The 55,260-nt window shown below is 41.1% G+C and carries 58 protein-coding genes, 2 tRNA genes and 1 pseudogene; 1 reads left to right on the top strand and 60 read right to left on the bottom strand.

From position 1 onward, the window contains the following. Positions 1 to 295 precede the first annotated feature (295 nt). The 47 genes and pseudogenes from lysS to metG form a co-directional block, all read right to left on the bottom strand. Positions 296 to 1,795 (bottom strand): lysine--tRNA ligase, encoded by a 1,500-nt coding sequence (lysS, locus tag AB1K80_RS14550; protein ID WP_412857463.1) that lies wholly within the window; start codon positions 1,793 to 1,795, stop codon positions 296 to 298. Between the two features lie 90 nt (positions 1,796 to 1,885). Beyond that, entirely contained in the window at positions 1,886 to 2,887 is a 1,002-nt protein-coding gene (gene dusB, locus AB1K80_RS14545) for a tRNA dihydrouridine synthase DusB (RefSeq protein ID WP_412857461.1), read from the bottom strand. After that, positions 2,880 to 3,113: a helix-turn-helix domain-containing protein gene (locus AB1K80_RS14540; protein ID WP_412857459.1), complete on the bottom strand. Its 234-nt coding sequence runs from the start codon at positions 3,111 to 3,113 to the stop codon at positions 2,880 to 2,882. The genes dusB and AB1K80_RS14540 overlap by 8 nt, the downstream gene beginning before the upstream one ends. Continuing rightward, entirely contained in the window at positions 3,065 to 3,568 is a 504-nt protein-coding gene (folK, locus tag AB1K80_RS14535; protein WP_412857457.1) for a 2-amino-4-hydroxy-6-hydroxymethyldihydropteridine diphosphokinase, read from the bottom strand. The genes AB1K80_RS14540 and folK overlap by 49 nt, the downstream gene beginning before the upstream one ends. Beyond that, on the bottom strand, positions 3,565 to 3,927 hold the full coding sequence (gene folB / locus AB1K80_RS14530) for a dihydroneopterin aldolase (protein WP_412857467.1): 363 nt from the start codon (positions 3,925 to 3,927) through the stop codon (positions 3,565 to 3,567). Before folB ends, folK begins: the two co-directional genes overlap by 4 nt. Further along, complete coding sequence (folP, locus tag AB1K80_RS14525) at positions 3,920 to 4,777, bottom strand: dihydropteroate synthase (RefSeq protein ID WP_412857455.1); 858 nt, start codon at positions 4,775 to 4,777, stop codon at positions 3,920 to 3,922. The genes folB and folP overlap by 8 nt, the downstream gene beginning before the upstream one ends. 9 nt (positions 4,778 to 4,786) lie before the next feature. Further along, on the bottom strand, positions 4,787 to 5,635 hold the full coding sequence (gene pabC / locus AB1K80_RS14520; protein WP_412857453.1) for an aminodeoxychorismate lyase: 849 nt from the start codon (positions 5,633 to 5,635) through the stop codon (positions 4,787 to 4,789). Beyond that, on the bottom strand, positions 5,632 to 6,225 hold the full coding sequence (pabA, locus tag AB1K80_RS14515) for an aminodeoxychorismate/anthranilate synthase component II (protein WP_412857451.1): 594 nt from the start codon (positions 6,223 to 6,225) through the stop codon (positions 5,632 to 5,634). Before pabA ends, pabC begins: the two co-directional genes overlap by 4 nt. Positions 6,226 to 6,238: 13 nt before the next feature. Continuing rightward, entirely contained in the window at positions 6,239 to 7,657 is a 1,419-nt protein-coding gene (locus AB1K80_RS14510; RefSeq protein ID WP_412857449.1) for an anthranilate synthase component I family protein, read from the bottom strand. Between the two features lie 124 nt (positions 7,658 to 7,781). After that, entirely contained in the window at positions 7,782 to 8,705 is a 924-nt protein-coding gene (cysK, locus tag AB1K80_RS14505) for a cysteine synthase A (RefSeq protein WP_412857447.1), read from the bottom strand. Positions 8,706 to 8,782: 77 nt separating this feature from the next. Beyond that, positions 8,783 to 9,691: a peptidyl-prolyl cis-trans isomerase gene (locus AB1K80_RS14500; protein WP_412857445.1), complete on the bottom strand. Its 909-nt coding sequence runs from the start codon at positions 9,689 to 9,691 to the stop codon at positions 8,783 to 8,785. A 47-nt stretch (positions 9,692 to 9,738) separates the two neighbouring features. After that, a complete protein-coding gene (gene hslO, locus AB1K80_RS14495) occupies positions 9,739 to 10,614 on the bottom strand; it encodes an Hsp33 family molecular chaperone HslO (RefSeq protein ID WP_412857443.1) in 876 nt (291 codons plus the stop codon). 14 nt (positions 10,615 to 10,628) lie between these two features. Next, positions 10,629 to 11,405, bottom strand: coding sequence for a type III pantothenate kinase (locus tag AB1K80_RS14490; RefSeq protein ID WP_412857441.1), 777 nt, complete (start codon positions 11,403 to 11,405; stop codon positions 10,629 to 10,631). 165 nt (positions 11,406 to 11,570) lie between these two features. Continuing rightward, positions 11,571 to 13,472 (bottom strand): ATP-dependent zinc metalloprotease FtsH, encoded by a 1,902-nt coding sequence (gene ftsH / locus AB1K80_RS14485; RefSeq protein WP_412857439.1) that lies wholly within the window; start codon positions 13,470 to 13,472, stop codon positions 11,571 to 11,573. Positions 13,473 to 13,567: 95 nt separating this feature from the next. Next, complete coding sequence (hpt, locus tag AB1K80_RS14480) at positions 13,568 to 14,107, bottom strand: hypoxanthine phosphoribosyltransferase (protein ID WP_008357399.1); 540 nt, start codon at positions 14,105 to 14,107, stop codon at positions 13,568 to 13,570. Further along, positions 14,104 to 15,526: pseudogene (gene tilS, locus AB1K80_RS14475) on the bottom strand (tRNA lysidine(34) synthetase TilS). The gene hpt and the pseudogene tilS overlap by 4 nt, the downstream one beginning before the upstream one ends. Before the next feature lie 96 nt (positions 15,527 to 15,622). Next, positions 15,623 to 16,636 (bottom strand): protein kinase domain-containing protein, encoded by a 1,014-nt coding sequence (locus AB1K80_RS14470; protein WP_412857436.1) that lies wholly within the window; start codon positions 16,634 to 16,636, stop codon positions 15,623 to 15,625. Next, positions 16,614 to 17,351, bottom strand: coding sequence for a VWA domain-containing protein (locus AB1K80_RS14465; protein WP_412857434.1), 738 nt, complete (start codon positions 17,349 to 17,351; stop codon positions 16,614 to 16,616). The genes AB1K80_RS14470 and AB1K80_RS14465 overlap by 23 nt, the downstream gene beginning before the upstream one ends. A 77-nt stretch (positions 17,352 to 17,428) precedes the next feature. Continuing rightward, on the bottom strand, positions 17,429 to 19,912 hold the full coding sequence (gene spoIIE / locus AB1K80_RS14460; RefSeq protein ID WP_412857432.1) for a stage II sporulation protein E: 2,484 nt from the start codon (positions 19,910 to 19,912) through the stop codon (positions 17,429 to 17,431). Positions 19,913 to 20,115: 203 nt separating this feature from the next. Next, a tRNA-Glu gene (locus AB1K80_RS14455) sits at positions 20,116 to 20,187 on the bottom strand. A gap of 26 nt (positions 20,188 to 20,213) precedes the next feature. Beyond that, a tRNA-Met gene (locus AB1K80_RS14450) sits at positions 20,214 to 20,287 on the bottom strand. A gap of 178 nt (positions 20,288 to 20,465) precedes the next feature. After that, entirely contained in the window at positions 20,466 to 20,861 is a 396-nt protein-coding gene (locus AB1K80_RS14445; RefSeq protein ID WP_008357409.1) for a S1 domain-containing RNA-binding protein, read from the bottom strand. Between the two features lie 91 nt (positions 20,862 to 20,952). Then, on the bottom strand, positions 20,953 to 21,318 hold the full coding sequence (locus AB1K80_RS14440) for an FtsB family cell division protein (RefSeq protein ID WP_412857430.1): 366 nt from the start codon (positions 21,316 to 21,318) through the stop codon (positions 20,953 to 20,955). A gap of 17 nt (positions 21,319 to 21,335) precedes the next feature. Next, complete coding sequence (gene yabQ, locus AB1K80_RS14435) at positions 21,336 to 21,974, bottom strand: spore cortex biosynthesis protein YabQ (RefSeq protein ID WP_412857428.1); 639 nt, start codon at positions 21,972 to 21,974, stop codon at positions 21,336 to 21,338. Continuing rightward, entirely contained in the window at positions 21,971 to 22,279 is a 309-nt protein-coding gene (gene yabP / locus AB1K80_RS14430; protein WP_412857426.1) for a sporulation protein YabP, read from the bottom strand. Before yabP ends, yabQ begins: the two co-directional genes overlap by 4 nt. A 72-nt stretch (positions 22,280 to 22,351) precedes the next feature. Further along, the gene (locus tag AB1K80_RS14425; protein ID WP_008341839.1) at positions 22,352 to 22,612 is read right to left on the bottom strand and encodes an RNA-binding S4 domain-containing protein; all 261 of its coding nucleotides are present in this window, start codon (positions 22,610 to 22,612) and stop codon (positions 22,352 to 22,354) included. Continuing rightward, positions 22,609 to 24,093 carry a nucleoside triphosphate pyrophosphohydrolase gene (gene mazG, locus AB1K80_RS14420; protein ID WP_412857424.1) on the bottom strand — a complete coding sequence of 495 codons (1,485 nt, stop codon included), beginning with the start codon at positions 24,091 to 24,093 and terminating at the stop codon, positions 22,609 to 22,611. The genes AB1K80_RS14425 and mazG overlap by 4 nt, the downstream gene beginning before the upstream one ends. Beyond that, entirely contained in the window at positions 24,083 to 25,687 is a 1,605-nt protein-coding gene (locus AB1K80_RS14415) for a putative polysaccharide biosynthesis protein (RefSeq protein ID WP_412857422.1), read from the bottom strand. The genes mazG and AB1K80_RS14415 overlap by 11 nt, the downstream gene beginning before the upstream one ends. A 190-nt stretch (positions 25,688 to 25,877) precedes the next feature. Then, the gene (spoVT, locus tag AB1K80_RS14410) at positions 25,878 to 26,414 is read right to left on the bottom strand and encodes a stage V sporulation protein T (RefSeq protein WP_412857420.1); all 537 of its coding nucleotides are present in this window, start codon (positions 26,412 to 26,414) and stop codon (positions 25,878 to 25,880) included. A gap of 139 nt (positions 26,415 to 26,553) precedes the next feature. Then, entirely contained in the window at positions 26,554 to 30,087 is a 3,534-nt protein-coding gene (mfd, locus tag AB1K80_RS14405; protein ID WP_412857418.1) for a transcription-repair coupling factor, read from the bottom strand. 68 nt (positions 30,088 to 30,155) lie between these two features. Beyond that, positions 30,156 to 30,386: an anti-sigma-F factor Fin gene (locus AB1K80_RS14400; protein ID WP_412857417.1), complete on the bottom strand. Its 231-nt coding sequence runs from the start codon at positions 30,384 to 30,386 to the stop codon at positions 30,156 to 30,158. Positions 30,387 to 30,441: 55 nt separating this feature from the next. Next, on the bottom strand, positions 30,442 to 31,008 hold the full coding sequence (gene pth, locus AB1K80_RS14395; RefSeq protein WP_412857415.1) for an aminoacyl-tRNA hydrolase: 567 nt from the start codon (positions 31,006 to 31,008) through the stop codon (positions 30,442 to 30,444). Positions 31,009 to 31,153: 145 nt separating this feature from the next. Then, entirely contained in the window at positions 31,154 to 31,774 is a 621-nt protein-coding gene (locus AB1K80_RS14390; RefSeq protein WP_412857413.1) for a 50S ribosomal protein L25/general stress protein Ctc, read from the bottom strand. 148 nt (positions 31,775 to 31,922) lie between these two features. Continuing rightward, positions 31,923 to 32,876 carry a ribose-phosphate diphosphokinase gene (locus AB1K80_RS14385; protein ID WP_412857411.1) on the bottom strand — a complete coding sequence of 318 codons (954 nt, stop codon included), beginning with the start codon at positions 32,874 to 32,876 and terminating at the stop codon, positions 31,923 to 31,925. A 22-nt stretch (positions 32,877 to 32,898) separates the two neighbouring features. Next, entirely contained in the window at positions 32,899 to 34,269 is a 1,371-nt protein-coding gene (glmU, locus tag AB1K80_RS14380; protein ID WP_412857410.1) for a bifunctional UDP-N-acetylglucosamine diphosphorylase/glucosamine-1-phosphate N-acetyltransferase GlmU, read from the bottom strand. 199 nt (positions 34,270 to 34,468) lie between these two features. Then, positions 34,469 to 34,765, bottom strand: coding sequence for a septation regulator SpoVG (gene spoVG, locus AB1K80_RS14375; RefSeq protein ID WP_289380884.1), 297 nt, complete (start codon positions 34,763 to 34,765; stop codon positions 34,469 to 34,471). 224 nt (positions 34,766 to 34,989) lie between these two features. After that, complete coding sequence (ridA, locus tag AB1K80_RS14370) at positions 34,990 to 35,367, bottom strand: 2-iminobutanoate/2-iminopropanoate deaminase (protein WP_412857407.1); 378 nt, start codon at positions 35,365 to 35,367, stop codon at positions 34,990 to 34,992. A gap of 38 nt (positions 35,368 to 35,405) precedes the next feature. Next, positions 35,406 to 36,239 carry a pur operon repressor gene (gene purR, locus AB1K80_RS14365; RefSeq protein WP_412857405.1) on the bottom strand — a complete coding sequence of 278 codons (834 nt, stop codon included), beginning with the start codon at positions 36,237 to 36,239 and terminating at the stop codon, positions 35,406 to 35,408. Between the two features lie 55 nt (positions 36,240 to 36,294). After that, on the bottom strand, positions 36,295 to 37,164 hold the full coding sequence (gene ispE, locus AB1K80_RS14360) for a 4-(cytidine 5'-diphospho)-2-C-methyl-D-erythritol kinase (RefSeq protein WP_412857465.1): 870 nt from the start codon (positions 37,162 to 37,164) through the stop codon (positions 36,295 to 36,297). A gap of 146 nt (positions 37,165 to 37,310) precedes the next feature. Beyond that, positions 37,311 to 37,499 (bottom strand): small, acid-soluble spore protein, alpha/beta type, encoded by a 189-nt coding sequence (locus tag AB1K80_RS14355; protein WP_412857403.1) that lies wholly within the window; start codon positions 37,497 to 37,499, stop codon positions 37,311 to 37,313. A 164-nt stretch (positions 37,500 to 37,663) separates the two neighbouring features. Beyond that, positions 37,664 to 37,921 carry a biofilm formation stimulator Veg gene (gene veg, locus AB1K80_RS14350; protein WP_003217979.1) on the bottom strand — a complete coding sequence of 86 codons (258 nt, stop codon included), beginning with the start codon at positions 37,919 to 37,921 and terminating at the stop codon, positions 37,664 to 37,666. Between the two features lie 213 nt (positions 37,922 to 38,134). Next, a complete protein-coding gene (gene yabG, locus AB1K80_RS14345) occupies positions 38,135 to 39,019 on the bottom strand; it encodes a sporulation peptidase YabG (protein WP_412857402.1) in 885 nt (294 codons plus the stop codon). Positions 39,020 to 39,153: 134 nt separating this feature from the next. Next, positions 39,154 to 40,032 (bottom strand): 16S rRNA (adenine(1518)-N(6)/adenine(1519)-N(6))-dimethyltransferase RsmA, encoded by an 879-nt coding sequence (gene rsmA / locus AB1K80_RS14340; protein WP_412857401.1) that lies wholly within the window; start codon positions 40,030 to 40,032, stop codon positions 39,154 to 39,156. Further along, positions 40,025 to 40,585: a ribonuclease M5 gene (rnmV, locus tag AB1K80_RS14335; RefSeq protein ID WP_412857399.1), complete on the bottom strand. Its 561-nt coding sequence runs from the start codon at positions 40,583 to 40,585 to the stop codon at positions 40,025 to 40,027. The genes rsmA and rnmV overlap by 8 nt, the downstream gene beginning before the upstream one ends. Positions 40,586 to 40,743: 158 nt before the next feature. Then, positions 40,744 to 41,946 carry a ubiquitin-like domain-containing protein gene (locus AB1K80_RS14330; RefSeq protein WP_412857397.1) on the bottom strand — a complete coding sequence of 401 codons (1,203 nt, stop codon included), beginning with the start codon at positions 41,944 to 41,946 and terminating at the stop codon, positions 40,744 to 40,746. Positions 41,947 to 42,190: 244 nt separating this feature from the next. Then, positions 42,191 to 42,958: a TatD family hydrolase gene (locus AB1K80_RS14325; protein WP_412857395.1), complete on the bottom strand. Its 768-nt coding sequence runs from the start codon at positions 42,956 to 42,958 to the stop codon at positions 42,191 to 42,193. 80 nt (positions 42,959 to 43,038) lie between these two features. Beyond that, positions 43,039 to 45,039 (bottom strand): methionine--tRNA ligase, encoded by a 2,001-nt coding sequence (gene metG, locus AB1K80_RS14320; protein ID WP_412857394.1) that lies wholly within the window; start codon positions 45,037 to 45,039, stop codon positions 43,039 to 43,041. A gap of 511 nt (positions 45,040 to 45,550) precedes the next feature. Between metG and AB1K80_RS14315 the strand changes: the two genes are divergently transcribed. Beyond that, a complete protein-coding gene (locus AB1K80_RS14315; protein ID WP_412857393.1) occupies positions 45,551 to 45,841 on the top strand; it encodes an AbrB/MazE/SpoVT family DNA-binding domain-containing protein in 291 nt (96 codons plus the stop codon). A 43-nt stretch (positions 45,842 to 45,884) separates the two neighbouring features. Here AB1K80_RS14315 and rsmI read toward each other — a convergent pair whose 3' ends face one another. From rsmI to AB1K80_RS14250, 13 genes are all read right to left on the bottom strand, one after another. Then, entirely contained in the window at positions 45,885 to 46,769 is an 885-nt protein-coding gene (gene rsmI, locus AB1K80_RS14310; protein WP_412857392.1) for a 16S rRNA (cytidine(1402)-2'-O)-methyltransferase, read from the bottom strand. Next, positions 46,744 to 47,043, bottom strand: coding sequence for a GIY-YIG nuclease family protein (locus tag AB1K80_RS14305; protein WP_412857391.1), 300 nt, complete (start codon positions 47,041 to 47,043; stop codon positions 46,744 to 46,746). The genes rsmI and AB1K80_RS14305 overlap by 26 nt, the downstream gene beginning before the upstream one ends. Beyond that, a complete protein-coding gene (locus AB1K80_RS14300; protein WP_412857390.1) occupies positions 47,030 to 47,773 on the bottom strand; it encodes a tRNA1(Val) (adenine(37)-N6)-methyltransferase in 744 nt (247 codons plus the stop codon). The genes AB1K80_RS14305 and AB1K80_RS14300 overlap by 14 nt, the downstream gene beginning before the upstream one ends. A 55-nt stretch (positions 47,774 to 47,828) precedes the next feature. Further along, complete coding sequence (gene yabA, locus AB1K80_RS14295) at positions 47,829 to 48,185, bottom strand: DNA replication initiation control protein YabA (protein ID WP_412857388.1); 357 nt, start codon at positions 48,183 to 48,185, stop codon at positions 47,829 to 47,831. A gap of 14 nt (positions 48,186 to 48,199) precedes the next feature. Beyond that, complete coding sequence (locus AB1K80_RS14290; protein ID WP_412857387.1) at positions 48,200 to 49,027, bottom strand: stage 0 sporulation family protein; 828 nt, start codon at positions 49,025 to 49,027, stop codon at positions 48,200 to 48,202. A gap of 2 nt (positions 49,028 to 49,029) precedes the next feature. Next, the gene (holB, locus tag AB1K80_RS14285; RefSeq protein WP_412857386.1) at positions 49,030 to 50,019 is read right to left on the bottom strand and encodes a DNA polymerase III subunit delta'; all 990 of its coding nucleotides are present in this window, start codon (positions 50,017 to 50,019) and stop codon (positions 49,030 to 49,032) included. Between the two features lie 13 nt (positions 50,020 to 50,032). Then, positions 50,033 to 50,473 carry a YaaR family protein gene (locus AB1K80_RS14280; protein WP_412857384.1) on the bottom strand — a complete coding sequence of 147 codons (441 nt, stop codon included), beginning with the start codon at positions 50,471 to 50,473 and terminating at the stop codon, positions 50,033 to 50,035. Between the two features lie 12 nt (positions 50,474 to 50,485). Beyond that, on the bottom strand, positions 50,486 to 50,815 hold the full coding sequence (locus tag AB1K80_RS14275; RefSeq protein WP_412857383.1) for a cyclic-di-AMP receptor: 330 nt from the start codon (positions 50,813 to 50,815) through the stop codon (positions 50,486 to 50,488). A 79-nt stretch (positions 50,816 to 50,894) separates the two neighbouring features. After that, on the bottom strand, positions 50,895 to 51,533 hold the full coding sequence (tmk, locus tag AB1K80_RS14270; protein ID WP_412857381.1) for a dTMP kinase: 639 nt from the start codon (positions 51,531 to 51,533) through the stop codon (positions 50,895 to 50,897). Continuing rightward, a complete protein-coding gene (locus AB1K80_RS14265; RefSeq protein ID WP_412857380.1) occupies positions 51,530 to 52,936 on the bottom strand; it encodes an aminotransferase class I/II-fold pyridoxal phosphate-dependent enzyme in 1,407 nt (468 codons plus the stop codon). Before AB1K80_RS14265 ends, tmk begins: the two co-directional genes overlap by 4 nt. A 76-nt stretch (positions 52,937 to 53,012) precedes the next feature. Continuing rightward, complete coding sequence (locus AB1K80_RS14260) at positions 53,013 to 54,062, bottom strand: toxic anion resistance protein (RefSeq protein WP_412857378.1); 1,050 nt, start codon at positions 54,060 to 54,062, stop codon at positions 53,013 to 53,015. A gap of 18 nt (positions 54,063 to 54,080) precedes the next feature. After that, positions 54,081 to 54,695 (bottom strand): 5-bromo-4-chloroindolyl phosphate hydrolysis family protein, encoded by a 615-nt coding sequence (locus tag AB1K80_RS14255; RefSeq protein WP_412857377.1) that lies wholly within the window; start codon positions 54,693 to 54,695, stop codon positions 54,081 to 54,083. Between the two features lie 127 nt (positions 54,696 to 54,822). Continuing rightward, a complete protein-coding gene (locus AB1K80_RS14250; protein ID WP_412857375.1) occupies positions 54,823 to 55,014 on the bottom strand; it encodes a sigma factor G inhibitor Gin in 192 nt (63 codons plus the stop codon). Positions 55,015 to 55,260: the final 246 nt, after the last annotated feature.

The raw sequence follows: 55,260 nt of genomic DNA, 5'->3' as shown, positions 1-55,260 counted from the left end.
TATGAATCATCATAGGATTTTTTATAAAAACTCGAATTAACAGGTACGTTTTGTCTTGTTTAGTTTTCAAAGATCATGTTCGTTATCGCTCGTAAGCGACTTTAATATCTTAACATTTCGTTTCGGTTAAAGTCAAGGACTTTTTTCAATTTCTTTTTTTAACCTCGTTGCTGTTTTGCGGCAACGAATAATAATATACCACCTTGATTCTATTCTTGCAATAGTTATTTCGAAAAAAGTTTCATTTTGTGAAAAATAAAAGCACCATTCATAAAATGGCGCTTTTATTCATCTATTATCGATTTCTCATTTGTGGGAAAAGCAGTACGTCTCTAATTGATGGCGAGTTCGTGAGTAACATAATTAATCGGTCGATACCGATTCCTAGTCCGCCAGTTGGTGGCATACCATATTCTAACGCCTCCACAAAATCATCATCCATTAGATGTGCTTCGTCATTTCCTTCTTCTCGTTCTTTTAATTGATCTTCAAAACGTTCTCTTTGATCGATCGGATCGTTTAGCTCCGTAAATGCATTCGCATGTTCGCGGCGCACGATGAATAGCTCAAAGCGATCCGTAAATCGTGGATCTTCCGGGTTTTTCTTAGCTAATGGAGAAATCTCCACTGGGTGTCCGTAAATAAAAGTAGGTTGTACCAAAGTTTCTTCTACTTTTTGCTCAAAGAATTCGTTAATGATATGACCTACTGACATATTCTTCGTGATTTCAACGCCATGATCAGCTGCATGCTGTTTTGCTTCTTCAGCCGTCATCTCTTTCCAGAAGTCTACACCTGTTGCTTCTTTCACCGCATCAACCATATGGAGTCTTTTCCATTCAGGTTTAAGATCGATCTCATCTTCTCCATATTGAATAGTCGTTGTTCCCAATACCTCTTGGGCAATATGGGCAATAAGGTTTTCAGTCAGGCTCATGATATCTTTGTAGTCCGCATATGCTTCATACAGCTCAATCATGGTGAATTCAGGGTTGTGGCGAGTAGATACACCTTCGTTACGGAATACACGCCCGATTTCGTATACTTTCTCTAAGCCACCAACGATCAGTCGTTTCAAGTGCAGTTCAATTGCAATACGCATATACAATGGCATATCGAGTGCGTTGTGATGAGTAATGAAAGGACGAGCAGATGCACCTCCAGGGATGCTATGCATAGTTGGTGTTTCAACTTCTAGGTATCCTTTAGCATCTAAATATCTTCTCATTGATTGAATGATCTTGCTTCGCATAATGAATGTCTGCTTGCTTTCTGGATTCACAATCAAGTCAAGATAACGTTGGCGATAACGTTGTTCAACATCTTTTAAGCCATGGTATTTATCAGGAAGTGGGCGAAGTGCTTTTGTTAGAACCTCAAAACTAGTCGCTTTAATTGAGAGCTCCCCTACATTCGTTTTAAATACGCTTCCTGTTACACCAATAATATCGCCTAGATCTGAGCTTTTGAATAATTCGTAAGCTTCTTCTCCGACACTATCTTTGCGAACATAGATTTGAATTTGTCCTTCTAGATCTTGAATGTGGGCAAACCCTGCTTTTCCTTTACCACGCTTGGTCATCATACGGCCAGCGATTGTCACTGTTGCGTCTTTTTCTTCTAGTTCTTCTTTAGAAAACTCATCATATTCCGCAATAATTTGAGCTGATTGATGAGAGCGGTCATATCGTTGACCAAAAGGATCGATCCCTTCTTCTCTCATTTTATTCATTTTGTCACGTCTGACTTGGAATTGGTCATTTAATTCTTCGTTATTAAGCCCTTCATTACTCATTTCAATCACTCCAATAATGTATTTTACATAGAAAAGCAGAAAAACTGCCAGTACATCCACTAGCAGTGAGCCACAAAAAGAAAGATAGTCTTATCCTACTTTTATTCTTTGAAGCTCTTTTGCCTCGGCTTCGATCGTAAAGTCATCTAGAATCTGTACAAGCTCCGCTCTCGTTTCACTTTGATTAATTTGATTTCTTACGTCCGCATTGCCTTTTATCCCTTTGAGGTACCAGGCTGCATGTTTTCTCATTTCTCTTACAGCCACATGTTCACCCTTTAGGTCAATGAGTCTGTCTAAATGAAGTTTACACACAGACATTTTTTCACGTACGTTTGGTTCTTCTTTCAATTCGCCCGTTTCTAAATAATGAACTGTACGGTAAATCATCCACGGGTTTCCTAGTGCGGCCCTTCCGATCATGACAGCATCCACGCCCGTTTCATCAAGCATCCGTTTGGCATCTTGAGGAGTCTTTACATCACCATTGCCAATGACAGGAATATTGACAGATTGCTTCACTTCTTTGATGATATCCCAATTCGCTGTCCCTTCATACATCTGAACACGGGTTCTACCGTGAAGTGCAACCGCTTGTCCACCTGCTCTTTCAACAGCACGGGCATTTTCAACAGCAAAGATATGATCTTCATCCCAGCCCATTCTCATCTTCACAGTGACGGGCTTATTAACAGCTTCCACAACAGCGGAAACCATTTCATAAATTTTATTGGGGTCGAGTAGCCATTTCGCTCCTGCATCACATTTTGTGATCTTTGGTACAGGACAGCCCATGTTAATATCAATAATATCGGCTGTTGTATGTAGGTCAACAAATTTGGCCGCTTCTACAAGCGTATCCTTTTCGCCTCCGAATATCTGTAGGCTCAATGGTTTTTCACGTTCATCAATGTAGAGCATACCCATCGTTCTGGCATTGTTGATCAGGATTGCTTTGTCACTGATCATTTCAGCACAAACTAATCCCGCTCCGAATTCCTTCACGGTCAGTCTAAACGCTGAGTTACACACGCCAGCCATAGGTGCTAGCACTACTTTGTTTTTAATGTCGACATTTCCGATTTTAAACATCTTTCCCCCTCCCTTCTTCCTCATGTATTGGTGAAAGTTCTTCCACCGTTATATTTAAAGCATCTGCTATCTGACTGATCATTTGCTTTGTTGGTAATCGATTGCCTCGCTCAATTTCTCCTAAGACAGAGACAGAAATGCCCAGCCTTTTGGCGAACCCTTCCTGAGTATACCCTTTTAGCTTTCGGTATGCACGAATTCTTCTACCCCACATGTCTTTTTCCAAATGCTCACACCTTCTTGATCTGTAACGGCGTTTATTTGTACTTCATTGATTTCTGGACAGATTTCACTCATCGGAACAAGTACGAATAAACGTTCGTACATTCTTGGATGTGGTATCACAAGTTGTTCTGATTCAATATTTTCACGATTATAAAGTAAAATGTCAAGGTCAGCCGTTCGCGGTCCCCATCTCACTTCTCTCGTTCTGCCCAACTCTTGTTCAATTTTTTGCGTGAGTGTGAGCAGCTCTTCCGGACGAAGCGATGTTGTGATTTTTACAGCCATGTTTAAAAAATCGTCTTGATTCTCGTATCCCACAGGCGTTGTCTCGTATATAGATGATATTGATTCTACTTGCACCTCTGGATGCTCGTGTAGTTTTTTGACCGCTTCTTTTAAGTAGGTCTCTTTTTTTCCTATATTTGAACCCAAGGCGATATATGCTATGTTGCTCATGCGCGTGATCTCGTCATTTCAATTGCAACAGATTGGTAATGCCCTGGAATTGGCGGATCAGGCTTGATGACTTTCACTGTACATTCCTGAACTGTCGGAAAATCGTTTAATACTTGGCTTGCAATTCGTTCTGTCAGTGTCTCAACTAGATTAACCGGCTCTCCTTCTACAATGTTTTTGCAGATGTTATAGAGCTCTGCATAGTTGATGGTTTCGTTTAGGTCGTCTGTTTGACCAGCTTTCTTTAAATCGAGTGAGGCTATTAAATCCACACGGAATCGTTGACCTAATTTATTTTCTTCTGCAAACACACCATGATAACCGTAAAACTCCATTCCGTTCACATACACTTTATCGATGATAAGCGCCTCCCTTATTCAGCATCGCATCCATCATTTTTGCCATTCTAGCGATTTCTTTCACATCATGCACACGAACCATTGCACTTCCCTTTTGAATCCCCATACAAACAGTCGCACCTGTTCCTTCTGTACGTTCTTCAGGCGGAAGGTCTAATACAGCACCAATGAATCGTTTTCTTGATGTTGCAAGAAGGAGTGGGTATCCCATTTGACAGAAGTGTTCGAGTTCATTCATGACCATGAGGTTATCGGCTTTATTTTTGGCAAATCCTACACCTGGATCTAATATGATCATGTCATCACGCACACCTGCTTGTTTCGCAATGTGTATACTCTCTTTCAGATCTGCGATCATATCTGAAATAAGGTGTGTGTAATTTCGCTCTGGGCGATTGTGCATTAAGATGATCGGTACATTGTGCTTGACCGCAACATGCGCCATTTGATCATCTGCCTTTGCTCCCCATATGTCATTAATAATGGAAGCTCCGGCCTTGACCGCTTCATCCGCCACATGAGCTTTATACGTATCAATGGAAATCGGCACATCTAATTCTTGTGTGATTTTCTCAATCACAGGAACGACTCTAGATAATTCCTCATCCTCTGATACAAATGCCGCTCCCGGACGGGTAGATTCTCCACCAATATCAATAATATGTGCGCCATCTTCCATCAGCTGTTTTGCACGAGCTACCGCTTTATCAATTTGATTAAACTTGCCACCATCTGAAAAAGAGTCAGGTGTGATATTTAAAATACCCATGACCAATGTCTTCTCTTCATAATTTAATGTATGGTGCTTGGCTTGAATTACTTTTGGCTGTTGAATCGCTTGTTGTGTCATTATGTCCACCTACTCTTTATGTTCTAGACGTTCTTTTGTATATTGTGTTCTCAGTTTGATTGAAACCAGTCGGTTGTTTTCCAGCATTGTGACTTGTCCTATCTTTCCGAATGGAACAATCCCCTGAACCGAATTGGTCATCCACGCTTCATCGGCGCTTAATAGGTGATCGACCGGAAATTGCCCTTCTATTAGAGAGGCACCTTGGTTGTGTAATGTTTCTATACAATATCGACGCGTGACTCCGTTTAGGATACCCGTGTCAAGTGAAGGGGTATAAATGACTTCTCCCTTTCTCCAAAACACATTCGATGTAATCCCTTCTGCCACATCGCCTTCTTTTGTTAAAAAGATCCCTTCTATCTTAGGGTCATTGCCGATTTCTCTTTTCCCGAGGAGGTTGTTCATGTAGTGATGAGACTTAAGCCGCCTCGGCCCTTCGGGTGTATTTCTTCTAGTTTCAAGAATCATCCCTTGTTTTTCATCTAAAATCGATTCAGGTTTGAAAGGAGACAGCATGACAAAAATAACCGGCTCTTTATAAGATTCTGCAGAGAATCCATTGCCTTGGCCAGCAGAGACATTGAAGCGAATTCTCGCATGACCATCGGTTAGATGATTTTGATGCAGCAAGTTTTGTATGATGTCGAGTACAAATGGTTTCTCTATTGTGGATTCGATGCAAAGGTCACGTAATGATTGATTGAGCCTTTCAAGATGCCAATCCAACAGGAAGACTTGTCCCGCTAAGCTGGTAAATGTTTCGAACACACCGATGCCATATAGAAAACCATGATCAAAAGGGGAAAGAGCTGCGGCTTTCTCCTCTATATACTGACCGTTCAGATAAATGATCATGCGTTTACTTCATGCCCCTTTTGACGATACGTCTCAATAAAATTCTTGAGCATGTCTTTTCCGAAGGACGTCATAATCGATTCAGGATGAAACTGGACGCTTTCGATCGGCCATTCTTTGTGGCGGATTGCCATGAGCTCGCCTTCCTCTGTGCTAGCTGTCGCAATAAAGCAGTCTGGTAATGTCTCGTTTTTAACGATTAATGAATGATATCTCGTTGCAACAAGTGGATTTTGAAGGCCACTGAAGACACCTTTTCCATCATGCATAATTTCTGACGTTTTCCCGTGCATTAATCGCTCTGCTCGAATGACATCTCCTCCAAAAACTTGCGCGATGGATTGATGACCTAAGCACACACCAAAGATCGGGATCTTTCCAGCAAAATGTTGGATCGCCTCCATACTGATTCCAGCTTCATCCGGACTACACGGTCCTGGTGAAATCATTAAAAAGTCGGGCTTGATCTCTTCAATTTCTTGAATCGTCACTTGATCGTTTCGTTTCACAATCAATTCTTCTCCAAGTTCACCTAAATACTGAACGAGATTGTACGTAAATGAATCATAATTATCAATCATTAATATCATACTCTGCTCACCTCTAACTCAAAATTGTCTCTTCTTTACTCAACTGTAATGCCTTTTTTACTGCATAGGCTTTTTTGATGGATTCTTTATATTCGTGTTTTGGGACAGAATCAATGACAATGCCGGCACCTGACTGCATAAAGGCTTTGCCTTCTGTACAATATGCTGTACGAATGACGATATTAAAGTGCATATCTTGATTGAATCCAAACCAGCCTATAGATCCAGTATAAAGCCCTCGTCTTGTCGGCTCAAGTTCTTCTATAATTTCCATTGTTCTAACTTTCGGAGCGCCTGTAATTGTTCCACCAGGAAATACAGCTTGCATCACATCGACTGCATCACATTCATCGCGTAGCTCACCTTGGATGTTAGATACAATGTGCATGACATGCGAGTATTTTTCGATTGCCATAAACTCATTTACTTTTACTGAGCCATACGTGGATACACGTCCAAGATCATTCCGTTCTAGATCAACCAGCATCACATGTTCCGCGCGTTCTTTTTCATTTTCAATAAGTTCCTTCGCCAGCGCTTGATCCTCTGCATCATCTCTTCCTCTAGATCTTGTCCCTGCAATTGGTCTTGTTTCTAACTGATTTCCTTTTTTCTTGATGAGCAGCTCTGGTGATCCACAAACAATTTGGAAATCAGGTGTATGCACATAAGACATGTATGGGGATGGATTCACCTGGCGTAATGTTTTGTACAATTCGTACGGGTGGGTGTGTAGCTGTTCATCTTGTCTGATGGATAGATTGACTTGGAACACATCACCGTTTGCGATATATTGCTTGATTTTCTCTACCGCTTCACCAAAGGTGTCCTCCGTGAAAGATGTTGCTGGTACAAATTCCGCCGAAGGTGTATGGAGCGGTGAGTGTGCGGTTACCTCTGACGTACTTGTCCATTCCAACTTCCATTCTTCCAACCTTTGATTCGCATCAGACAGAGACTCTTCTCCTTCAGTATGCGTCATCAGCCATAAAACCTCTTCTTGGTGATCAAAAACAGCGACATCATTAAATACGAGGAAATACATATCTGGTGTATTGAGATCATCAATTGATAGCATTTTGAATTGCTCTACGTATCTTGCGTAGTCATAGCTTAAAAACCCAATCGCTCCACCTTGAAAGTCAGGGTAATCCTCGTTTGTTTCTGTTTGAAGGGTTTGAAACCAATCAGCAAAGGCTCTGAATGGATCGCCTTCTTTGAATAGCACGTCATCTTGATAATGGATGGTTGTCATCCCATCTTTTCCTTTTGCTTTCGCAATCGGGCGAATCCCAGCTATGCTGTATGCCCCGCCTCTGGCACTTTCTAAAAGAACGTGATGTGTTTCATGTGCTGATAGTTGTTCATATCTATTTAAAAAGTCATCTTTCGTAAAAGGAATTTTGATGCCTATTGGCCTGCGTTGTGTCATGTTATCATCCTTTTTCATTTTCGTTAACCTTATTGTAATCCAATCCAATTTATTTAGAAAATAGTATTTGCTTTCCATCTTCAGAAATCGTCAAAAAACCCCAGCAAACGCTGGGGTGTGTCGTTTAATCAAATTGATAAAGAGGTGTACTTAGGTAACGCTCTCCATTACTTGGGATGATCGCTAGAACCTTTTTCCCTTTACCTAGCTTCTTCGCTGTTTGAAGAGCGGCGTAAATGGCTGCTCCTGAAGAGATTCCGCCAAGGATTCCTTCTTCTTTCGCTGCCTTTCTTGCAAGCTCAAATGCATCTTCGTTTTTCACTTGGATAATACCGTCATATACTTCCGTGTTCAAAATAGAAGGTACAAATCCCGCTCCAATTCCTTGGATTTTATGCGGACCTGGCTTTCCTCCTGATAATACAGGAGAATCTGTTGGTTCTACTGCATAAAGCTGAATAGATGGAATTGCTTCTTTTAAGACTTCACCAGCACCAGTAATCGTACCACCCGTACCAACTCCTGCAATAAATGCATCGAGCTCACCATCAAACTGTTCAAGAATTTCTTTCCCAGTTGTACGGCGATGAATCTCAGCATTGGCTTCGTTGTTAAATTGCTGTGGCATGAAATAGCCATGCTCTTGTGCAAGCTCTTCTGCTTTTTTGATTGCACCTTTCATTCCTTCTGTACCAGGAGTTAAGACAAGCTCAGCCCCGTAAGCACGTAAAAGGTTGCGACGCTCCTGACTCATTGTATCCGGCATAACCAAAATGGCATTGATCCCTTTTGCTGCAGCTACCATCGCAAGTCCGATCCCTGTGTTACCACTTGTTGGTTCAATCAGTGTGTCACCTGCTTTTAATTTCCCTTTCGCTTCAGCATCTTCAATCATCGCTAAGGCGATACGGTCTTTCACACTGCTGCCCGGATTCATGTATTCCAGTTTTAAGTAGACATCCGCACTGTCTTCTTCTACTAAACGGTTTAATTTAACGACTGGTGTATTTCCTATTAGTTCAAAAACTGAATTTGCAATACGAGCCATCACTAACACCTCTATCTCCGAGTAATTTTATTGTATTAATATTAAATTATCAATTTCGAAAAATTTTGTCAATGCTTTTAGTCCTGTTCCCCTTCGTAAAACCATGTGACTTTCGCTTCTTTCCACAGGGTTTTGACGTTCGCCTTTCCGCCTAGGTCTTCCATCGCAATCTGTCTTTTGATCTGATCTTTTACATCTTCATAAGAGAAAGAACGACCATTTAGTTTTTCTTTCAATTGAATAATGGCATATCCATTTTTCGTCTGGATCGGTTCTTTTGTCCATTTATTCGGTTGAAGCTTTTGGGCTTCTTGTATGTATAAGGCTGGAATACTTTCTTGTTCTTCTGTCACGAATCCTAGATCTCCGCCGTAGGGTGAAGTATAACGATCGGTTGAACGTTCAGCTGCTACTGCTTCAAAGCTAGATCCACCTTTAAGTTCTTTAAACACGTTGTTAGCTTCTTCTTGCGTTTTTACAACGATATGACGAATTCTGTATGAATCATCATATTGATATAAATCCTTGTTTTTTTCATAGAAGGCTTTGGCCTCTTTGTCAGAAACAACGGCATCTCTCGTTAAGAGCTTTTCTAATAAAATTTGATAACGGATCTGTTCTTTCCATTCCTTTTCACTTGTCTGACCGTCTTCATAGAAATGATTAGAAACTGCTTTTAACATAAGTAATTCTCTATTGATTTCTGTTGAAGTGAGCTTTATATTGTTTTCTTTCGCAAGCTGATTCACCACTTGTTGATTGATCATTTGCTCAAGTGTCGCTTTTCCGTAGCGATCCTCCATTTTTTTCAACCATTCCTGACGGGTAATACTCTCGTTTCCTATAGACGCAATTTCTTCACCGCTTTTCCCGTTTGAAGAAGCCTGTGACATTTGCGACTTTGTCAGTACATAAGCAATGACAACCGCATTGATCATGAGCAAAACGAGGATAAATGTCCATACCACTCTTGCTTTTAATCTCATCTTCCGTCTCCTTTCTAGCATCAAAAGAAAAACCCGCTGCTTAGAGCTTAGCGGGTTGTTTCGTCACGTAGCTCTTCTAGCTCTTCTTTTGTAAATACGTACGTTTCGTTACAAAAATGGCATTGAGCTTCTGCTTGTCCGTCTGTTTCAATCATGTCTTCAATTTCGGCTTTACCTAGGCTGATCACTCCATTTGCAAACCGTTCTTTTGAACAATTACAAGAGAATTCGACAGGGACAGTTTCTAAGAATTGAGGCTTTTCACCGAGAACCTCTTCCAAAATTTCCTCTGGTGACAATCCCTTTTCAATGAGTTTGGAAATGGGTTCGATGGTTGATAGTCGTTTTTCTAGACGTTCAATGACCGCTTCTTCAGTACCTGGTAGCAATTGAATGATGAATCCACCAGCCGCAAGGATAGAGTTGTCTGGGTTCACAAGAACACCTACTCCAACCGAAGATGGTACTTGCTCAGAAGAGACGAGATAATAGGTGAAGTCATCACCAATTTCACCTGAGACAATTTCTGTCTGACCTGTAAAGTGTTCTCTCATTCCGACATCTTTTACGACACTTAATGTGCCTGTTGTTCCAACAGCACGTCTGACATCTAGCTTGCCATGTTCATTTAAATCAAAGTGAACTTGTGGGTTGGAGACATATCCTCGCACCTGCCCCTTTGCATTGGCATCCGCAATAATGGCACCAATCGGCCCACCCGCTTCGATTTTAACAGTGAGCTTGTTTTCCCCTTTTAACATAGCACCCATCATGACAGTAGCAGTCATAGTTCGACCAATCGCTGCTGACGCAGTAGGCCATGTATAATGTCTCCTTTGTGCTTCGTTGATTGTATCTGTTGTGTTGGCAGCATATGCACGGACTTTACCATCATATGCTAACGCTTTAACTAAGTAATCCATTTCGATTAAACCTCCTATAATACACCGACGCGGTTACGTTCATAAATCAGTTGAAGTCCTTTTAAAGTTAAGAACGGATCGACAACATCAATGCAGTCTGACTCATTCCCAATTAATGTAGACAAACCGCCAGTTGCGATGACCTTCGGTGTTTGTTTGGCTTGCTCCTTCATCCGTTTCACTATTCCCTCGACTTGTCCAACATATCCATAAAGGATCCCTGATTGCATCGCACTGATGGTATTTTTTCCAACAATGTGATCTGGACGGACAATCTCAATTCTTGGAAGCTTCGCCGCTCTCGTATATAATGCTTCAGTTGAGATGGTAATACCCGGTGCAATGGCTCCACCCATGTATTGTTTTTGTTCATTGATGTAGCAGTAGGTTGTAGCTGTACCAAAGTCAACCACAATGAGGGGTGCCCCATATAAATGGATGGCTGCCACTGCATTTACAATGCGATCAGCGCCTACTTCTTTTGGATTGTCACACATAATGTTCAGTCCGGTCTTCATGCCAGGTCCGACAATCTGGGGTGTAATGTGAAAATACTTTTCACACATTCTTTCTAGGGCAAACATCATTGGTGGGACCACAGATGAGATAATAATCCCTTCTATTTGATCAAACATCAATCCTACATAATCAAACAGAGAACGAATGGACATACCAAACTCATCTTCTGTTTTGTGACGACTTGTTTCAATACGCCAATGGTAGTTTAGTTCACCTTTATGATAAACACCTAACACGGTGTTTGTGTTTCCTACATCTATCACAAGTAACAACTTTATCACCACTTTGAATAGTTTCTCAAAAAGATCATTTTTCGACTTTCTATCATACCATACACGAATTGAGTTCCATTTGTAAACAATTCGAAACCGATCCATTTATGGAAACGAAATAAAAAAAAGCTGCTGGTGATCCCAGCAGCTTTTTAGCAAAGGAGATTACTTCTCCTCATCTTCTTTTTTCTTGATGTTCACTTTCACATCATCGTTTTTCTCTTCATCATCTGCGTATACACGCTCTGGAAGCTTCCCAGTTTCGTAAAGAGATTTAATTTGTTCAGCATCTAATGTTTCAACTTCTAGAAGGGCTTGTGCAATAATTTCTAGCTTATCTTTATTCTCAGTGAGAATTTGTTTTGCACGCTCGTAGCTGTCCTTGATGAAACGCTGAATTTCTTGGTCAATCTCATAAGCGATCGCTTCACTATAATTCGGCTCGTTGTTGAAATCACGACCAAGGAATACTTGACCACCTTGTGATTGGCCAAATTGTAGTGGACCAAGTTTATCAGACATACCGAACTCAGTTACCATTCTTCTCGCAATGCCTGTGGCACGCTGGAAGTCATTGTGAGCGCCGGTACTTACTTCACCAAACGTGATTTCCTCTGCAACACGACCGCCGAGCAAGCCGACAATTTTATCAAGCAGCTCTGGCTTCGTTTGGAAATAACGATCTTCTCTCGGAAGCATAACCGCATATCCGCCTGCCTGACCACGAGGAACGATGGTTACTTTATGCACCATGTCCGCTTCGTCTAGGACAAGTCCAATGACAGTGTGTCCTGCTTCATGGTATGCCACGATATTACGCTCTTTCTTCGAAATGACTCGACTTTTCTTAGCCGGCCCAGCGATGACACGGTCAGTCGCTTCGTCGATATCACGCATATCGATTTGTTTTTTGTTTTGACGTGCAGCAACGAGTGCCGCTTCGTTTAGCAAGTTCTCAAGATCAGCTCCAGAGAAACCTGGTGTTCTGCTTGCAATGGCTTTCAAGTTTACTGTATCGTCAAGCGGTTTGTTTTTCGCATGAACTTTCAGTACTTCTTCACGACCAATGACATCTGGGCGGTCAACCGTAATTTGACGGTCAAAACGTCCCGGACGAAGCAATGCAGGATCTAGAATATCTGCTCGGTTTGTAGCTGCAATGATGATGATCCCTTCATTTGCACTAAAACCGTCCATTTCAACAAGAAGTTGGTTAAGCGTCTGCTCACGCTCGTCATGGCCACCGCCAAGACCTGCTCCACGCTGACGACCGACTGCATCAATCTCATCAATAAAGATTAAGCAAGGAGCATTCTTCTTCGCATTTTCAAATAAATCACGTACACGTGAAGCACCGACACCGACAAACATCTCGACGAAGTCAGAACCACTGATACTGAAGAAAGGAACGCCCGCTTCTCCAGCAGATGCTCTAGCAAGCAATGTTTTCCCTGTACCTGGAGGTCCTACTAGTAAAACCCCTTTTGGAATTCTTGCGCCAAGCTCTGCAAATTTACGTGGATCCTTCAAGAACTCAACGACTTCTACAAGCTCTTGCTTTTCTTCATCTGCACCCGCAACATCTTTGAATCTCACGCGCTTCTTCTCTTCTGTGTAAAGCTTCGCCTTACTCTTACCAAAGTTCATCACTCGGCTACCGCCGCCCTGAGCTTGATTCAGCAAGAAGAAGAACAAGATAAAGATGATAATAAATGGAATGATCGTTGTAAGAACTTGCAACCATCCATTTGTTTCAGGTGCTGGTTCTACTTTTACATCTGTATTTTTCAGTGCACTGTAAATTTGGTCAACACCTTGACCATCTGGAACATGGGTAATGAAAAATTGATCTTTCTTCGCGCCTTCTAATTGGCCTCGAATTTCATAAACCCCTCTTACAGGCTGAATGGAGATACTCTCCACTTTTCCCGCACTTAGATTTTGCGAAAATTTGCTGTAAGACATGTTCTCAGGCTTTTGATTAGGGGATCCTAACCAACTGACAACCCCTATCACAAGTAATAAAATAAGTATATAAAAAATCGTATTACGAAAAACCCGATTCATTCCTTACCTCCTCCCACAGTAAGCACAACTATGTTCAATAGTATCATAGAAAAACATTCCAATACAACCAATAACCTCATGTATACGTCTGTTGATTATCCTTCGTAAACTGATGGTTTTAACACTCCAATATACGGGAGGTTTCGGTAACGTTCAGCGAAATCCAATCCATAACCGACAACAAACGCATCTGGCACTTCAAATCCAACATAATCTGCTTTGATGTCTGCTTTACGACCGCTTGGCTTATCAAGCAATGTCACAATTTTAATGGAGTTTGCTTTACGGTATCGGAAAAGCTCTACCAGATAGCTCAAAGTTAGCCCACTGTCGATGATATCTTCCATAATTAAAATATCTCTTCCTTCAACAGAAGTATCTAAATCTTTAATGATTTTTACTTCTCCAGAAGATACGGTAGATTTTCCGTAGCTTGATACATCCATAAAGTCAAGCTCCAGATATGTATCAATGTGTTTGATCAAGTCTGCCATGAATGGAAGAGCTCCCTTCAAAACACCAATAGCCAGGGGAAATTTACCATCATAATCGCTGGTTAATGTTGCACCCAGTTCCTTCACCTTTTGCTGGATCTCTTCTTCTGAGATCAAAATCTTTTCGATATCTTGTTTCATGCTTTTGCTTGCCCCCTACAAATTTTCGTGCTGTCTATATTGTAATACAATGAGATCGCTGTTTGTCATATCAATTTCTTCAAAAACGGATTTTTTCAGACCTGGTATCCAGATGATTTGATGATCCGAGTCAGTGACGATCGGCCAGCTGTCTCTTTCTGCAAGAGGCACTTTTTTATCAATAAATATATCCTTCACCTTTTTCGAACCATTCATCCCTTTAAGTTTGATTCGATCACCAATTTTTCGTGATCGAATGATCAACGGAAGTTGAACACGGTTCTTTTGAAGTATGAAAAAACAGTTCCCGTTCCGTGCATCCTTCGGAACATGCTTTGATACCACGATTGATCGTCCATTTGGCAGAGAAAGTTCCTCTCCTAGCTCAGCCTTTAATGACAGAGCATAAGGACGCTCAGATAAAAGCGATCGTTCAAAGGTAAACATACAGTGACGATAAGACTTTACTGCTTGTAAACCCTTTGGCAAATCTAATGATCCAGACGGCTGCTCTGTTTGAGATAACCAGTCCAAAATCCCTAGAATATGCTGGTTTGAAAACACCGACTGAGTGTTTTCATAAAGATAGTTTAATATTAGTTGAATGCCTCTTCTTTGTAAAGGCAAAGGCAGGTCAAGCAAAGGCTGGATTTTGATCTCGATTTGTTTCGGTGTTTGACTCGTCATCACTTGATTCATTTGTTCCTTCGCTAATGCCTGTAAGTATTGTTCATCCTCAGTTAGTACCTCACTGACAAATTGAAAGCTTTGATGCACATGAGGTGCTTCTTCCTTTAATACAGGGAGGATGTGTCTTCTCATGCGGTTTCTCAAGTAGTCATCCGTATGATTGCTTTGATCAACGACATATGGAACATGTTCCTTTTCACATGCTTTTAGCACTTCGTCCTTAGAATAGCCAAGCAACGGACGAATCAGCCAGCCTTCTTGAAAGGAGCGTTTCGCCTGTATCCCTGCAAGTCCTATCCCAACAGTTCCTCTCGTCAGCTTCATCATCATCGTCTCGACTTGATCGTCTCCATGATGTGCAAGCGCTATAAATTCAGCGTTATATTGCGCCATCAACTGACGAAAAAAGGCATATCTGCACTCTCTTGCAGCTGCCTGTTTGTTTAAGCGGTTTTCTTTTGCATATTGAGTTACCTGTATGCGTGCCGATTCAAATGGAATTTCTCTTTCTTTGCAATACTCTTGAACAAATGTCAAATCAGCAAAGGATTCTTCGCCTCTGAACATGTGGTCTACATGGGCTGCTATCAGCTGGAAGGAACCTTTTCGCCGCTTGTTTAGCTCATGCAATAAGAGCATGGAATCTGGTCCGCCGGAAACCCCGACAATGACTGTCGTATTTTCAAGGTTAACATCATGTTTTTTCAAAAAAGATTCAATTCTATTCACAACTGCCTCCTCACAAAGAGCAGGTAATTTAAAGATATACATATCCTATCACTTTCAGTAGCTTCAAGCAAAGAAGAAGCCTGCTTTTTTACAGTCCTACAGTAGGAATAAAACGACATATCCACAGTAAAGAGCGAGTATGCTGCACAAGATGATAATGGTTTCAGACAGACCTCCTGATTTTTTGCGTACAGACGCTTTTTGGGAGGCGGCTACCCGTGAACGTGACGTCACCTGCTGCTTTTGGCTAACAGCTGATGGATGGCGGCTTTTTTGTGCTTGCTTCTTTTGACGACTTGTTCTCGACATGTGCAACTGCCCTTCTCGCAGCATCGCACTTTTCATATCATTTGCTGACTGATAGTTTCCTTGAAGTGCAGCTCGCAACACCCTCTCATATTTTTTTAATACAGGATGTCCTTCAATGGCGTCGTAAAGTTGTTTTTCTGGTTCAGTGCCTTTTTTGAACTCTTTCTTATAAGCACAATTTACCATGATCATACTTAAAGCAAAAAGATCATATGTTGGTTCTGCCTTTCGATGACCAAATCCCCAATACCCTCGATCAAAAAACTCCGTATACTCTTTGATGGCTCGTCCTGCTTTTGTCGTCCCTCCGACATCAATACACCGAATGCTTGCAGGCGGCCCTGAAACGATCAGGTTATCTGGCTTCAAGTCACCAAATATCCATCCTTCCTTATGTAAATGAGCTAGGTTAGACAATAGCTGAATCATTAAAACCACAATCCACTCGTCGCCTTTTTGTTTGACAAAGTCGAGAAGCAGCGGGCCTCTGACATATTCCATCACATAAAATGACTGCTTTTGAGTCATTCCCGGATAAATTGCATCATCCATATCATAAAAAGAAGGCCCCATTGTTTTCACAGGAGCCTTTGAAAAGGATTTTAATACATTGACTTCAGATGCAATATGCATACTGTCATCACTCACTTTGAGGGCCATTTGCCCAGTTGGCGATTCGGCGAGATAGACAACACCGTTCGCTCCTTTTCCCAGCTCTTTTACAATACGGTAATGATGGTGATGCCATTTCCCTTTAACCACCGTGCCTAGCGGGATGTTAGAAACCGAATTCTTCATCATGTTCTTCCTTTGCTTCAAGTAACCCTTTACGTGATCGAACTGATTTGAAATGCTGAAGAGCTTCCCGCAGTGCTGGTCCAGTCGGAGTAATTCCTCCAGTCGTTAATTTCGGAAAAATAGATGACAACGAATCGAATCGTGGTGTCCAATTCAACACGATTTCAGCATCTGAGTTTTTCCCGGGAAATACACACATTCCAAACTGATTTTCGCCAATTCTTGAATTTAGACTGATAGAGAGATCAATGAGTGCTTCTTTAACGGTTGGCAGCTTGGGTTTCATACTCGCACTTGTATCGACAAGGACAAGAACTTGTAGGTGGACAGTCTCTCCTAACTCATCGACAACTTCCATGACTTCACCACGCTTGTCAGGTGGAAGTTCTTCCATCTCTGTATCTTTGCCAAGAATCTGTTGCAATTCTTTATTCACAACACCTTGCAATGTTTGAGTCATTGCTTTTTTTGTGACCATTTGGACGGTTTGAGATAGTTGCTGTACGTAGACAACCTGATGAATGCCTCCACCCGCTAGGGCGATTCCTTCAACTTCCTTCATCGCTTCATGATCGTGTCTGTTTTCTTCCATAATGCCAATGACATTGACTGTGATCCCTTGCTCTTTTGCCAATGAAGCAATCGCGAGTGGATCTTCTCCATGGTTTGAGCAGCCATCTGTAATCAATAAGATTTGGTTTACGTGACCTTTTCGCATCTTCATTCCTCCTGGGATTGTAACTGAATGCTTATATCCCCATCATCGCCAGAAGATATTCATCTTATACGAATATGTTAAGAAATCTCTTGTTTCTCAAGATAGAATGCACCTGTTGGAATTGATGCCCATTTAGGTGTGTTGTGATCAAGCCTAATGACAACAACCGTCATATCATCGTCGATTTGACCTGATCTTGTCCGAATCACCTCTTCCATTAATAAATCAGCAATTTCTTGAGGGTCTTCTGTTTTAAAGCTCTTCATTTTTCGTTTAACCCACAAATCGTGATTTTCAATATGCTTCGGTCCTTCAAAAATGCCGTCACTCATCATAATGAGAAGGTCGCCTGCCTTCATCTGTTCGCTCACAACCTCAACTTCAAATTCATCAATAATCCCAATCGGCAAGTTACTCGCTTGTACCTTCATCACTTGATCTCCCCGCTTAATAAAACTTGGGGTCGAACCAATCTTGAGAAATTTACAGCTGGCATCCTGTAAATCAATAATGGATAAGTCGAGTGTTGAATATATCTCATCCGTTGTTCGTAACGATAAAATACTATTTATGGTCTTAATCGCCACTTTTTCATCAATGCCTGATGCCAATATTTTTTCTAACAGCTTAATGGTCTCATTGCTTTCAAAATGGGCCCTTGCCCCATTTCCCATCCCATCACTAATCGCTGCTGCATATTTGCCAGCGCCAAGTTCCATCATGCTGTAGCTGTCTCCTGACACCAGCCCTCCACCTTTTGCCGCATGTGCGACACCAGTCGCTACTCGGTACGATTTCGCTGATCCAAAAGCAACATGGCAATAGCCTGTTGGATGCTCTGCACATTGCTCCGTTTTCACTAAAATCTGCTCTTCTAAAATATCCGATAGCATTGGGGCAATGATCTTTTCACATTCACCATGACCATTGCAATAAGGAATCCGCATTTCTATATCAACATTCCCCTGCTCCAAGCTATATATTTCGACCTGCTGGATTTCAATTCCGAAGTGCTGAAGCGCTTCTATCATCTGCTCTTCCTGAATAAAATGCTGCTCTCTTTCTCGTTTTATTTCCCGGGAAAAATCCTCCATAACTTGTGAAACACCTAATAGTTGTTCGGCAACAAGCCGTCTGCTGTCTTGGACTTTTTTCTTAAGAGTCTGATTTGCTTTGTAGTAAGCAATCTCTTCTTCAATTAATTCCTCTACATGTTTTGACTTTGAACAGTGCTGACTGAATTTCTTTTTCAATTTTCGGTTATGTTCATATGTTTTTTCGTCCGTTTCATGCATAACTTGTTTCATGAGTTCATAGGTTGTATCAAAGTTCTGCACCCAGCATTTATTTTTCTTATAGCACGTTTGACAGGATCTCTCTGTGATCGTACTTAAAAATAGATCGACATCCTCTTCCTGCTTTTTATCCTCTGGAATGGATTCATAAAATGTCGCAAAACTCTCAGACAGCGCATGAAATACATGAGAAAATTGGTCTACCTTTTTAGCTGTCACATCTCTTACTTTCCGAGCGTATTGCTGTTGCTCCTGCACATGCTCTGTCGTTCCAGGAATATACTTTGCTACTTTCGAAGTCACTGATTGTGGTGTAAGCAAAAACAAAGTCACTGCGATGACTGATTCATATAACGTGGTCATCAGACCTGCTGACCCTTCCCCATAAAGTGAAATAAGCAAAGAACCAACAATTAAACCGATGGCAGCGCCTGCCTTTTTCCCCTCTTTTAATAGTCCTCCTAACAATCCTGAAAAAGCAAGCAGACTCATCTGATAGAGATTCCCGATGTTGGCAAGTCCCAGAATTAAACCCGTCACGACACCGACGGTACAACCAATGCTGGCTCCTCCAATAAAGGCAAATGTAAGCACGACATAACGGGATAAAATATGCTCCGCTTGCATTCCTTGAAAGGTGATACCTGCTAAACCAGTTAAGACTGATGCAATTAAAATCATAAAACAAATGATTTCTTCTACTTTTAAAGAGTGCTTCACCTTCCGTACTGTAAAAATAGGCAAGCTTTGGAGGAATATCAGTGTCAAAATGAAAGCCAGTCCTGCCTCTACGCCCGCCATGACATAATCATAGCTTTGAACAGCGCCATGCTCTGCATAGACAAACGCCCCTCGTGTCATTAACATCGCAAGAACAACCACAACCGGCAATGTTCTGACTGGATCTTTTATGATGAAAGACATCACTTTTGACATAAGAAGGAATACGAGCAATGAGGCAAACACAAATAATGCATTTTGCGGTGATATCGTCATGGCCCCAGCCAGTAAGGATAGGCATGCGAGCATCGCCTTGTCTCTTTTAATGAGCAACATGGATCCAAAGAAAGGTAAAGCAAAGGGCATAATTTCCGATAAAATAAAGGCTCGTCCTAATAAGAAGCCGAGAACAACATAAATAAACCCTCTATAGAAAAAAAGAGAATGCGTATGATGAAGAAAGAGGTTTTTCATCTTTTTGAAACCCGTACTGATTCTTTCAAAGCCCGCTCCCGTTAAATCAGTTCTTCTTTCTAGTTTTTCCATTTTCTCATCCCCCACCTGATATCGTTGCTAGTCATTATAGCGAAGGCGGGAAAGATATTTTGTCAAAAGAAGTTGTCGTTTCTATAAAACGTTCGACGCTTTGTTCGTCGAAAAGGCATCCTTTCATGTAAGTCGCTATGTTTCATCATGATTTTACGAAAAATACAAAAAAGCAGCTTTCAAATTGAAAGCTGCTTTAAAGATGACCCGTACGGGATTCGAACCCGTGTTACCGCCGTGAAAGGGCGGTGTCTTAACCGCTTGACCAACGGGCCTTGCTTGATTGTTCAGGTAAAAAAGATAGCGGCGGAGGGGATCGAACCCCCGACCTCACGGGTATGAACCGTACGCTCTAGCCAGCTGAGCTACACCGCCATAATTGAAAATGCGCTAAGAAGCACAAGATCTATAATACAAAGGATTGGCTTGTCCGTCAATAGAAAGTTTAAAATTAATCACGAATTATGTGAAAAGGTGAGGTGAACATAAGAAAAAAAGCACCTACTAAACAGCAGGTGCTTCATTGTAAAGTTATATAGAAAGCAGCAACAAGTTAACCTCTTCTTGCTCCGCGCCCCCCACGTTTTGATTCCGTATTACGCTTTAAAGATGTTAAGCGATCTTCGCTATCCTTTAAGAATTTGTTCATTTTTTGCTCAAACGATTCCTTCGGACGGAAATCATTTCTGCTCGGTCTTGATTGTTGTTGAGGACGATCTTTTGCTTTTTTAATGGACAAGCCAATTTTACCGTCTTTTTCAACGTTAATCACTTTCACTTCAACTTGTTCACCGACTTTTAAATGCTCATTAATATCTTTTACATAGTTATCGGCTACCTCGCTGATATGAACGAGACCAGTTGAACCTCCTGGCAACTCCACAAAAGCTCCAAAATTAGTAATGCCCGTAACCTTCCCTTGTAACTTGCTGCCAACTTCAATCGACATAAAAAAAGTGCTCCTCCTTAGACTTATAAAAAAATCTCATTTGTTCAATTATACATAAACTGAATTTTAAGTGTCAACAAGGCTAATCGCTCTAATTGCCCACATCAAAGATTTTTTCGCCTTTTTTGGACATATAATAGTCCCGCCGTGCCAGTTCGAGCACGTATTCCTTGCTTTTCAGTTTCTTAATTTGATCAGAAATATCTTCCTGATTTTTTTGTAATTCCTTCAATTCTTTCTCTAGCGCAACCTTTTTTTCCTCTTTTTCCTTTAATGCGGACGATTGTGACCAGAGGGCACTTGTCACCAACACAGCAAACATGAGCACCACCACACCAAACACGGTAAGCCTTCTCAAAAGTCCACGTCGTTTGCGTTTTAACCGCTGTGCTTGCTGTTCCATTTGTTTTTGATATTCGTTTTGAATTTGTGCGATATTTCGTTTTCTCTCGTTCATGAAGAAGGCCTCCTCTCTTACTTTGTCCAAAATTGCTTCCATTTCGTTTTGATGGTACGAGATAATTTCTTGAACCCTTGCAAAATTCCTGCTCTTTTTGAAAAAAACAGCCTAATGGTTGTTCGCCATTTTTCGGGAATTCGATGCACAATTGTGACATTGAGTAACCAGATAAGCGGATAACAAACAATTGCTAGCACCCTCCACACGAACCGAAACGTAAAGCGAACAAGACGTAAGAGTGAGTGAAGCAAGAAAAGTGCAACACCCATGATCAAAGTGACACTCCAACGGATCGGTTGAAAGACCAGCGCCATGACCAATCTTTTCAGGAGGAGAACGGTCTTATACATACAAGCCATGATGAATGTAAGCACTTTGATGTATAGCTGTTTCATCAGTGCTTGATACATAGAGAAACCTAAGGCAACGGCCAAAAAGATATATAGCCTGAATTCTCCTTCATTTGTTAGCAGTAACACATAAAAGAAGGATAAGCCTTGCACTAACCAGAAAAGAATATCGTGAATTCCAAGCAGCCATTTTGCTGTTTTCTTTCGGTTCACAAAGAGCTTGTACGTATCCAGCGATGCGCCCAGCCAGATGCCCATCGCTGCCATCGAAAGCATCGTATAAAACTGGACTGTCAGCGTCATTTAAACAGCTTGCTAAAAATTCCTTTAGCTTTCTCCCCGTGCTGCTCATCTACATAAATTAAATCAAAGACACGGCCTTTGATGGACACAACGCCTTTTTCTACGTCTAAATTCTTCATTTGCAGATTTTCACCACGAACGGCTAAAATCCCCATGACCGTTTCAAGCAGAAATTCTTCATTATCAAAGCTTTCCACCTGTTTGACTCCAGTAATATCTAAATGCTTTCTATTTCGCATGGTGACATTGTGCTCTGCTTCTGACGACAGTTTCGTGCTTTGAGGTTGATTATAATATTGATTCATCCATACATCCCCCATATCTCATACTTGCATTTACTGCATTGTATGTGACAAGGGGATTATTTAGAACAAGCCCTATTCTGCTGTTTTTTCTTCTTTCAGAACAGTATACATGCCAGCAGCTTCTTCTTTTTTCGTGGTGTCCTTTAATTCGTTCACTTGAACAGTCACAAGCTTTTGTCCAAAACGGATTTGAAGCTCGTCTCCTTCTTTTACGTCAGAACTTGCTTTTGCCTGTGTTCCATTTATAGAGATCCTACCTTGATCTGCTACTTCTTTCGCCAATGTTCTCCTTTTAATTAATCGAGACACTTTTAAAAATTTATCTAGTCTCACGCTTCTTCACCTCTTTCTATTCGTTTGGCATCATTCCATAGTTCGTCCATTTCTTCTAGTGTCAAGTCCTCTAATGAACGTCCGGTGTCCATTGCCTTTCGTTCTATATGCTGAAAGCGACGCATGAATTTGGCATTTGCAGATGAAAGAGCGGTTTCCGGCTCTAACTGATAGAATCGACCAATGTTGACGAGAACAAACAAAAGATCTCCAAATTCATCTTTCATTTGCTTTGTCGCACCATCCTCTGCCTTTTTAGCCACCTCAACGAGAAATTCTTCTTTTTCTTCTTCATACTTGTTCCATATATCTTCTACATTTGCCCAATCGAACCCGACCTTTGCCGCTTTCTTTTGGAGCTTATATGCTTTTGTTAAAGCTGGTAGTGTCGTTGGGATTGACTGCAACAGAGATGACGCCCGCTCCGGCTTTTCTTGTTGCTTGATCTTTTCCCAGTTGGCCACCACATCTGAGGCTTGATTGACGTTGACGTCTCCAAACACATGTGGGTGTCGACGAATCATTTTTTCTGTAACATGCTGGATGACATCATCGATTGAGAAATAACCATCATCCTCACCAATTTGTGCATGAAGTAAAACTTGGAGTAATACATCTCCGAGCTCTTCTACGATGTGGTCTGGGTCCTCTTCATCAATGGCTTCAAGCAGTTCATAGCATTCTTCAATTAAGTAAGGCTTGAGCGATTCGTTCGTTTGCTTTTGATCCCACGGACAGCCGCCTGGCCCTCTTAATGTACGAATGACTTCTCGAAACGTGTCAAATTGTTGATAAAGTAACGTTTCATCTCGAACCGGTGGAACGTATACACTCGTTAAGTTATTTATCGACACATCTCGATCAAGTTCAAATAACGGCACGGATGTGATTTGTTCCTGACTGCTTCCAGCCGCCGTGACGATATACACTTCGTAGTCATCCGGTAATTTTTCCATTAAGGTAAGTTTCACATTTGAAGCTGTCATCTGATCGTACACCTGACAGATCAAGACGTGCTGCGTTAATTTGAGATCATCTGCTCTCATATCTCCAGCATCAACAAATTGTAGCCCCTCAATCGGGTCAATTTGCAAAGAACTAAAGGTCGCATCTAAAAAGCTTTGTCCGCCCGCAACATGAACCTCAATTCCGCGTTCCTTTTGCTGTGCTACCAACAGCTGGACTGTTTTTTCTGCAACAAATGGATGTCCCGGAACTGCATAAACGATCTCATTGTCCACAGCTTTTGAAAACAGCGTCTCTGTGATTTCTTGGTATACCTCATCAAATTGATCGTGCTTTTCATAAATCTCATCAAAAAAAGTCAGAGACGGAATTTCCTGCACTAACTCTGCGGTTAGCGGATGATCCTGTGTTCTCATAAATACTTCTTTTGCCTGCTTTAGTTGCTTATATACACCAAGCGTCAGCTGATCCATATCGCCCGCCCCAAGACCGACGACTGTAATCTTACCTGCCATTTCTTTTCCCTCTCATCTGTTTAAAATGTAAAACCTTTTCACCTAATGGAATGAGTCTCCATTCCTCGTCCGTAAATACTTCTAGTTTAAGAATACTATATAAAAAGGCGAAACCACCAATAAAAACTGACGTCAAGCTCTCTACTACGGAAAATAGACGTTTTTCATCAGGAAAGGCGATTGAAAACAGTGCCTGATACCCTATTAATACAATGGCCATGAAGGTCGCTGATACAAGGACTTTTATCGGAAATAGTTCTCTGATCGCGATCCATCCCTTTCGCTTTAAATAGACCGCATTCAACATCGCTGCTGTCAAAAAGCCAATTACCGTTGACCAAGCAGCACCATGAATCCCTAAATAAGGAACCAGTACAAATATGAGCACCCATTTGACAATCACGCTAAATATCACGACAATCGCCGGGTATACAGTATGCCCAAGCCCTTGGAGTAGTGCCATTTGCGTAATCGCTATTGACGTAAATGCAATAGAGATACAAAATATTTGCAACGCATCAGTGCCTACATCATGACGAAAGAGCATGGTATTTACTGAAGATAAAATACAAATAAGACCTACCGCCGAACCAATCCCTAACACCGACGTGGTCTTCATCGATGTACGGACTTTTTCCCGAATTGTTTCTTGTTGTCCTTTCCTCAGAGCAGACGATAAAAAAGGAACAAGTGAGGTTCCTATACTGATTGCAAACACCGTACCTAGCTGCAAGAATGGCTGACCACGGTCATAGACACCTTTTGCCGCTTTTGCTGCCGCTTCGCTTAGCCCTTCAGTGCGTAGCAAAGCATATAGATGAAAGGCATCCACCATTTGCATCCATAAGATGAGTAGCCCACTGACACAGATTGTCAATGTGTAGAAAATCAAACGCTTGAGCACATCTTTTTTCATCATCGTGGCTCGTTTGAATGGAGTGTGTGAGACAGACCGTTTTCGCCATTTGAGCCAAATGATGATGAGCAGCATCAAGGAAACTGCACTTCCTGCAATAGAAGAAAAGACCGCACCTGCCCCTGTCTCATAGAGTGTATAGCCATGTCTCACAAGGTAAAAGGATAAGAAAAGCAAGACACCGACTCGGATAAGCTGTTCCACTAATTGAGAAATAGCGGTTGGAAGCATCATTCCATCACTCTGAAAAACACCTCTGAACATGACCGTGAGTGGTAGGAATAAAAAGACAAATGCACTCATCTGAATGAGCAAAATCAATTGGTTGTCCGCCATCAGATCCGCAATCATGCCTGCACCTATGTAAAGAGAGAGAAACAACATCACGCTCAATCCTGTGATATAACCGATAGATACGTTTATAATCACCCTGCGATTCTCATCACCATGTTCACTCAGCAACTTCGAGACCATCACAGGAAATCCTGTTGTTCCAAGCATGATGGCAATCCCTAGAAAGGGATACACCTGCTGATAAATATAAAAACCCGTATCCCCTACAATGTTTTGAAAGGGTACACGATAAACCGCGCTTAGTACCTTTGATAACAAGCCTGCGATGGTTAAGATCACCGCACCTTGAAAAAGCCAATGTGACTGATTCATTGCATTTTTCATGGATGACTCCTTTAAAAAATCTAGTTCATAAACGCACTCATTATATCATACGTCATTGGCTAGCCAATTCTATCTAAGGAGTAGACGGCACATTCGGTGTTTCGTTTCAGTGTATATAAAAAACGCCGACAAAATCATCGGATTTTATCGGCATCTTTCGCTTTATCGAAATGATATACAATTATTAGACCTAATGTTCCATTTGACGGGCTAAGAAGCTAGCTGCCGTCTCGGCTGATTTGTGCTCCACTTCTCCCATTGAACCTTCTTTAGAGAATAAGACTACGGCGCCAATTGGGTCTCCGTTTGCAACAATAGGTGCAATGGTATAAGAAGTTACGTCATCATCAATACCATCGACAAGTTGAATTTCCTTCTTGCTATCTTCTAATACAGTGTTACGCTGATCCATCGTTCGTTCAATTAAATCACTAATGGATTTGTTTAAATACTCTTTCTTTGAACTACCAGATACAGCGATATACGTATCACGATCACAAATCAGTACAGAATGACCCAAACTGTCGAATAATGCATCAGCATATTCCTTCGCAAAGTCTCCTAGTTCACTGATTGGTGAATATTTCTTTAAAATGACCTCTCCATCGCGATCGACGAAAATTTCAAGCGGATCTCCTTCTCGGATGCGTAATGTTCTGCGAATCTCCTTTGGAATAACCACTCTTCCTAGATCATCGATGCGGCGTACAATTCCAGTTGCTTTCATTCACTGCTGCCTCGCTTTCGTTTGATGATGTGTTGGGTGAATGGAGCAAAAGCGTCCACTTTATGCAACATCCACCACTTGATCCTGGGTTTAGTATCCGTCACATCAAACGTAATATACACGAGAGGCACACAAAATTTTATGAAGTGGAGATGGTTTCTTTTTTCACATCTTGAAGGCCTCGAAGCATGCGAAGGACAATCTCAAGCCATTCCTTTGTCTTCTTGCCTTTCGTTTGGACAGAGATAATCAGCTTACTGCCTTCCATCCCCAAGCCAATGTCACGGCCATATTTGCTACCTAGCTCAAATAATTTTTGACCATCGATCTCACTACTTGATTTCTCATCAAGGGTAAGTCTGACAATGCCTTTCTCCATCTTGATCAGCTCGACTCGCTCCTGCACAGCATAGACCTTCATTGTCGCAATCGTGAACAAATCAGCTACTTCTTGCGGGTATTCACCGAATCGGTCAATCATTTCATCTTGAAGCTCTTTCCGTTCTTCAATCGATCCAATGGCTCTAAACTGTTTATACATCTCGATCTTTTGCTTGCCATCAGAAATATACGTATCTGGAATGTAAGCATCGATTTGAAGGTCGATTTCCGGCTCAAATTTCTCTTGAACTGAAGCATCGCCCCTTCTTTCCTCAATCGCTTCTTTCAGCATTTGGGAGTAAAGATCGAAACCAACAGAGTCAATGAATCCATGTTGCTGTGCCCCTAATAGGTTTCCTGCTCCTCGAATCGTTAAATCACGCATGGCAATTTTAAAGCCTGATCCAAGCTCTGTGAATTCTTTGATGGCTTGTAATCTCTTTTCTGCTACTTCAGAAAGAACCTTGTCTTTTCTATAAGTGAAATAAGCATATGCGACTCGATTCGAGCGCCCAACTCGTCCTCTTAATTGGTACAGCTGAGAAAGCCCCATCTTATCCGCATCATGTACAATCAGCGTGTTTACGTTGGGAATGTCTACGCCCGTTTCAATAATGGTTGTGCTGACCAATACATCTGACTCGCCCTCTAGAAAGTTGATCATGACAGACTCTAGCTCGTTCTCACTCATTTTCCCGTGTGCGTAGCTGACTTTCGCATCTGGAACAAGCATGGAGATTTCATCTGCTTTTCGTTCAATGTCTTCGACACGGTTATAAAGGAAGTACACTTGGCCGCCTCTTGCCAGCTCACGCTCGATGGCCTCTCTCACTAAAGCGCCATTGTACTCTACCACGTATGTTTGGACAGGGAAGCGGTTTTCAGGTGGTGTTTCAATGACCGACAAATCACGAACCCCGAGCATCGACATATGAAGTGTACGCGGAATTGGCGTTGCAGTTAATGTCAGTACATCAATATTGGCTTTCATTTGCTTAATCTTTTCTTTATGCGTTACACCAAATCGCTGTTCCTCATCAATAATCAACAGACCCAAGTCCTTATATACAATGTCCTTTGAAAGAAGACGGTGTGTTCCGATGACCATATCAACTGTTCCGTTCTTTAACCCTTTTAGTGTTTCTGTTGCTTCCTTTCGGGTACGGAATCGGCTCAGCTGAGCGATTTTGATCGGATAGTCTTGGAACCGATCCATGATCGTATCAAAATGCTGCTGTGCAAGAATCGTTGTCGGGACAAGTAACGCTACTTGCTTTCCATCAGCGATTGCTTTAAAAGCCGCCCGAATTGCGACTTCCGTTTTCCCATATCCGACATCCCCACAAAGTAGGCGATCCATTGGACGCTCTCGCTCCATGTCTGTTTTGATTTCTTGGATAGAGCGAATTTGATCATCTGTTTCTTGGTAAGGGAATGCCGATTCAAACTGGCGCTGCATCTCATGGTCAGGAGAAAAGGCATAACCCTTACTTGCCTCACGTTCTGCATATAGCTTGATGAGGTCATCCGCAATGTCCTGAACAGATGATTCGACTTTTTTCTTCACGCGTTTCCAATCGCTGCCGCCTAGTTTGTACAGCTTCGGTTCTTTCCCTTCAGAACCTACATATTTCTGCACCTGATCAATCTGTTCAACCGGTACATAAAGCTTGTCGCTTCCTTGATAATGAATATTTAAATAATCTTTATGAATGCCACCGATTTCAAGTGTTTCAATCCCTAAATATTTTCCGATCCCGTGGTTAATATGTACCACATAATCGCCAACTTGGAGCTCTGAATAGCTTTTGATCCGCTCTGCATTCGTCAGTTTTTGTTTACGTGCCTGCTTCTTCACACGTTTCTTAAATAGCTCACCTTCTGTAATAATGGCTATTTTCGATAACGGCAATTCAAATCCCGTTTGAAGCTCGCCTTGTAAGATATACACTTGCCCGTTCACCAGCTCCGCGTCATGATTGGCAAGGGCTGCCTCAATGTCATAATCATGTAAAACAGACGACAGCTTTTCTGTTCGCTCTTCATTCGCACCTAAAAAGACAACCGTATAATTTTGTTTCTTATAACGTTCAATTTCACTAGCAAGCACATTCATCTGCCCATGGAAATTCTGCATCTGCTTACTAGATACATTGACGATGTTTTGAGGGTTTGTCTGCTGCACATGTCGCAAGAACAAGGAGTAGTACAAAATCGATCTCGATTGCTGATTCATCAGCTCTTGGAATGGGAAAGAAAGAGCGACATCATGAAGAATATTGCCCTCTTCCAGCAAACTAATTGTCCAATCTGCTTCTTCCTTTTCAAGCTGTTCTTCCATCTCTTGAATTCTGCTAATTTCATCTAGCACGATAATCGAATCTTCCGCTAAATAATCTAGTAAACTAGCAGGCTTTTCATAGAAAAATGACAGATACTTTGTCATCTCTTGAGTCACGATACCTTCTAATAGCTTCTCTCGATCTGCAGAAATATGTTGATGCAGCAATTCTTTTTGTTGATCTGAGCTGAATTTTTTCAAGCTTTTTGGAAGTCCCTCGTCAAGCCGTTCAATCGCTCTTACTCGTTCCTCGCCTCTGACAATCAGCTCTTTCGCAGGGCCAATCTTGATCTCTTGAAGCGTTTCTAGTGAACGCTGTGTATCAGAATGAAACGTACGAATCGAGTCCACTTCTGTATCAAATAGTTCAATACGAATCGGGTGTTCTTCCGTTAACGCATAAATATCAATGATCCCACCGCGCACACTAAAATCGCCTGGCGCAGCAACCATAGACGACCGTTCATATCCCATTTGTACAAGTTGTTTTGTAAAGGCATCTAAATCAATCTCTTCACCCATCGTTAAGTGAATCTGACTCTTCTTCCATAGCTCAACTGGTGGAAGCATACGCCTTACTGCAGCTACTGGAGTTACAACAATCGGGTTTTCCCCATTCGCTAGTCGATTCAATACATCAAGACGCTGTGCCCTAAGCTCCGGGCTCGCAACTGCAATTTCTGATGCTATGAGTTCGTTTACAGGATACAGAAGGACTGAGCGATCTGAAACAAGACTAGATAGATCATCGGTTACCTTCTGCGCCTGATATAAGTTGTGTGTCACAATAAACATCGGCCGTTGTAATTCATCCGAAATAGCCGCTGTAAATAAGGATCTGACGGAGCCTGATAGTCCGGCAAGCAACTGTTCTTTTAACCCTTCTTTTAGTCCGTTAAAAATGGACTGAAAATCATCACTTTGTTTGATAAATGATTGTATATTTTTCATTTGGCTCCTCCTCTCTGTTTGTTTAAAACAGAAAAACGCTTTGGTCTAATATCTACACCAAAGCTTTTTTATTGAATAAAAGTATGATACTGATGGTAATCAGGATTTCTTTCGAGTGCCTCTTGGCAATCCTCACAAATGGTTTGTACATGTAAATCACCATTTTCCCTATACGAAATCATATCGTTTCTTTCCTCATTTGTTAAGTGATGAAATCCAAGCGCTTCACTTTGGACAGCGGATTCATCTAAACTGCCAACCTTCACACTACAGTGCCGACAGTAATAATGCAAAGCCATACGTGATCCTCCCATACTGAGATTTTAAACACAGTATGTGCTTTGCTGATCATTCTTATACCTTTTTGTTAAAATCATTCATCACTTCTAAAAATGGCTTCGTTAAAGACGCTTCACAAGCCTCTACAGACGCTTCAATCGCAGATGCAATATCAGGTTGCTCCTCTTCTGAGAAACGCCCCAGAACGTAATCAACCACCTTCATGCCGTTTTGCGGACGTCCAATCCCTATACGGAATCGATCGAATTCTGGTGAGCCTAGGTGCTGTATCAGAGATTTAATTCCATTATGCCCCCCAGCGCTCCCTTTTGTTCGTAAACGGATTCGTCCAGCCGGTAAGTCTAGATCATCATAGATGACTTTTACATCTTCAAGTGGAATGTCATAGTAATCCAAAAGAGGACGCACGCATTCTCCTGATAAGTTCATATATGTAAGAGGCTTAACAAGTAGAACCTTTTGCCCCGAAACAAACCCCGTTCCATATTGTCCATTGAATTTCGACTGATTTAATGGGATGTCCCATTTTTTTGAAAGCTCATCTATCGTCATAAAACCAACATTATGTCTGGTTTTTTCATATTCTCTGCCTGGATTACCCAATCCAACAAATGCAATCATGAAACCGATAACCTCCTTTGTCACACATGCACACGTCAAAAAATAAGCCAATATGATTGCCTTATATAAAACGCATGAATTCTTTTCATTCTAGCACAAAAGACGCAACCGCGGGAGGGTTACGTCTCTCATTCACCAGTTATTCTCAATTGTCATCCTTTTGTTTAATGGCTTCAGGTTCTTTTGACTCTTCTTCACTATCAGGCTCCGGAACCTTGGATTGTTGAGGCGGCAAGATTGATGCCACGACTTCTTCTGGATCGTTATTTATTTGGTAAGATGACTGAGCCGACAAGTCACCGACTGTTAGCACATCATTCACTTCTAGGTTCGTAATATCCGCTTCAATATTCTGCGGGATATCTTTTGGCTTCGCCGTAATCGACAGTTCAAATAATGGCTGTTGAAGGACACCGCCGTCTTTCACACCTTTTGATTCACCTATCAGTTGTACAGGCACATCTGCCTCGATTTCTTTCTGTAAGTCGACAACTTGGAAATCAGCGTGAACAAGCTCATTTTTTAGTGGGTCTGTTTGTAATTCAGTGACCATCACAGATTTTGTTTCACCGTCGACGTCTAATGTGATGATTGTGTTTTTTCCTTCATCACGTAACGTCTTTAATAAATCGACACTGTCTAATGAAACAGCAAGGTTGTCTGTATTCTTTCCGTATATGACACCAGGAACGTGTCCTGAATGACGGATTTTTTGCAGTGTGGAACGTTTGAATTCAGTTCTTTTCTTTGCTTTTAAAGTTGCCATATTCAGCACCATCCTATTTCTTTTTTGTCACTACTTCATACATACCCATTACGGAAACATTTTAAACATGAATGACTGTTATTTATATGTGAGTGAACACGCAAAAAGACCCTAGGCCGGCTGCCTAGGGTCTTATTTTTATAAAGAATTAGCTAAAAAGGTAACTAACAGATTCTTCTTCATGAACACGGATGATGGCTTCTGCAAGCAAAGGCCCCACTGAAAGCGGAATGAATTTATCCACTTTCTTGTCATCTGTTAAATGAATACTGTTGGTAACAACCAATTCCTTGATTTTAGAGTTTGTGATGCGCTCTACTGCTGGTCCAGATAAGACTGGGTGAGTACAGCAAGCATATACTTCAGCCGCTCCGTTTTCAACTAGCGCATTTGCTGCTAGTGTAATCGTACCAGCTGTATCAATGATATCGTCAATCAAGATTGCCGTTTTCCCTTCAATGTTACCGATGATATTCATCACTTCAGCAACGTTTGGCTTTGGACGACGTTTATCGATGATGGCGATAGGTGTTTTCAAGCGGTCTGCCATTTTACGTGCACGTGTCACACCACCGTGATCAGGCGAAACAACCACAACATCATTCAGGTTTTTCTGTTCAAAATAGTTCGTTAATATCGGCACAGCCATTAGGTTATCAATCGGAATGTCAAAGAAACCTTGGATTTGCGGTGCATGTAGATCAAGTGCGATAACACGAGTAGCGCCTGCTGTTTCAAGTAAGTTTGCAAAAAGCTTCGCAGTGATCGGCTCACGAGGTTTTGCTTTACGATCTTGTCGCGCATATCCGTAATAAGGGATAACAATATTGACTGTTTTCGCAGATGCACGTTTGAGGGCATCCACCATGATCAATAGTTCCATAATGTGATCATTGACTGGCGCACTTGTCGATTGAATGACATAACAATCACAGCCACGAATACTTTCTTCAATATTGATTTGCACTTCACCGTCACTAAAACGTTTAACAGAGCTCTTTCCTAGATCCACTCCGATACGCTCAGCAATTTCTTTTGCAAGTTCAGGGTTTGAATTCAAAGAGAATATCTTTAAATTCGCATCAGCATAACGATTCGACATGGTAAACCTCCGGATATTTGGATTATTTTTTATGAATATTTTTCACATAGTCTTCTTTATTGACTTGTCTTGCTCTTGCAATCGACAATGCATCCTGCGGCACATCTTCTGTGACCGTTGAACCGGCTGCAACATATGCCCCTTTTCCGACAGTGACTGGTGCAACGAGATTTGAATTACAGCCAATAAATGCGCCATCTTCAATCTTCGTTAAGAATTTGTTTTTCCCATCATAGTTGACTGTAATCGATCCACAGCCAAGGTTTACGTCAGTGCCTACCTCAGCATCTCCAATATAGCTCAAATGAGACGCTTTACTGCGATCACCAAAAACCGTTTTCTTGATTTCAACAAAGTTCCCTATTTTCACGTCATCGCCGATTTTCGACAATGGGCGAATATGGGCAAATGGACCAATGGTTACATCAGCGCCAACTTCACTATCGCAGACAACAGATTGCTTAATGACTGTTCGATCTCCAATAGTACTGTCAACGATCTCAGTGTTCGGCCCAATTGTAGTGTCTGCACCAATTTCTACATTCCCTTTGATGACCGTTCCAGGATAAATAATTGTATCTTCACCGATGACAGCATCTGGTGAAATGTACGTGTTCTCAGGATCTATTAAGGTTACACCATTTCTCATATGCTGATGATTAATACGACGCTTCATGAATTGCTCTGCTTGTGATAGAGCGATTCGATCATTGACGCCAAGTGTTTCTTCGAAATGCGGTGTCTGATAAGCCGCAACCGTTTGCCCTTCATTTTTTAAGATCTCAATGACATCTGGCAAATAGTATTCACCCTGTGCATTTTCATTTGACACTTGCTCAATCACACGGAAAAGATCTTCATTTGAAAAGCAATATGTTCCTGTATTAATTTCATTCACTTGACGTTCAGCATCATTCGCATCTTTATGCTCGACAATTTTCACAACAGCACCTGTTGCGTCACGAATGATCCGGCCATAGCCTGTTGGATTATCTGCATGTGCTGTTAAAATCGTTACTTTTGCTTGTTGCTGTTGATGCATACTTAACATGGCTTCCATTGTTTCCGCTGTCAATAATGGTGTATCTCCACAAATGACAATGGTTGTTCCTTTTTCTTGCGAAAGGAACGATTTTGCTTGTTTAACGGCATGTGCTGTTCCCAGCTGTTCTTCTTGAAGTGCATATTCACTTCTGTCCCCAAGCTGTTCTTTGACGTCCTCTGCTCCATGACCGACAATCGTCACAAGTTTGGTTAACGAAAGCTTTAACGCTTCATCTGCCACATGCTCGACCATCGGCTTTCCGCAAACTGGATGAAGTACTTTGTATAGCTTTGACTTCATTCTCGTTCCTTTTCCCGCTGCTAAAATCACTGCGAACCGCTTATCCATTGATTGGCCTCCAATATCCCTATTATCCATAGAAAAATATATCCTAAATAAGGACTGATTTCAAGGACACATGAGGATATACATTCATTTTCTATTGATTAAAACATATTAGAAACATGAGGAAAAACGCAAAAAAGACAGCATTTAAGAGAAAACATTTCATTTCCTCTTAAAGCTGTCTTTTTAGATTCAGATATGATTAAGAAGCTCCAGCTTCTTCATATTCAACTGCTTCCTCTTCTTCGCCTAAGCGATGATATTCATTTAAAACCGCATCTTGGATTTTTCCTCGAGTGCCCGAATTAATCGGATGTGCAATATCGCGAAACTCCCCATCAGGCGTGCGTTTACTAGGCATTGCAACGAACAATCCATTGTTTCCATCAATCACACGAATATCATGAACAACAAATTCGTGGTCCAGCGTGATGGATGCAATCGCCCTCATGCGACCATCGGTATTCACGCGGCGTAATCTTACGTCAGTAACTTCCACAGTAGTTCACCACCTTTTCCCAATATAAAAGCAATAATTAGGTATTCAACGATTGTGGTGATTCTCCTGCACATTCCAAAAACTTTTTTTGAAATATCGGGATATTTATACATTTTTTGTCAAATTTATGACGACGCTTACATCCCTTCGCAAAAAAAGGCATCATCACAATGCCTTTTCTTGCATATGATGAAACCAAACGGTCTTTAGGCGAGACTGCCTGTTTATTTCACCAATGCCACTACTTCAATTTCCACAAGAGCATCCTTTGGTAGTCTTGCCACTTCCACACATGAACGAGCTGGCTTGTGTGATTGGAAATACTCACCATACACTTCATTCACATCAGCAAACTGTTCCATATCTTTAATAAAGACAGTAGCCTTCACGACTGTTTCAAAAGAAGCGCCCGCCGCTTCAAGGACAGCTTGAAGATTGCGAAAGACTTGATGCGTCTGCTCTTTGATATCCCCGCCTACGAAATCTCCAGCTGGCGTTAATGGAATTTGGCCAGAGCTGTAAAACATATTATTAACAATGATTCCTTGAGAGTATGGTCCAATGGCTGCTGGTGCATGTTTGGTTTGAACAACTTTTGTCATATCAATCTCTCCCATTCAAATACATGTTTTATCATCAATTAAGACGGCGATTGAAAAAACTCGTGGAAATTACCTTCATTGATTTCAATCATCTTTTGTTTCATATCAATGGTTGAAAGCTTTAACAATGATACATATTCATCGACTAAACGCTCATCTACACCTTCATCTTCTAAAAGAACGCCAATCCCAGCAACATTTGCATTAAATTCTTCAAGCAAATTCATCATACCGTTTATGGTACCGCCTGCTTTCATAAAGTCATCAATAATCAGCACGTTTGATCCTTTATCTAAGCTGCGCTTTGCTAGGGACATCGTTTGAATACGGTTAGAAGATCCTGATGCATAGTTGATACTAACGGTCGATCCTTCTGTCACCTTGTTATCTTTACGCACGATCACAACAGGCACATTTAAATAACTTGCAACTGAGTGGGCGATTGGAATGCCTTTCGTCGCAACTGTCATGACCACATCAATTGCACGATCTGCAAAAATCGTCGCAAATAGCTTACCGATTTTCGCAAGAATTGAAGGATCACCTAATACATCGGTTAAATATAAATAACCGCCTGGAAGCACACGCTCAGGAGTCGATAAAGCCTGTCCGATCTCATTGACTACTTCGTCTGCTTCTTGAATGTGTATCTTTGGTATATATTTCACTCCGCCAGCAGCTCCAGGTACAGTAAGCAATGTGCCTATTCCCTGCTGTTCGAAGGTTTGCTTAATAATCGTTAAGTCTTCACTAATGGAGGACTTCGCAGATTGGTATCGCTCTGCAAAAAACGTTAACGGTACTAGTACGTGCGGGTAGGTTAACAAATAATTTGTTAAGTCCACCAATCTGCCGCTTCGACGAAACTTCATGAACTTACCCCCAGAACCCGAATAATTTATGAATAATATAACTTAATATACGGATTTAATCAAGGGCATTTTGTTCGCCGATCATGCGGACAGCGTAAACTTGATCACAAAATCCTCTTAGTCCGTTATATATTCTTTGTACTTTTGATTCATATTGAATCAGGCCAAACACAGTTGGTCCACTTCCACTCATTAAGACAGCATCAGCACCAAAACGCTTCATCTGCCTTTTGATCATGTCTACTTCCGGATACATTTTCAGTGTCACAGATTCCAGAACATTACCGAGTGAACCGCACATCTCTTTATAATCTTTCGCTTCAATGGCTTTAATCATACGCTGTACATTTGGGTGCTCTACTTTGCTTGCGTCATATTGTCTATACACTTCCGCAGTAGATACCCCTATGACCGGCTTTGCTAGTATGACCCAGCAATGTGGCGGAGTCGCAATATGTTGCAGTTTTTCTCCACGCCCTGTTGCAAGTGCAGTTCCGCCATGCACACAAAAGGAAACATCTGAGCCAATCTCCGCTCCGAGCTCAGACAGTTCATCTAATGTGAGGTTTAAATTCCACAATCGATTTAAGCCGCGCAGTGCTGCAGCTGCATCACTACTTCCCCCAGCTAAACCTGCTGCGACAGGGATTGTTTTTGTAATCACAATCGATACGCCTTTTTGAATGCCGAACCTTGTTTTTAGTAATTTAGCTGCCTGATAAGCTAGGTTACGCTGATCATCGGGAACAAATCGATTATGAGATGATACACGAATTTCATCCTTGTCTAGCTCAGTCAGCTCTAGTCGGTCTGCAAGGTCAATCGTTGTCATCACCATCTCTACTTCGTGATATCCATCTGGTCTTTTTCCATGAACATCAAGAGAGAGATTAATTTTTGCCGGTGCTTTTTCTAAAATACGCAAACAGTTCACCTACTTCTCCATCTAAACATAAGTATCAATATTGTATCACATTTGACGGATCGGATGAATATTGGCTTTTCCCTTGAGCACACTCGCTTTTTCATAAAAAAAGCCAGAGATACCCGTAGGGATCCCTGACCAATGATTTATCGTTGATTCTTCTCATCTTGAGCCATATGCTGTTGAGCTAATTCAATTGCACGTTTGACCATATTCCCTGCGTCACGCGCGCGAATTTCTCCCCAGCCTCCATTTTTGACGGTATCATAAAATCCAAGATCTTTCGCCAGTTCGTATTTGAACTCTTCTGACATAATACCTCGGCGTCTACCCAAACGAAACAGCCCCTTTAATCGAGAATGCGAATCGTTGCCACGTCTCTTTGTGGCTTTATTATCTTGCTTCAGATTTCTTTTCTTACCCCTTTCAAATAATGGACAGTCTCCCATTCAGAAAAAAAGGCAAAACAAAAAGCAGTAAACAAGAAGTTCACTGCCCATTAATAGGCGACTGAGCTCGCGGTATCATCGAAAGTCAATTCAACCGTCTCAGTCAGTATATCTGCATAACTGTATGAAACTCTTTCAAACGAATTCTCATCTTGATCTAATTGAATCACAAAAACAGAAGGGTACGTTTCAGCTAAAATGCCCGAACGCTCAATTGTTTTTCGGCGGCCTCCGTTAGCCTTTAACGTCAAACGTTTACCTAAATTACCATCAAGCGATCTTTTGATGTCGGACAAAGTCTTCGCCATTGCATCCACCTCACTGAGATTATTATACAACAACGGCCCATTTTTGTCAAATAAAATTTAAATTATATCAACGAATACGAGCCATTGTCAATAAAATATTTTTGACAAACTTCTATCTTTTCTTCTCCCTATTTTTCACAAATTCCGGTGAATTATGTATTCGTTTCTTATTTCTTTCGACACACAAAAAAAACCAGACTGAAAACAGTCAGGTTATGTCGATTCATGGTTTCTTTTATATGGCATACCTATTCTTAAAACACCTTTTGTTTCAATTCCTCCGAGGCCCTTTTCCCTTGTTAATGTGTTTCTAAGTACATCCCACACATTGATGCGATCAACAAATGGAGTAAAACTAATCTTCGCCACAATATAAACTGGGTCAAGTGCATGAATGTTCACACGTGAAGGTGAGCTTGCAAAATTGGCTCCTGCTTGGATGAGTGATTCAAAATGAGACTGACAAGCACCCGCAAAGATCACAAGCTGATCTAAATGAGGAATTTTCTTTCTGGCTTTTTGAACAGTTTCAACAAAATGACGAGAATGACGATAAGCACTGATATCATGTACGCTGCCTTTTTGCTTAGAATACGCATCATGGCCTGTAATAACTAAGATATCCGGACGATATTGATCAATTAAAGATTCAATCATGCTGGGCATTTTTTTCTCATGGCAATGTACACCATACACAGGCACTCCAATTCTTTCATATACGTCTAAGCATTTCTTTAAGTACGAAGCGTCGCCATCTAAATGAAGGACTTTACCAGGCATGTGAAAATACTGCTCTTGATGCTGATAGTGTCCAGACGTATGGTACTCCTGTTTTTCACGTAATAACTGATAGTCCTGCCTAAGTAAGTCGAGAGATTCGTTAATTTTCCGTTCATCGTTCTTCTCTCTTGTCAGCTGTTCCTCTTTTTGGATGGGGACCAAATCCGACATCTTGGCATCTGCTATCAGCCGAACTTCACTTCCATGCAATATGGCGGTCGCTTCATGCACATCTGTCTCATCAATTCGTATAATACGAAACATAATATCCATTTGATAGGATGCCCTTGTCACCATATCTCCTATTTGAAATTGCATGCTTTTCACTCCACAATCAGGCTTATATCCTGTTGGTATCGTCTTGCGCTGAACATGTTCATTTTTCATATGTGTTGTTCTTTCTAGCCTATGCCTCAATGCATAAAGTGGTGAAAAGCAAAAGAAAAAAGCCCTTATTTCAGGGCTTTGTGTAAGTCGTTCGACAAGCGGGCAAATTCCTCAATCGATAAAGATTCACCGCGGCGCTTCCCATCGATTTCAGCTGATTTCAGCGCTTCTTCAATCATCATTTTATGCTTCTTCCCATCTGGAAGATTGTTCATCAGATTGTTCATCAAGGTTTTTCGGCGTTGCCCGAAGCTTGCACGTATTAATTGAAAGAAAAATGTCTCATCTTCTACAGATACAGCAGGTGCTTCTCGTACCGTTAATTTAATCACAGCTGAATCAACATTCGGCTGTGGAACGAAAACGGTTTTTGGCACAACCATGACGGTTTTCGCTTCCGTATAAAATTGAACGGCAATAGACAATGAGTTGTATTCCTTTGAAGAAGGAACAGCTGCCATACGGTCTGCTACTTCTTTTTGTAGCATGACGACGATCCCTTTCAATGGAAGATTCTCTTCAAGTAACTTCATAATAATAGGTGTCGTCACATAATAAGGAAGGTTCGCAACAACCATGACCTCTTTACAATCAGCAAATTGGTCTTCTATTACTTTTTTTACATCCGCTTTTAATACATCTTGATGAATGATGGTGACATTATCATATGGAGACAACGTATCGTTTAAGATAGGCAGTAAACGTTGATCAATTTCAAAAGCAGTGACTTTTTTTGCACGTTTGGCAAGCTGCTCTGTTAGTGCCCCAATCCCAGGTCCAATTTCAATGACACCCGTCTCATCGGTGATCTCAGCATGATCGACGATGCGATCTAAAATGTTTGTATCAATTAAAAAGTTCTGCCCTAAGCTCTTTTTAAAAGAGAAACCGTACTTCTTTAATATTTCCTTCGTCCTGATGGGTGTCGCTATATCTTTATTCATCGGCTTCCTCCTGCATGACGGTCTTTAATGCCGCCACAAAATCATGTTTGGTGATCTGAAACATATGAAGACGCTTTTGCAGCTGCTTCGCATTTGTATAACCTATATTTAAAAGTACACCTAGTCGTTCACGGCGGCGTTTTGAAGCATCGCCACCAATGAGGCCAGCGTCATACAAGTCTTCTAAAGAAATGTCACTTTCCGATTCTTCCATTTCCTCATGAACATGTGCAAGGCATTCCCGAATACTATCCAAAGACGCATGCTCGACACCGATCCCTTTATCTCGCTTTGCTTTTGCTAGATGTTTTGGTAAGAACGCATGCTTACAACCTGGTACGGCCTCTGCTATCGTTTTACGAATTTTCTCACCCGGAAAATCAGGATCCGTTAAAATAATCACGCCCCGCGTCTCCTGAGCAAGACGTACCTGTTGAATCACGGCATCACCAATGGCAGATCCGTTTGTTTCAATTGTATCTGCATCTACGGCCATCTTCACTCTGGCTGTGTCATCACGACCCTCCACCACAATGATTTCTTTGATTTTCATTTATTCCTCCGCTTGCAAAAACAAAAAACATTTTTGGTAAAAAACGAAACCTTTCATGCTGTTTTTGCGTCTAATTAATTAGAAAACAGTGCTTCTATTATAACCAAAAAAACAGAGGGTTCGCAAAGCCCTCTGTTCATATAAATGGTTTGATGTGTTTATTTAAGCACTCTAATTTTCACTCGTTTATTCCCCCATTGATAAGCTGACGACTTATTTGGGACGAACACATCAATTTTATTCCCTTTTATAGCAGATCCAGTGTCTGATGCAACGGCATATCCATAGCCCTCCACATATACTTTAGAGCCTAGCGGAATGACACTCGGATCAACTGCTATAACCTTTGCCCCTGGATTTGCTTTTAGATTAAAGCCTGTAGACGTTCTTCCTGAACATCCCGTACAGTAAGCTGTATAGGCTGTTGACGTCACATAAAATTCTCTCCCAGACGATTCATTGCTTCTTGAAACTGCCGGAGAGGCATTAGAATTCTTTTTGGATACTTGTGTACCAACGGCAACTAAGCGATCCTTGCTATCTTTTTCAGTCACTTCTTTTATCAATTCTTTAGACACCACTTTGCCGTTTTCTTTCACAATGGCATAGTGCTTCTTCAATTTGCCTTCTTCACCTTTTTCAAGTACCTTCTCTGTTCCTTTTTCTAGAGAGCGATCCTTCTTATGTTTGGTTTCAAAAGCAATTTTCTCTTCCACTACATCGGTGACTTTTTCCACCCGAGTGATCTGAATATCTGCGCTTTTTTTAGATAGATTTTTATGCAACGCAGGTTTGATCTTATCGTGCTTCTTGAGCTTGAGCTCTTGTTGCTTTAAAAAGTCAGCGACCGTAGTCGAAGTGGTCCACACTTTTTTCTTTTTTCCCCCGTCATTTAAGCTGACTTGGAAACCATGCTGAACAACAAGCTTCATGTTTTTTTCAATCTTGTCATTCTCTTCTGCATTGACTTGATCGTGCTTCCCAATATCTATCTTTTCATTCTTCAATAATGCTCCAACCGTTTGATCTGTTGTCCATATCGTTTTCTCTTGCCCATCTAGGGTAAGTTGAACCGGTATTGCTGCATCATACACAATGCTCATATTGTCTGTCATTTTTGTATGTAGACTTGGAGAAATCCGATCCTCCGCCCTGGTCTTTATTCCAAGGTCTGAAAGCAGTTGTGCTACTGTCTCTTCATGTGTACGAATCGTTTTCTTTTGACCATTGATTGAAATGGTCACAGACTGCTTAGTGAGCTCTTGCACACCGTAAGCCGTCCCAGTTCCAGCTAAAAGCAAGCAAGCGACTACTAGTAAAACCTTGCCTTTTCCTAGCTTGATAGAAAACAGATTTTTCATTTTTTGTACGATGAAAAACGCCTCCTTCTCCTCGGAGAGATTATATAGAGTATCTCAAAACCTGTCAACCCTTCCACCCAGCGTACAAAAATGCTTGATTGTATCCCTATTATGGGAGATTAATGGGAGGAAGGGAAGAAAGACTTATCGACAACTTATCCTATGAGGAGTAGCAAACGTGTAGAACTTTTTCGTTATATTTCATATATGGACAAGCTTAAACAAGAAAAGACATCATATACTGTCAGTTTATACGGAAAACTTTTTTCGCATTTTCTGTTGTCAGTTCGGCAAGCTCTTCAAAACTAATTTCTCGCAATTCAGCTATTTGTTCTGCAATATATTTCACATAGCTTGGCTCATTACGCTTCCCTCTAAATGGAGTAGGTGTTAAATACGGGCAATCCGTTTCAATCAATAGCCGATCACTCGGAATTCCCTTCACGACTTCCTTCGGTTTTTTTGCATTTTTAAATGTCACAGGTCCACCGAATGAAATATAAAAGTTCATATCCATGCAAGCTTTTGCAGTGTCTAAGCTTCCTGTAAAGCAGTGCATAATGCCTCCAACTTCGGCGGCTCCTTCTTCCTTTAAGATCGTCACAACATCTTCCGTTGCATCACGATTATGAATAATGATTGGAAGATTCACTTCTTTCGCAAGAGCAATTTGACGTCTGAAGACTTCCTTTTGTACATCTTTTGGCGACTTGTCCCAATAGTAATCAAGTCCCATCTCTCCAATAGCAACGACCTTTTCGTGCTGGGACAATTCCTTGATCCAAGCCAAATCCTCATCAGTCATATCAATTGCATCAACAGGATGCCATCCAATCGCAGCATAGATAAATTCATATTCTTCAATTAATTCCATCGCTCTACTAATTGTAGGACGATCAAACCCAACAACTACGATTTTCTCAACCTTCTCACTTTTCGCTCTCTCTATGACCTGCTCTAAGTCTTCATTGAATTGTTCCGCATTTAAGTGGGCGTGTGTATCAAATAACATCATTCGTTGCTCCTTTCGACAAATCTTCTAAAAAACAAAAGGTGTTCGACGAAATGTTACACGTGGAACACCTTTGTTTTTTATAAAATTTTAGTTCCATTTGCGAGTGATTGATCTACTTCAAGAACCTGTAATTTACCGCCGGTTTCCCCAGTTAAAATCATTCCCTGGGAAATTTCCCCTCTTAATTTCACTGGTGTGAGATTCGCTACGCAAACAAGCTTTTTCCCTACGAGTTCATCTGGTTGATAATGCTTAGCAATACCAGAAACAATTTGCCTTTTCTCAAAACCAAAATCAAGCTGAAGCTTTAATAATCGATCCGCCTTCTTGACTGGGGCTGCTTCTAATACTTGAGCTACACGAAGGTCAACCTTCGAGAAATCATCAAACGCTATTTCCGCTCCCAACTCAGGTACTTCTGCATCTTCTATCTCAGACGATGTTTCATCTGCTTTAGGTGCACTGCCTTGCATTTTCTCTTTAATGTAAGCTACTTCTTCTTCCACTTCTAAACGTGGGAATAACGGCTCACCTTTTTGGACCGTTGTTTGTTGAATCGCACCAAAGGAAAGAATACTCTCCCAACTTTTCAGTTTTTCATCTTCAATGCCAAGCTGCTGGAAGATATGATGAGGTGTTTTCGTTAAGAACGGTGTTAATAGCACTGCTGTCATTCGTAGTGATTCAGATAAATGATACATCACAGAATGAAGTTCTTTTTGTTTCGTTTCATCCTTAGCTAATACCCATGGAGCTGTTTGATCAATATATTTATTGGTTCTACTAATGAGTGTCCACACATTTGAAAGTGCAACAGAGAATTCGAGGTTTTCCATTGCTTCTTCATAAGCTTTCACCGTTTGCGTCGCTACAGCCTTAAGTTCTTCATCAAACTCATTGACAGGGCCTTTGTAGCTACTTAACGTACCGTCGAAATATTTCTGCACCATGGCAACTGTACGATTAAGTAAGTTTCCTAAATCATTGGCAAGGTCATAGTTGACACGTTCCACAAAACCTTCTGGTGTAAACACCCCATCTGCACCGAACGGCACTTCACGAAGTAGATAATAACGAAGGGCATCAAGACCATAGCGATCAATTAATGTGACGGGATCTACAACGTTCCCTTTTGATTTAGACATCTTCCCATCTTTCATCAACAACCAGCCGTGTGCAAAAATTTGTTTCGGTAAAGGTAGATCGAGTGCCATTAACATAATTGGCCAATAAATCGTATGGAAACGCACAATCTCTTTCCCTACAAGGTGCACATTCGCAGGCCAATACTTTTTATATTTTTCATCCTGATCTGTTCCATAGCCGATCGCTGTTAAATAGTTGAATAATGCGTCAATCCATACGTAAATGACGTGTTTAGGATTATTAGGTACCTTAATTCCCCAATCAAAGGTCGTTCTTGAAACGGCTAAATCCTCTAAACCAGGCTTAATAAAGTTATTAATCATTTCATTCTTTCTTGATTCAGGTTGAATGAATGATGGATTTTTTTCGTAATGTTCTAGTAAACGATCCGCATACTTACTCATGCGGAAGAAATAGGACTCTTCTTTCACTAATTCAACAGGATGTCCACTGTCAGGGCTTTTCCCACCAATGATTTCGCCCTTATCATTTTTTTCGACATCCACGAGCTGTGTTTCCGTATAAAACGTCTCATCCGGAATACTGTACCAGCCTTCGTAATGATCTAAATAAATATCTCCTTGATCAAGTAACTTTTGAAAGACTTTCTCGATGATTTTTGTATGACGCTTTTCTGTCGTACGAATGAAATCATCATTTGAAATATCGAGTTTCTTCCATAATGACTTAATATCTGCGACAACGGGATCTAAATACTCAATCGGCGTAATATTTTGTTCTTCGGCTTTTTGTTGAATTTTTTGTCCGTGCTCATCTGTACCTGTTAAATACATCACATCGTAACCTTGAAGACGTTTATAACGTGCCATGGCATCCCCTGCCACAGTCGTATAAGCATGGCCAATATGTAATTTTCCGCTCGGATAGTAAATAGGGGTTGTGAGATAAAACGTTCTTTTCTTTTCCGGCATGTTGGAACCTCCTGCATGTGTATAAATGTAAAAAACTCCCGCCCAATGGACGAGAGCGGTATGAAAACTTCATTCAAATGTGTCGAGCTATTTATTGTTCACTTTTCTTACTCTATGATACCATCTTAGCCTTCAAGATCAAGCATATATACATACACCTAGATAAAATAATGGAAAAAGGTGCGTTTTTCAAAAAAAACGACAGAAAGGGTAAGTTTTTGTCGAATATTGTCGTATGCAATCTATTTCCATAATCTCTTTGTCTAATTTAGGGCGAAAGTCTCGTCAATCCGTTTTCGTCATTTAGCACAATTTCATGTAAGATATCCAAAAAATCCTTATAGATCAATAGTTTCAAGGTCTTTTGACTTTAGAAGTCATATTTTACAAACAATAGTAAACAAAATGATTGACGATTTATGGAAACCTTGTTATGCTATGAATGTAAGGAATTTGTCGAATAATGACGAAGATAATATTATATTAAGAATAAGAACTTCTTGGGAGGAGAATGAAGATGAAATCTACAGGTATTGTACGTAAAGTTGACGAATTAGGGCGCGTGGTGATTCCAATCGAACTTCGCCGCACATTAGGAATTGCTGAAAAAGACGCTTTGGAAATTTACGTAGATGACGAAAAAATTATCTTAAAAAAATACAAGCCAAACATGACTTGCCAAGTCACAGGTGAAGTATCAGACGATAACCTTAAACTTGCCAATGGTAAATTAGTTCTTAGCCGTGAAGGTGCAGAGCAAATCATTAGCGAGATCCAAAACCAAATTCAATCACAAAAGTAAGTTTATATAAAAAGGTTCTTGCACCGTTTGCAAGAACCTTTCTTTATTGTTCAATATGATACGCATCGTAGATGATCCGCTTTGGTACACTTCGCTCGACTGCGACACGCTTAATCGCTTCTTTCGATGTGAGACCTTCCTCTATATAATGGATCACATGTTCTTTTTCCGACAAAAGCTGCCACCAAGACTCTTCACTCGAATCATCATCTTCTACTTGATCATTTCCTTGTACCACGAGACAGAACTCTCCGCGAATTTGATGCTCGGCTGCCCACGCTAAGACTTGATCGAGATCCCCACGAATAAACTCTTCAAATTTTTTCGTAAGTTCACGTGTAATGGCAATGTTCCGATTTCCCCACACATCTTTCATGATGGTCAACGTCTCTTTTAAACGATGGGGCGCTTCGTAAAAGACAATTGTTTCTTGGCGTTTTTTCAATGCTTCGAGCTGTTTTTTCTTTTCTTTCTTCTGCCGATCAAGAAAACCGTAAAAGAAAAATGGCTGTGGTGCGATCCCTGACGCAATCAAAGCAGTCAATGCCGCATTTGCCCCAGGTAAAGGAACCACATACCCGCCAATACTCGTAAAGTCACGAACCACTTCAGCTCCTGGATCAGAGATTGTTGGTAAACCAGCATCACTTACAAGCGCAATGTTTTTTCCTTCTTTTAACCATTCAATCAACTTATGTCCACTGCTATCTTTATTATGTTCATGATAACTCGTTAACGGCGTATCAATTTCATATACGTGACAAAGCTTTTTCGTCTGTCTCGTATCCTCTGCCGCAATGACATCTACATCCTTTAATGTTTGTATGGCGCGAAACGTCATATCTTCTAAATTTCCAATAGGGGTTGGAACGAGATAAAGAATACCCATGTCAGATTGACCATCAAAGCTTTTCTGCGTCTTTAGCATGTGCCGCCTCCTTTTCCTTTTGCATATCTTCTATATAAATATCTTTCTTTTGACGTGTCCATGTTTTGAATCGATATTCCTGTTGCATGGCAGCCCTTTTCGTCGGAAAACATTCATGATAAAACAGCTCGACTGGGCGTCTCGCTCTTGTATACTTTGCACCCTTTCCGCTATTATGAGCTGTCAATCTTCTTTGCAAGTCATTTGTGTACCCTGCGTACAGACTACCATCTGCACATTTTAATACATAAAAATAGTGGTTATTCTTCTCCATATAGGATCGTCCTGATTTCCTTCGTATACTCTTGGTCTTCCCCATAAACAAAAAGGGGTGGTAGAATTTTCAGATCTGGTTTCCCATCTTTGATCCCCTCGACTAAGATGGTATTGGCTTCCTTCCCCTGCTTTGGATACACAAATTGAATCCGTTTTGGCTCTATTCGATACTTTTTCATCAATTCGATCATCTCAAGCAATCGTCCTGGCCGATGAACCATCGCCAATTTTCCCCCTTGCTTTAATAAGGTGGAGGAGACCCGAATGACGTCTTCTAATGTACAATGAATCTCATGACGCGCAATCGCCAAATACTCGTTTTCATTGATTTCATCCTTTGACGGTGTTTTGAAATAAGGCGGGTTACACGTAATCACATCAACCTTATGATTACCGTAGCGTTCTGGCATCTCATTCAAATCATCATGAATGAATTCAATCTGTTGTTCCAATTGGTTATACGCTACACTTCTTTTTGCCATATCATACAACCGTTCTTGAATTTCAACACCCGTAATCGAAGCTTTAGAACGAGTCGAGAGCAATAACGGTACTATGCCGTTTCCTGTACAAAGATCAATGATCTCTCCTTTTTGAATCGGGACATATGCGAATTTTGCTAATAATACCGCATCCAATGAAAAGGCGAACACTGTTTTACTTTGAATAATTTTCATATCTTCAGCAAGCAGGTAATCTAAACGTTCATCTTCTCTTAATGAAACCATGTTGTATCCTTTCTTTTCCTGTGAAAAAGGCTCCCGATTCAGCGGAAGCCTTTTCTCATTTTTTATTTAAGAATGACAGACAGAACAAACAGTCTCCTTCTTTACGAATGCTTCCATAATGCACATTACAAATATGGAAGCCCTCCTGATATAATCGAGCGAGGTTATCATGACCTTCTCCTATATCAGAATGACTTGGCTTATGTGCCGCTTCAGCATTCTCCGCTTCAGATGCTTTGTCTCGATCAGACTGATCCAGACGTTCACGCAAGTGCTGATTTTCCATCTGTAGCTGATGATTCTCTTCAATCACTTCACCAATATGATTTTTCAAATCACCTAGCTGGCGATAAAGAGAACCAATTTGTTCTTCTAAATTAATCACCGTATCAAATAGTTCCTTTTTATCCAAGGTGGCACACCTCGTTACTCAGTTGTTTGTGCAGATACAACGCCTTCTTGTAATAACTCTTCCCAAGTATATTCTATCACTTTTTCTTGTCCGATTAATTCAACTTGCAATATTCGTTCTAAAATGTTGAGCCCTACTACCTTTGCAGAGCCATTAGACGTCTGAATCGTTTCACCGATATCCGGTAATTGTTCTTTTGCTGATTCATACTCATCATTCTCATATTTCAAGCAGCACATCAATCGGCCACATAACCCAGAAATTTTCGTAGGGTTTAACGAGAGGTTTTGATCTTTTGCCATCTTAATCGACACAGGTTCAAAATCCCCTAAGAATGTCGAACAGCACAGCATTCGGCCACATGGACCAATACCGCCTAGCATTTTCGCCTCGTCCCTTACGCCAATTTGGCGAAGTTCAATTCTCGTTTTGAAAATAGATGCGAGATCTTTTACTAACTCGCGGAAATCCACTCTACCGTCAGCTGTGAAGTAGAAGATCACCTTATTTCGATCAAAAGTGAATTCAACATCGACGAGTTTCATGTCTAAGCCATGTTCACTGACCTTCTGAAGACATGTATCAAAGGCTGCACTCGCTGCTTCTTTGTTTTCCTCAACGATGAGTCGGTCTCGTTCATCTGCTACACGAATGACCTTACGTAGAGGGAGAACAACATCATGTTCATCTACCTTCTTATTGGCGATGACCACTTGTCCGTACTCAACCCCTCTAACCGTTTCTACAATAACACAACTATCATTTTCTATATGAAATCCATTTGGATCGAAATAATAGATTTTGCCCGCTTTTTTAAAGCGAACACCAATTACGTTGTACAAGCTTATCCCTCCTGCAACATCAACACCAATTGCTCCATCAGCCCTTGGGCATTCACGTTGGATTGAAGTCTCTTTTTCGCTTCTAATACAGCAAGGATCTGGTTTGTCACCATCTGCTGTGTGGAATGCAGCGCGTGCTGCTTCATTGTCTGGAATAAGTCTTGATAAATGACTTTATCTTCGTTTCCTATTTGAATCGACAATACATCACGATATATAAATAAAAGCATATCAAGACCCGTCTCTTGAAGGTCTTTCTCTTTGAAAAAGGGCATCCATTGATCTTGTATATAAAAAAATGCATGTTCTTTTCGGTGGTGTAAGACTTCATATAATTTTATCACTATCGCTCTAGACTCTGCAAACTCATCATTTCGACTTAATTCGAGTGCTTCCGATAAATTATTGGTTAAATTCGACAAAAGCCTTGCTAGGTGATGAGGTACATTTTCCTGTATAAGCTGCTGCTCCAAGGATTGCGGCTGCAAAGGCTGAAAACTAAGCATCTGGCATCTTGAAATAATTGTATCTAGCATCTTATGCGGTTGCTCAGTGATTAAAATAGCCATCGTTTCCCGATTGGGCTCCTCTAGGAACTTTAATAAACTGTTCGCCGCATTGACCGTCATTTTGTCCGCATGAAGAATAATATACATTTTTCGGTGCGATTCTACACCTGCTTTTGTAAATTCCTCCTGCAATGCCTGCACTTGTGCTTTTTTAATTGATTGGCCATCAGGCTGCACTACATGTAGATCAGGGTGGTTACCAGACTGAATCCTTTTGCAATTTTGACAGGTCTCACAAGGTGTTACCCCTGCCTCCAAACAAAAGAAACTTTTGGCCAAAAGCATAGCCGCATCTAGCTTTCCTGTCCCTTTTTTCCCTTCAAATAAGTAAGCATGTGCCAGTCGGTCTTTCTCAATACTATTAAAAATCAGCCGCATGACGCGCGGCTGCAATTCATTCATGTCATCCCAGCTAATTGCCATGTTATATCACTCTCTATGTGTAAAGGTTAATCAACAAACCTTTTATTTCTCCAATACGTTCAAGTAAATCAATAGAGGGTTTTTCTTGATCCATCATATCCTCTGTTAATTCAACAAGCTTTTCATCTAATGCTTTCACTAAAGCAAGTGTCCGCGTATTCCCATAAATATCAAAACTGCGCGAGGTTTCTATATTTAAACCATTATCTACTGTCTCTTTCACAAAGCGTTTGACAAGTCCTTTAAACTTTGCCAAATCCTTTAGATTTCGAGACTTTGTCAGCTTTCTGCCGAACACTTCAATATCACTCAACATGACCGTCAATTGTTCTAAACGCATTTTGCCGCTTTGGGTCTCCATAGAAGCTCTAAAAGAGGCAGTGGTCTGACTTCCTTTGGTCCCTTGTAGTTCCCGCTTTTCTAAAAGCAACCGCATGTCTTGATTAATTTTCACAGCAACCCATCCTTAAAATTGATGAAAGTGTTCAACTGGTAGAACAAAGACTGTGGCTCCACCAACTTCAACCTCAACAGGGTATGGTACGTATGAATCTGCATTCCCACCCATTGGCGATACAGGAGCGATCATTTGATCACGTTTTCGGCAGTTTTCCTTAATCAGTTGCAATGCTTTATCCACACGGGCATCATCACAACCAATAATGAACGTCGTATTTCCTGACTTTAAAAACCCACCAGTTGAAGCTAATTTTGTTACGCCGAAATGATGTTCAGTCAATATTTTCAACAATTTGCTGCTATCTTGATCCTGTACAACGGCAACAATTAATTTCATTTGATTGGCCTCCTTCATTTTAGGCACAGATGTCAAACGGATGTCTTCCTCTATATTATAACAACGATTGGGAATTAGGTCATATTTGATTTTTCTTTAATGTGTCCTGAATCAGTTGAAGTACTTCTTCATAGACGTTCTGCATTGGCCTCGATGCATCTACTACGCGAAAACGTTCCGGTGATTGTGCAATCAACAATTCATACCCTTCTCTCACCAGTTGATGAAAATTTAGTGTCTCCATGTCTAATCGATTTTTTTCTCTTCCTTGATTGGCATGAATTCGTTTCAACCCTTCCTCTGGTGAAATGGAAAAGTAAATGGTCAATTGCGGCATCGTGCCATTGATGGCAAATTCATTAATAGACCTTACTTCTTCAATCCCAAGGCCTCTCGCATGACCCTGATAAGCAAGGGAGCTATCTACGAAGCGATCACATAAAACAGTGTCTCCACGTTGTAATGCTGGTTCCACTTTCTCAGCCAAATGCTGTCTCCTAGCTGCAGCATAAAGCAAAGCCTCCGTTTTCGCATCCATTTTTGTATTCTTTTCATTTAAAATCACTTCGCGAATCTGTTCTGCAATGTCAATGCCACCTGGCTCCCGGGTCGCCATGACTGCATACCCTTGACGTTCCATTTCTTCATATACTTTTTGAATGACCGTCGTTTTTCCGGCACCCTCGGGCCCTTCAAACGTAATAAACATACCGCTCATAGTGTCTCCTCTTCTATATAAACATATAATTTCCCTTGTTTTATCTCTCGACTTGCTTGAACATGTACATCATGTTTTAGCAGACGGCGTAACGTCTCAATTTGATCCATTCTAATGCGCTCTCCCTTTATCATCAAGGGAATACCCGGTGGATAGGGAATCACCGATTCTGCACTGATTCGACCTTTTGCCTCTTCAAATGGGATAGCAACTACCCCTTGCATCTGCTGGTCGACTTGTATAGGCGCGGCTTCCTCCTGCTGTTGCTTCTTCCCTGCGAGCAAATGATCACTCTGCTCGAGAGCCTGCTCTATGGCTGTAAAAGGAACCTCTCTCATCTGTCCTAAACCAAAAACGAGTAACACTTGATGTTCATCCGCTAGTTCCGGGTGAACATCAACCGATTCCAGTATTCTCTTTAATTCATAGCCTGATAGCCCTCTAGTTGATCGAATGACACATTTTAATGGATCAGTAGAGAGCATGTCAGACTCCACCACTTCAATATGAGGAATACGTCCGAACTGCTCCTTTAGGCTTTCCAATCTTCTCAACATTTCGTCCATGTTTTCCTTTTTCATTTCTTCAACAAATGCCCTCGCCACATCTAACGAAGCCATAATCGGATAAGATGGCGAACTACTTTGAAGCATCGTCAGGTACGTTTTCACTCGCTTTGCATTGATTCGGTCTCCTTGAAGATGGAGAAATGAACCCATCGTCATCGCCGGAAGCGTTTTGTGTGCTGACTGTACCACCACGTCTGCTCCATAAGAAAGAGCAGATGGAGGGAATCCGCTACCTAATACAAAATGTGCACCGTGCGCCTCATCCACCAATACGAGAATGCCTGCCTCATGACAAACTTTCACCAAATTTGATATATCAGCTGCATGCCCATAGTAATTAGGATAAGTTAAGACAATGGCTCGGCAACTAGGATGCGCTGCAATCGCTCGTTTAACTGTTTCTTCCGTAACATGTGTTGGAACATGCAATTTCTGATCAACCTTAGTTTCTAAATATATTGGCGTAGCCCCTGCAAGCTCAACAGCATGGAAAACAGACTTATGACAATTTCGTTGGATGAAAATTTCGTCTCCAGCGTCACACGAAGCCATCACCATGGCTAAATTTCCAACCGTCGTACCATTCACTAGGAAAAAACTCTGATCTGCCCCATATAGATGTGCCAATAGTTCCTCTGCCTCTTGTATCACACCAGTCGGATGATGAAGATCATCTAGGCCCTCCAGCTCCGTCACATCAAGCTGAAGAAGGGGTGCATAGTAGGAACGTGCCTCATCAAAAAAGACATCTCCATTGTGATGTCCTGGAACATGAAAAGAATAAGGCTTCTTTTCTGCATGTCGTAATAATGCTGTATATAAAGGTGTTTTCAAACAAATCGGTCCTTTTCACTTAAACATTGTCTATCTCTATTATAACGCTCAAACAAGTGAACTGAAAGGTGGATTCTCATTCCTTTATTGGTTTGTGAACGACCAATTTTTGCTCTGCCTCATTCATACTATTTTTCAATTGGGCACGCTCTTGGATTCCATGCTCTTTGACTTGTAACGTCTCCTGTAAGGTTTCCGCTAATTGGCGTTGTACCTCTTTCAATGTATCTATAGTTGTTGAAGGAGTATGTTCAAGAAACTGTCCTTGGTGCTTTGACACAGTTTCATATGTTTGCTGAATCCGCTTCTCAAGATTTGCATTGGCACGCTGTTGAACATGAGTTAAAGCAATAGACATTTGGTTCACCCATAAAGGAATGGATGCAGTGACAGTCGATTGAATATGATGGGCTAACGTATGATTGGTATGTTGAATCATTCGAATCTGTGCATTACTTTGGAGAGCAATTTGCCGACTTAACAGCAGGTCATACTTACGTTCCTTCAACCTCTCCATATATTCTTCAGCATCCACTTCACGACTCATCCATTGTTCCTCTAAAGTCCGATCACCAGCGTGCATAGGGCCAGGTTGTGCCAATTTGACTTCAATTGCTGCTACCTGTAAAGTCATCTCTTTAAAAAACGCTTGATTCTCTTCAAATAACCGATCTAATAACTTATGGTCAGAAATCAATACACCCCGTGCATAACGAAGCCTCGCCGATAGTCTCTCTATTTGAGCTTGTGCTTGTTTAAAACGAGATATGATCTCTTGTGTAGAGCGCTTCTGTCTTTTAAATAATTTAGAAAAAAGACCTTGTTTCCTTGGCAGCAAATCCTCGGGTTCTACTAAATATAATTGTGCCAAAAAGGTCTCAAGCACATCTCCTATTTGATCAATATCCTTTTTCTCAACATACTGCATCATTTGCTGTGACTGCCCCAATAACTGCTCCTGCACACGTGTTCCATATAAAAGCAGTTTGTGTGGATTGTCAGGTAACCTGTCCGCACGCTGCCTTGCTTCTTGTTTTTCCTCATCAGATAAAGTATCAAACACCTGAAGCAAAAGATCTGTAGTGGATGCATGTGAAGGTTGTGTCGCAAGATCTTCAGGTTTCATGTGTCTGACCCCCTCCATCTATTTCTTCATCATCTTATCTGCCACTTCAAGCTCAATATGAAGGGCTTCAATGTCTCTGCCTAAAATTTGTTGCAAATCATTCGTCAATTGCGTTTGTAGCTCTGTCAACGTCACTCGCGTTTGACTCAGTGTGATCTCAAGGTCGTGACTGCGGTTAGGTTGATTATAAAGCAGTGCATACTTTTCCGTTAATTCAACGACAGAATCCAAACTTTCGAAATAAAATCGCTGTGCATCATAAAAACGATTCGGCTCTTTCTTCGTAATCGTATAAATTCTTCGTGCAAGTCGAAGAATTTCATAGTTATGTTTGATGGTCTTGACATTCTTGACAGCAAATAAAGCCTTCTTCAAGCGAATCAACTTTTGTCCTGCTTCTTTCAAATGCTGTTTGATATATACATAATCACTGCGAGACAGTCCGTGCTTCTTTAGAAACACCTGATGTGCAATCCATCTACTCCCAACAAACACCATGCCCCATCCAATAAAGGAATACAGGATTGATAATCCGACATGGTGATGGAAAATACCGATACTAACGATCAAAATCAAAAACGAACAAAAACTAGAAATTAAGGCCCATATAAATGCGGAAAAAATTGATTTCATTTCATCGACTCCTATAAATAATCAGGCTCTATGTTTATCTTATTATTTATTACGGTTGATGTCCAAACTAAGTTTCTAAAAACAGGCCCAATCTAAAATAGCTCATAAAAAAAGACCACCTAATGGTCTATGAATACAAAGGCGGTGTATGGAGATTCTTAAGCTTTTTCACATAGTCTGCATAGGTTGGATCGGAGGTCGATGTGGAAATTAACTTTCGCTCACAGCCCTGGCATAAAAACTGATGATACAAATAAATCCCCTTAGTCTTTTTTTCTTCACAAATTAAACAAATCGCTTCCCGCTCTTTTCTGCTCATTGTGACACCTCCACTTATAGCTTCAGTATGCCCAAGCTCTTTCAATTGTATACAAAATTAAGAATGTTTCAGATGGTAGTTTAGTATATGTGTCCACATGGAATCGGGTGTTTGTTCCCTTCTCAAAAACACAAAAAAGACCAGTTCCAAACGGAACTGATCTTACGAAAAGCTTGGCGACGTCCTACTCTCACAGGGGGAAGCCCCCAACTACCATCGGCGCTGAAGAGCTTAACTTCCGTGTTC

It is taken from the genome of Bacillus sp. 179-C3.3 HS, from assembly GCF_047229225.1.
Taxonomy (GTDB): domain Bacteria; phylum Bacillota; class Bacilli; order Bacillales; family Bacillaceae; genus Bacillus.
The sequence above is the reverse complement of the archived record's forward strand: the minus strand, read 5'-3'. Positions and strand labels throughout refer to the sequence as shown.

Excerpts from the sequence above, each read along its gene's own strand:
- lysS (WP_412857463.1), bottom strand. The coding sequence starts at position 1,795 with ATGAGTAATGAAGGGCTTAATAACGAAGAATTAAATGACCAATTCCAA.
- dusB (WP_412857461.1), bottom strand. The coding sequence starts at position 2,887 with ATGTTTAAAATCGGAAATGTCGACATTAAAAACAAAGTAGTGCTAGCA.
- folK (WP_412857457.1), bottom strand. The coding sequence starts at position 3,568 with ATGAGCAACATAGCATATATCGCCTTGGGTTCAAATATAGGAAAAAAA.
- folP (WP_412857455.1), bottom strand. The coding sequence starts at position 4,777 with ATGACACAACAAGCGATTCAACAGCCAAAAGTAATTCAAGCCAAGCAC.
- pabC (WP_412857453.1), bottom strand. The coding sequence starts at position 5,635 with ATGATCATTTATCTGAACGGTCAGTATATAGAGGAGAAAGCCGCAGCT.
- pabA (WP_412857451.1), bottom strand. The coding sequence starts at position 6,225 with ATGATATTAATGATTGATAATTATGATTCATTTACGTACAATCTCGTT.
- AB1K80_RS14510 (WP_412857449.1), bottom strand. The coding sequence starts at position 7,657 with ATGACACAACGCAGGCCAATAGGCATCAAAATTCCTTTTACGAAAGAT.
- cysK (WP_412857447.1), bottom strand. The coding sequence starts at position 8,705 with ATGGCTCGTATTGCAAATTCAGTTTTTGAACTAATAGGAAATACACCA.
- AB1K80_RS14500 (WP_412857445.1), bottom strand. The coding sequence starts at position 9,691 with ATGAGATTAAAAGCAAGAGTGGTATGGACATTTATCCTCGTTTTGCTC.
- hslO (WP_412857443.1), bottom strand. The coding sequence starts at position 10,614 with ATGGATTACTTAGTTAAAGCGTTAGCATATGATGGTAAAGTCCGTGCA.
- ftsH (WP_412857439.1), bottom strand. The coding sequence starts at position 13,472 with ATGAATCGGGTTTTTCGTAATACGATTTTTTATATACTTATTTTATTA.
- hpt (WP_008357399.1), bottom strand. The coding sequence starts at position 14,107 with ATGAAACAAGATATCGAAAAGATTTTGATCTCAGAAGAAGAGATCCAG.
- AB1K80_RS14470 (WP_412857436.1), bottom strand. The coding sequence starts at position 16,636 with ATGATGAAGAATTCGGTTTCTAACATCCCGCTAGGCACGGTGGTTAAA.
- AB1K80_RS14465 (WP_412857434.1), bottom strand. The coding sequence starts at position 17,351 with ATGCGAAAAGGTCACGTAAACCAAATCTTATTGATTACAGATGGCTGC.
- spoIIE (WP_412857432.1), bottom strand. The coding sequence starts at position 19,912 with ATGGAAAAACTAGAAAGAAGAACTGATTTAACGGGAGCGGGCTTTGAA.
- AB1K80_RS14445 (WP_008357409.1), bottom strand. The coding sequence starts at position 20,861 with ATGTCGATTGAAGTTGGCAGCAAGTTACAAGGGAAGGTTACGGGCATT.
- AB1K80_RS14440 (WP_412857430.1), bottom strand. The coding sequence starts at position 21,318 with ATGAACGAGAGAAAACGAAATATCGCACAAATTCAAAACGAATATCAA.
- yabQ (WP_412857428.1), bottom strand. The coding sequence starts at position 21,974 with ATGACGCTGACAGTCCAGTTTTATACGATGCTTTCGATGGCAGCGATG.
- yabP (WP_412857426.1), bottom strand. The coding sequence starts at position 22,279 with ATGAATCAATATTATAATCAACCTCAAAGCACGAAACTGTCGTCAGAA.
- mazG (WP_412857424.1), bottom strand. The coding sequence starts at position 24,093 with ATGGCAGGTAAGATTACAGTCGTCGGTCTTGGGGCGGGCGATATGGAT.
- AB1K80_RS14415 (WP_412857422.1), bottom strand. The coding sequence starts at position 25,687 with ATGAAAAATGCAATGAATCAGTCACATTGGCTTTTTCAAGGTGCGGTG.
- spoVT (WP_412857420.1), bottom strand. The coding sequence starts at position 26,414 with ATGAAAGCAACTGGAATTGTACGCCGCATCGATGATCTAGGAAGAGTG.
- mfd (WP_412857418.1), bottom strand. The coding sequence starts at position 30,087 with ATGAAAAATATACAATCATTTATCAAACAAAGTGATGATTTTCAGTCC.
- AB1K80_RS14400 (WP_412857417.1), bottom strand. The coding sequence starts at position 30,386 with ATGGCTTTGCATTATTACTGTCGGCACTGTAGTGTGAAGGTTGGCAGT.
- pth (WP_412857415.1), bottom strand. The coding sequence starts at position 31,008 with ATGATTGCATTTGTTGGATTGGGTAATCCAGGCAGAGAATATGAAAAA.
- AB1K80_RS14390 (WP_412857413.1), bottom strand. The coding sequence starts at position 31,774 with ATGGCAACTTTAAAAGCAAAGAAAAGAACTGAATTCAAACGTTCCACA.
- AB1K80_RS14385 (WP_412857411.1), bottom strand. The coding sequence starts at position 32,876 with ATGTCGAATCGTTATGCTGATGCGAATTTAAAGATATTCTCTTTGAAT.
- glmU (WP_412857410.1), bottom strand. The coding sequence starts at position 34,269 with ATGGATAAGCGGTTCGCAGTGATTTTAGCAGCGGGAAAAGGAACGAGA.
- ridA (WP_412857407.1), bottom strand. The coding sequence starts at position 35,367 with ATGACAAAAGTTGTTCAAACCAAACATGCACCAGCAGCCATTGGACCA.
- purR (WP_412857405.1), bottom strand. The coding sequence starts at position 36,239 with ATGAAGTTTCGTCGAAGCGGCAGATTGGTGGACTTAACAAATTATTTG.
- veg (WP_003217979.1), bottom strand. The coding sequence starts at position 37,921 with ATGGCGAAGACTTTGTCCGACATCAAAAGATCGCTTGATGGTAATTTA.
- yabG (WP_412857402.1), bottom strand. The coding sequence starts at position 39,019 with ATGCAATTTCAAATAGGAGATATGGTGACAAGGGCATCCTATCAAATG.
- rsmA (WP_412857401.1), bottom strand. The coding sequence starts at position 40,032 with ATGAATAAAGATATAGCGACACCCATCAGGACGAAGGAAATATTAAAG.
- rnmV (WP_412857399.1), bottom strand. The coding sequence starts at position 40,585 with ATGAAAATCAAAGAAATCATTGTGGTGGAGGGTCGTGATGACACAGCC.
- AB1K80_RS14330 (WP_412857397.1), bottom strand. The coding sequence starts at position 41,946 with ATGAAAAATCTGTTTTCTATCAAGCTAGGAAAAGGCAAGGTTTTACTA.
- AB1K80_RS14325 (WP_412857395.1), bottom strand. The coding sequence starts at position 42,958 with ATGTTATTTGATACACACGCCCACTTAAATGCGGAACAATTCAATGAA.
- metG (WP_412857394.1), bottom strand. The coding sequence starts at position 45,039 with ATGCCGGAAAAGAAAAGAACGTTTTATCTCACAACCCCTATTTACTAT.
- AB1K80_RS14315 (WP_412857393.1), top strand. The coding sequence starts at position 45,551 with ATGAAGATGAAATCTACAGGTATTGTACGTAAAGTTGACGAATTAGGG.
- rsmI (WP_412857392.1), bottom strand. The coding sequence starts at position 46,769 with ATGCTAAAGACGCAGAAAAGCTTTGATGGTCAATCTGACATGGGTATT.
- AB1K80_RS14305 (WP_412857391.1), bottom strand. The coding sequence starts at position 47,043 with ATGGAGAAGAATAACCACTATTTTTATGTATTAAAATGTGCAGATGGT.
- AB1K80_RS14300 (WP_412857390.1), bottom strand. The coding sequence starts at position 47,773 with ATGGTTTCATTAAGAGAAGATGAACGTTTAGATTACCTGCTTGCTGAA.
- holB (WP_412857386.1), bottom strand. The coding sequence starts at position 50,019 with ATGGCAATTAGCTGGGATGACATGAATGAATTGCAGCCGCGCGTCATG.
- AB1K80_RS14275 (WP_412857383.1), bottom strand. The coding sequence starts at position 50,815 with ATGAAATTAATTGTTGCCGTTGTACAGGATCAAGATAGCAGCAAATTG.
- tmk (WP_412857381.1), bottom strand. The coding sequence starts at position 51,533 with ATGAGCGGTATGTTTATTACGTTTGAAGGGCCCGAGGGTGCCGGAAAA.
- AB1K80_RS14260 (WP_412857378.1), bottom strand. The coding sequence starts at position 54,062 with ATGAAACCTGAAGATCTTGCGACACAACCTTCACATGCATCCACTACA.
- AB1K80_RS14255 (WP_412857377.1), bottom strand. The coding sequence starts at position 54,695 with ATGAAATCAATTTTTTCCGCATTTATATGGGCCTTAATTTCTAGTTTT.
- AB1K80_RS14250 (WP_412857375.1), bottom strand. The coding sequence starts at position 55,014 with ATGAGCAGAAAAGAGCGGGAAGCGATTTGTTTAATTTGTGAAGAAAAA.